62 protein-coding genes, 1 tRNA gene, 1 pseudogene and 1 riboswitch (1 of these 65 only partly in view) are annotated in these 57,671 nt (G+C 40.5%); of the genes and pseudogenes, 15 read left to right on the top strand and 49 right to left on the bottom strand.

Annotated features, from left to right (window positions below; genetic code table 11):
- The first annotated feature begins 20 nt into the window (after window positions 1-20).
- Window positions 21-974: a UV DNA damage repair endonuclease UvsE gene (gene uvsE, locus JFU24_RS17275; RefSeq protein ID WP_201187520.1), complete on the top strand. Its 954-nt coding sequence runs from the start codon at window positions 21-23 to the stop codon at window positions 972-974.
- Between the two features lie 49 nt (window positions 975-1,023).
- On the opposite strand, the gene argS is transcribed toward uvsE, so the two are convergent.
- The 4 genes from argS to speE all read right to left on the bottom strand — a co-directional run bounded on the left by argS (window position 1,024) and on the right by speE (window position 5,139).
- A complete protein-coding gene (argS, locus tag JFU24_RS17270) occupies window positions 1,024-2,694 on the bottom strand; it encodes an arginine--tRNA ligase (RefSeq protein WP_201187522.1) in 1,671 nt (556 codons plus the stop codon).
- Window positions 2,695-2,697: 3 nt separating this feature from the next.
- Complete coding sequence (locus tag JFU24_RS17265; RefSeq protein ID WP_201250224.1) at window positions 2,698-3,138, bottom strand: DUF1934 domain-containing protein; 441 nt, start codon at window positions 3,136-3,138, stop codon at window positions 2,698-2,700.
- A gap of 281 nt (window positions 3,139-3,419) precedes the next feature.
- Window positions 3,420-4,298 carry an agmatinase gene (gene speB / locus JFU24_RS17260; RefSeq protein ID WP_201250223.1) on the bottom strand — a complete coding sequence of 293 codons (879 nt, stop codon included), beginning with the start codon at window positions 4,296-4,298 and terminating at the stop codon, window positions 3,420-3,422.
- 13 nt (window positions 4,299-4,311) lie between these two features.
- The gene (speE, locus tag JFU24_RS17255) at window positions 4,312-5,139 is read right to left on the bottom strand and encodes a spermidine synthase (protein ID WP_056524113.1); all 828 of its coding nucleotides are present in this window, start codon (window positions 5,137-5,139) and stop codon (window positions 4,312-4,314) included.
- Window positions 5,140-5,341: 202 nt separating this feature from the next.
- Between speE and JFU24_RS17250 the strand changes: the two genes are divergently transcribed.
- Entirely contained in the window at window positions 5,342-7,408 is a 2,067-nt protein-coding gene (locus tag JFU24_RS17250) for a transglycosylase domain-containing protein (RefSeq protein WP_201250222.1), read from the top strand.
- Window positions 7,409-7,564: 156 nt separating this feature from the next.
- Here the strand turns inward: JFU24_RS17250 and JFU24_RS17245 are convergent, their stop codons facing one another.
- Together JFU24_RS17245 and JFU24_RS17240 are read right to left on the bottom strand one after the other, a co-directional pair.
- Window positions 7,565-8,074 (bottom strand): YwhD family protein, encoded by a 510-nt coding sequence (locus tag JFU24_RS17245; protein WP_201222567.1) that lies wholly within the window; start codon window positions 8,072-8,074, stop codon window positions 7,565-7,567.
- Window positions 8,075-8,112: 38 nt separating this feature from the next.
- On the bottom strand, window positions 8,113-8,769 hold the full coding sequence (locus tag JFU24_RS17240) for a site-2 protease family protein (protein WP_201225055.1): 657 nt from the start codon (window positions 8,767-8,769) through the stop codon (window positions 8,113-8,115).
- Between the two features lie 165 nt (window positions 8,770-8,934).
- On the opposite strand from JFU24_RS17240, the gene JFU24_RS17235 reads away from it, so the two are divergent.
- Window positions 8,935-9,120 (top strand): 2-hydroxymuconate tautomerase, encoded by a 186-nt coding sequence (locus tag JFU24_RS17235; protein WP_053348435.1) that lies wholly within the window; start codon window positions 8,935-8,937, stop codon window positions 9,118-9,120.
- Between the two features lie 28 nt (window positions 9,121-9,148).
- On the opposite strand, the gene JFU24_RS17230 is transcribed toward JFU24_RS17235, so the two are convergent.
- From JFU24_RS17230 to JFU24_RS17220, 3 genes are all read right to left on the bottom strand, one after another.
- Entirely contained in the window at window positions 9,149-9,658 is a 510-nt protein-coding gene (locus tag JFU24_RS17230; RefSeq protein ID WP_053348434.1) for a YwgA family protein, read from the bottom strand.
- 32 nt (window positions 9,659-9,690) lie between these two features.
- Entirely contained in the window at window positions 9,691-10,998 is a 1,308-nt protein-coding gene (locus tag JFU24_RS17225) for an HD domain-containing protein (RefSeq protein ID WP_053348433.1), read from the bottom strand.
- A 237-nt stretch (window positions 10,999-11,235) separates the two neighbouring features.
- Window positions 11,236-11,457, bottom strand: a complete 222-nt coding sequence (locus JFU24_RS17220; protein WP_053348432.1) for a DUF1450 domain-containing protein — start codon at window positions 11,455-11,457, stop codon at window positions 11,236-11,238.
- Between the two features lie 333 nt (window positions 11,458-11,790).
- Here JFU24_RS17220 and JFU24_RS17215 point away from each other — a divergent pair, with 333 nt between their 5' ends.
- The gene (locus JFU24_RS17215) at window positions 11,791-12,537 is read left to right on the top strand and encodes an RsfA family transcriptional regulator (RefSeq protein WP_201222565.1); all 747 of its coding nucleotides are present in this window, start codon (window positions 11,791-11,793) and stop codon (window positions 12,535-12,537) included.
- A gap of 261 nt (window positions 12,538-12,798) precedes the next feature.
- Here the strand turns inward: JFU24_RS17215 and JFU24_RS17210 are convergent, their stop codons facing one another.
- Together JFU24_RS17210 and pta are read right to left on the bottom strand one after the other, a co-directional pair.
- Window positions 12,799-13,650, bottom strand: coding sequence for a lipoate--protein ligase family protein (locus JFU24_RS17210; protein ID WP_201187528.1), 852 nt, complete (start codon window positions 13,648-13,650; stop codon window positions 12,799-12,801).
- A 38-nt stretch (window positions 13,651-13,688) separates the two neighbouring features.
- Window positions 13,689-14,675 (bottom strand): phosphate acetyltransferase, encoded by a 987-nt coding sequence (gene pta, locus JFU24_RS17205; protein WP_201222563.1) that lies wholly within the window; start codon window positions 14,673-14,675, stop codon window positions 13,689-13,691.
- A gap of 259 nt (window positions 14,676-14,934) precedes the next feature.
- Here pta and hemQ point away from each other — a divergent pair, with 259 nt between their 5' ends.
- Entirely contained in the window at window positions 14,935-15,684 is a 750-nt protein-coding gene (gene hemQ / locus JFU24_RS17200) for a hydrogen peroxide-dependent heme synthase (protein WP_053348428.1), read from the top strand.
- Between the two features lie 431 nt (window positions 15,685-16,115).
- Window positions 16,116-16,631 carry a spore coat protein GerQ gene (gene gerQ, locus JFU24_RS30355; protein WP_082612735.1) on the top strand — a complete coding sequence of 172 codons (516 nt, stop codon included), beginning with the start codon at window positions 16,116-16,118 and terminating at the stop codon, window positions 16,629-16,631.
- Between the two features lie 136 nt (window positions 16,632-16,767).
- Here the strand turns inward: gerQ and JFU24_RS17190 are convergent, their stop codons facing one another.
- The 4 genes from JFU24_RS17190 to JFU24_RS17175 form a co-directional block, all read right to left on the bottom strand.
- Entirely contained in the window at window positions 16,768-17,136 is a 369-nt protein-coding gene (locus tag JFU24_RS17190) for a DUF423 domain-containing protein (protein WP_056524091.1), read from the bottom strand.
- Between the two features lie 26 nt (window positions 17,137-17,162).
- Window positions 17,163-17,420: a YwdI family protein gene (locus tag JFU24_RS17185; RefSeq protein WP_201187532.1), complete on the bottom strand. Its 258-nt coding sequence runs from the start codon at window positions 17,418-17,420 to the stop codon at window positions 17,163-17,165.
- An 88-nt stretch (window positions 17,421-17,508) separates the two neighbouring features.
- Window positions 17,509-17,721, bottom strand: coding sequence for a hypothetical protein (locus JFU24_RS17180; protein WP_053348425.1), 213 nt, complete (start codon window positions 17,719-17,721; stop codon window positions 17,509-17,511).
- Entirely contained in the window at window positions 17,696-18,376 is a 681-nt protein-coding gene (locus JFU24_RS17175; RefSeq protein ID WP_201222561.1) for a uracil-DNA glycosylase, read from the bottom strand. Before JFU24_RS17175 ends, JFU24_RS17180 begins: the two co-directional genes overlap by 26 nt.
- 150 nt (window positions 18,377-18,526) lie before the next feature.
- On the opposite strand from JFU24_RS17175, the gene JFU24_RS17170 reads away from it, so the two are divergent.
- The gene (locus JFU24_RS17170; RefSeq protein ID WP_201222559.1) at window positions 18,527-19,960 is read left to right on the top strand and encodes a phospholipase D family protein; all 1,434 of its coding nucleotides are present in this window, start codon (window positions 18,527-18,529) and stop codon (window positions 19,958-19,960) included.
- Between the two features lie 147 nt (window positions 19,961-20,107).
- Entirely contained in the window at window positions 20,108-20,455 is a 348-nt protein-coding gene (locus JFU24_RS17165) for a general stress protein (protein ID WP_053348422.1), read from the top strand.
- Between the two features lie 86 nt (window positions 20,456-20,541).
- Here the strand turns inward: JFU24_RS17165 and JFU24_RS17160 are convergent, their stop codons facing one another.
- Genes JFU24_RS17160 through mobA form a run of 4 tightly spaced genes read right to left on the bottom strand, consistent with a single transcriptional unit; the run spans window position 20,542 to window position 22,902 of the window.
- On the bottom strand, window positions 20,542-21,561 hold the full coding sequence (locus tag JFU24_RS17160) for a MoeB/ThiF family adenylyltransferase (protein ID WP_201250221.1): 1,020 nt from the start codon (window positions 21,559-21,561) through the stop codon (window positions 20,542-20,544).
- Between the two features lie 25 nt (window positions 21,562-21,586).
- The gene (gene moaD / locus JFU24_RS17155) at window positions 21,587-21,820 is read right to left on the bottom strand and encodes a molybdopterin converting factor subunit 1 (RefSeq protein WP_056524079.1); all 234 of its coding nucleotides are present in this window, start codon (window positions 21,818-21,820) and stop codon (window positions 21,587-21,589) included.
- Window positions 21,813-22,277 carry a molybdenum cofactor biosynthesis protein MoaE gene (locus tag JFU24_RS17150; protein WP_053348419.1) on the bottom strand — a complete coding sequence of 155 codons (465 nt, stop codon included), beginning with the start codon at window positions 22,275-22,277 and terminating at the stop codon, window positions 21,813-21,815. The genes moaD and JFU24_RS17150 overlap by 8 nt, the downstream gene beginning before the upstream one ends.
- On the bottom strand, window positions 22,267-22,902 hold the full coding sequence (gene mobA / locus JFU24_RS17145) for a molybdenum cofactor guanylyltransferase (protein WP_201250220.1): 636 nt from the start codon (window positions 22,900-22,902) through the stop codon (window positions 22,267-22,269). The genes JFU24_RS17150 and mobA overlap by 11 nt, the downstream gene beginning before the upstream one ends.
- A 426-nt stretch (window positions 22,903-23,328) precedes the next feature.
- On the opposite strand from mobA, the gene pdxK reads away from it, so the two are divergent.
- From pdxK to bshB2, 3 genes are all read left to right on the top strand, one after another.
- Window positions 23,329-24,153: a pyridoxine/pyridoxal/pyridoxamine kinase gene (gene pdxK, locus JFU24_RS17140; protein WP_082527519.1), complete on the top strand. Its 825-nt coding sequence runs from the start codon at window positions 23,329-23,331 to the stop codon at window positions 24,151-24,153.
- 125 nt (window positions 24,154-24,278) lie between these two features.
- Window positions 24,279-24,626 carry a YojF family protein gene (locus JFU24_RS17135; RefSeq protein WP_201187541.1) on the top strand — a complete coding sequence of 116 codons (348 nt, stop codon included), beginning with the start codon at window positions 24,279-24,281 and terminating at the stop codon, window positions 24,624-24,626.
- Between the two features lie 96 nt (window positions 24,627-24,722).
- Window positions 24,723-25,388 (top strand): bacillithiol biosynthesis deacetylase BshB2, encoded by a 666-nt coding sequence (gene bshB2 / locus JFU24_RS17130; RefSeq protein WP_053348416.1) that lies wholly within the window; start codon window positions 24,723-24,725, stop codon window positions 25,386-25,388.
- Window positions 25,389-25,533: 145 nt separating this feature from the next.
- Here bshB2 and JFU24_RS17125 read toward each other — a convergent pair whose 3' ends face one another.
- The 28 genes and pseudogenes from JFU24_RS17125 to JFU24_RS16990 all read right to left on the bottom strand — a co-directional run bounded on the left by JFU24_RS17125 (window position 25,534) and on the right by JFU24_RS16990 (window position 51,220).
- Window positions 25,534-26,739 carry an MFS transporter gene (locus JFU24_RS17125; protein WP_201250219.1) on the bottom strand — a complete coding sequence of 402 codons (1,206 nt, stop codon included), beginning with the start codon at window positions 26,737-26,739 and terminating at the stop codon, window positions 25,534-25,536.
- A gap of 22 nt (window positions 26,740-26,761) precedes the next feature.
- Complete coding sequence (locus JFU24_RS17120; RefSeq protein WP_201187545.1) at window positions 26,762-27,178, bottom strand: MarR family winged helix-turn-helix transcriptional regulator; 417 nt, start codon at window positions 27,176-27,178, stop codon at window positions 26,762-26,764.
- 204 nt (window positions 27,179-27,382) lie between these two features.
- Window positions 27,383-28,468, bottom strand: a complete 1,086-nt coding sequence (locus tag JFU24_RS17115) for a PQQ-dependent sugar dehydrogenase (RefSeq protein WP_446728290.1) — start codon at window positions 28,466-28,468, stop codon at window positions 27,383-27,385.
- Between the two features lie 25 nt (window positions 28,469-28,493).
- Window positions 28,494-29,366 (bottom strand): Cof-type HAD-IIB family hydrolase, encoded by an 873-nt coding sequence (locus tag JFU24_RS17110; protein WP_201250218.1) that lies wholly within the window; start codon window positions 29,364-29,366, stop codon window positions 28,494-28,496.
- Between the two features lie 175 nt (window positions 29,367-29,541).
- Window positions 29,542-30,660 (bottom strand): PRK06851 family protein, encoded by a 1,119-nt coding sequence (locus JFU24_RS17105; RefSeq protein WP_201225052.1) that lies wholly within the window; start codon window positions 30,658-30,660, stop codon window positions 29,542-29,544.
- A gap of 105 nt (window positions 30,661-30,765) precedes the next feature.
- Window positions 30,766-31,242 (bottom strand): Cys-tRNA(Pro) deacylase, encoded by a 477-nt coding sequence (gene ybaK / locus JFU24_RS17100; RefSeq protein WP_201187553.1) that lies wholly within the window; start codon window positions 31,240-31,242, stop codon window positions 30,766-30,768.
- 93 nt (window positions 31,243-31,335) lie between these two features.
- Window positions 31,336-32,880 carry a gluconokinase gene (gene gntK / locus JFU24_RS17095; protein WP_201250217.1) on the bottom strand — a complete coding sequence of 515 codons (1,545 nt, stop codon included), beginning with the start codon at window positions 32,878-32,880 and terminating at the stop codon, window positions 31,336-31,338.
- A 24-nt stretch (window positions 32,881-32,904) separates the two neighbouring features.
- Window positions 32,905-34,047, bottom strand: a pseudogene (locus JFU24_RS17090) (GntT/GntP/DsdX family permease).
- Window positions 34,048-34,283: 236 nt separating this feature from the next.
- Window positions 34,284-34,517, bottom strand: coding sequence for a YjcZ family sporulation protein (locus JFU24_RS31375; RefSeq protein WP_207203209.1), 234 nt, complete (start codon window positions 34,515-34,517; stop codon window positions 34,284-34,286).
- Window positions 34,510-34,887: an SET domain-containing protein gene (locus JFU24_RS17080; protein WP_201187557.1), complete on the bottom strand. Its 378-nt coding sequence runs from the start codon at window positions 34,885-34,887 to the stop codon at window positions 34,510-34,512. The genes JFU24_RS31375 and JFU24_RS17080 overlap by 8 nt, the downstream gene beginning before the upstream one ends.
- Before the next feature lie 1,138 nt (window positions 34,888-36,025).
- Window positions 36,026-36,721, bottom strand: a complete 696-nt coding sequence (locus JFU24_RS17075; protein WP_201250216.1) for an ATP-binding protein — start codon at window positions 36,719-36,721, stop codon at window positions 36,026-36,028.
- Window positions 36,718-37,212: an ECF transporter S component gene (locus JFU24_RS17070; protein WP_201250215.1), complete on the bottom strand. Its 495-nt coding sequence runs from the start codon at window positions 37,210-37,212 to the stop codon at window positions 36,718-36,720. Before JFU24_RS17070 ends, JFU24_RS17075 begins: the two co-directional genes overlap by 4 nt.
- A 2-nt stretch (window positions 37,213-37,214) precedes the next feature.
- Window positions 37,215-37,799 carry a cob(I)yrinic acid a,c-diamide adenosyltransferase gene (locus tag JFU24_RS17065; protein ID WP_201250214.1) on the bottom strand — a complete coding sequence of 195 codons (585 nt, stop codon included), beginning with the start codon at window positions 37,797-37,799 and terminating at the stop codon, window positions 37,215-37,217.
- Between the two features lie 14 nt (window positions 37,800-37,813).
- Entirely contained in the window at window positions 37,814-38,242 is a 429-nt protein-coding gene (locus tag JFU24_RS17060) for a bifunctional adenosylcobinamide kinase/adenosylcobinamide-phosphate guanylyltransferase (protein WP_201187565.1), read from the bottom strand.
- Window positions 38,194-38,811, bottom strand: coding sequence for a histidine phosphatase family protein (locus tag JFU24_RS17055; protein WP_201250213.1), 618 nt, complete (start codon window positions 38,809-38,811; stop codon window positions 38,194-38,196). Before JFU24_RS17055 ends, JFU24_RS17060 begins: the two co-directional genes overlap by 49 nt.
- On the bottom strand, window positions 38,769-39,560 hold the full coding sequence (gene cobS / locus JFU24_RS17050; RefSeq protein WP_201250212.1) for an adenosylcobinamide-GDP ribazoletransferase: 792 nt from the start codon (window positions 39,558-39,560) through the stop codon (window positions 38,769-38,771). The genes JFU24_RS17055 and cobS overlap by 43 nt, the downstream gene beginning before the upstream one ends.
- Window positions 39,557-40,132: a bifunctional adenosylcobinamide kinase/adenosylcobinamide-phosphate guanylyltransferase gene (locus JFU24_RS17045; protein ID WP_201187570.1), complete on the bottom strand. Its 576-nt coding sequence runs from the start codon at window positions 40,130-40,132 to the stop codon at window positions 39,557-39,559. Before JFU24_RS17045 ends, cobS begins: the two co-directional genes overlap by 4 nt.
- Complete coding sequence (gene cobD, locus JFU24_RS17040; RefSeq protein WP_201222549.1) at window positions 40,105-41,178, bottom strand: threonine-phosphate decarboxylase CobD; 1,074 nt, start codon at window positions 41,176-41,178, stop codon at window positions 40,105-40,107. Before cobD ends, JFU24_RS17045 begins: the two co-directional genes overlap by 28 nt.
- Entirely contained in the window at window positions 41,153-42,118 is a 966-nt protein-coding gene (gene cbiB / locus JFU24_RS17035; RefSeq protein ID WP_201250211.1) for an adenosylcobinamide-phosphate synthase CbiB, read from the bottom strand. Before cbiB ends, cobD begins: the two co-directional genes overlap by 26 nt.
- Window positions 42,115-43,587, bottom strand: a complete 1,473-nt coding sequence (locus tag JFU24_RS17030) for a heme ABC transporter ATP-binding protein (RefSeq protein ID WP_201250210.1) — start codon at window positions 43,585-43,587, stop codon at window positions 42,115-42,117. The genes cbiB and JFU24_RS17030 overlap by 4 nt, the downstream gene beginning before the upstream one ends.
- Window positions 43,588-43,592: 5 nt before the next feature.
- Window positions 43,593-44,648: a FecCD family ABC transporter permease gene (locus tag JFU24_RS17025; protein WP_242485353.1), complete on the bottom strand. Its 1,056-nt coding sequence runs from the start codon at window positions 44,646-44,648 to the stop codon at window positions 43,593-43,595.
- On the bottom strand, window positions 44,611-45,579 hold the full coding sequence (locus tag JFU24_RS17020) for an ABC transporter substrate-binding protein (RefSeq protein ID WP_201250209.1): 969 nt from the start codon (window positions 45,577-45,579) through the stop codon (window positions 44,611-44,613). Before JFU24_RS17020 ends, JFU24_RS17025 begins: the two co-directional genes overlap by 38 nt.
- A gap of 178 nt (window positions 45,580-45,757) precedes the next feature.
- A riboswitch (cobalamin riboswitch) is annotated at window positions 45,758-45,934 on the bottom strand.
- 87 nt (window positions 45,935-46,021) lie between these two features.
- Entirely contained in the window at window positions 46,022-46,885 is an 864-nt protein-coding gene (locus JFU24_RS17015) for a polysaccharide deacetylase family protein (RefSeq protein WP_201188156.1), read from the bottom strand.
- A 127-nt stretch (window positions 46,886-47,012) separates the two neighbouring features.
- Window positions 47,013-47,855 (bottom strand): ABC transporter ATP-binding protein, encoded by an 843-nt coding sequence (locus JFU24_RS17010; protein WP_201250208.1) that lies wholly within the window; start codon window positions 47,853-47,855, stop codon window positions 47,013-47,015.
- Entirely contained in the window at window positions 47,852-48,850 is a 999-nt protein-coding gene (locus JFU24_RS17005; protein ID WP_201222545.1) for a FecCD family ABC transporter permease, read from the bottom strand. Before JFU24_RS17005 ends, JFU24_RS17010 begins: the two co-directional genes overlap by 4 nt.
- A gap of 14 nt (window positions 48,851-48,864) precedes the next feature.
- A complete protein-coding gene (locus JFU24_RS17000) occupies window positions 48,865-49,995 on the bottom strand; it encodes an ABC transporter substrate-binding protein (protein ID WP_201222544.1) in 1,131 nt (376 codons plus the stop codon).
- A complete protein-coding gene (locus JFU24_RS16995; protein WP_201250207.1) occupies window positions 49,992-50,606 on the bottom strand; it encodes a hypothetical protein in 615 nt (204 codons plus the stop codon). The genes JFU24_RS17000 and JFU24_RS16995 overlap by 4 nt, the downstream gene beginning before the upstream one ends.
- On the bottom strand, window positions 50,603-51,220 hold the full coding sequence (locus JFU24_RS16990) for a hypothetical protein (RefSeq protein WP_201222541.1): 618 nt from the start codon (window positions 51,218-51,220) through the stop codon (window positions 50,603-50,605). Before JFU24_RS16990 ends, JFU24_RS16995 begins: the two co-directional genes overlap by 4 nt.
- A 399-nt stretch (window positions 51,221-51,619) precedes the next feature.
- Between JFU24_RS16990 and JFU24_RS16985 the strand changes: the two genes are divergently transcribed.
- The 3 genes from JFU24_RS16985 (at window position 51,620) to JFU24_RS16975 (ending at window position 52,854) form a co-directional block, all read left to right on the top strand.
- Window positions 51,620-51,693: transfer RNA gene (locus JFU24_RS16985), tRNA-Arg, on the top strand.
- Between the two features lie 211 nt (window positions 51,694-51,904).
- A complete protein-coding gene (locus JFU24_RS16980) occupies window positions 51,905-52,381 on the top strand; it encodes a GNAT family N-acetyltransferase (protein ID WP_201250206.1) in 477 nt (158 codons plus the stop codon).
- 305 nt (window positions 52,382-52,686) lie between these two features.
- Window positions 52,687-52,854: a hypothetical protein gene (locus JFU24_RS16975; RefSeq protein WP_201222539.1), complete on the top strand. Its 168-nt coding sequence runs from the start codon at window positions 52,687-52,689 to the stop codon at window positions 52,852-52,854.
- A 54-nt stretch (window positions 52,855-52,908) separates the two neighbouring features.
- Here the strand turns inward: JFU24_RS16975 and JFU24_RS16970 are convergent, their stop codons facing one another.
- Entirely contained in the window at window positions 52,909-55,101 is a 2,193-nt protein-coding gene (locus tag JFU24_RS16970; protein ID WP_201187616.1) for a DNA topoisomerase III, read from the bottom strand.
- Between the two features lie 358 nt (window positions 55,102-55,459).
- Here JFU24_RS16970 and JFU24_RS16965 point away from each other — a divergent pair, with 358 nt between their 5' ends.
- A complete protein-coding gene (locus JFU24_RS16965; RefSeq protein WP_201187617.1) occupies window positions 55,460-57,010 on the top strand; it encodes an ABC-F family ATP-binding cassette domain-containing protein in 1,551 nt (516 codons plus the stop codon).
- 103 nt (window positions 57,011-57,113) lie between these two features.
- Here JFU24_RS16965 and JFU24_RS16960 read toward each other — a convergent pair whose 3' ends face one another.
- On the bottom strand, window positions 57,114-57,671 hold the 3' portion of the coding sequence (locus JFU24_RS16960) for an ATP-grasp domain-containing protein (RefSeq protein ID WP_201187619.1). It continues 396 nt past the right edge of the window; the window shows 558 of its 954 coding nt (coding positions 397-954); its start codon lies off the right edge, out of view — the gene reads right to left on this strand; the stop codon is at window positions 57,114-57,116.

Raw genomic sequence — 57,671 nt, 5'->3', positions numbered from 1 at the left:
GTTTTTAGGGAGAGAATTAAATGAAAATTAGATTTGGATATGTATCTAATGCCACCTGTCTTTGGGAAGCTTCCCCCGCTAAGACGCTTACCTTTAAGCGGTACAGCGCACTTGGACAAGAGGAAGGGATGCAAAAGCTTCTTAGTGTGACAAAACAGAACATTGAAAGTACATTAAGGGTCCTTCAATATAATACAGCTCACCAAATAGAAATCTACCGGATGTCCAGTTCAATTGTTCCTTTAGCCACGCACCCCGAGGTAGAATGGGATTTTGTCACTCCTTTTAAACAAGAATGGAAACAGCTCGGCGATTGGATATCTGCACATAAAATGCGGGTTAGCTTTCACCCTAATCAGTTTACGTTGTTTACAAGCCCTAAACCCGAGATTACACAAAATGCCGTAAAAGATATGGAGTTTCACTATAAGATGCTTGATGCGATGGGGATTGCCGACTCCTCTTTTATCAATATCCATGTCGGTGGAGCTTATGGTGATAAAGAATCAGCCATAATACGGGTTCATGACAACCTTAAGTCGCTCCCCAAGCATGTGAAAGCAAGGATGACCTTGGAGAATGACGATAAAACATATACAGCATCAGAAACCTTGATCGTGTGTAAAAAGGAAAACATTCCGCTTGTCTTTGATTACCACCACCATCTTGCGAATCTATCCGATGAGCCGCTTAACGAGCTGCTCATCCAAATTTTCTCCACCTGGAGTCAGTCTGGGACGGTACCTAAGGTTCATATTTCTTCTCCAAAGTCGGCAGGTGAATTTCGCTCGCATGCAGATTATATCGATTTTGAATTCATTATTCCCCTTTTGAAAGTACTAAGGGAACTCAGACAAGACGTCGATTTCATGATTGAAGCTAAAATGAAGGACCGGGCAATGTTGAAACTTATTGAAGATGTCGCTAAGGTACGTGGTGTGAAAAGAATTAGCGGCGGTGCTGTAGAGTGTTAATCAATACAATAAAAAGCGACTGTTTCACAAGAAACAGTCGCTTTTTTTATTACATTTTTTCCGGAGCTGAAACACCAATCAGTGCTAATGCATTTTTCAACGTAATTTGAACTGATTTGACAAGACCCAGACGGGCCTTACTTCTATCCATCTTCTCAACATCCAATACTTTATCAGCATTGTAGAAGCTGTGGAATGTAGAAGCCAGGTCGAAAATATAATTTGTCATGCGGTGAGGCATCCTTTTTTCGGCAGCTTCTGCAATTGCCTGAGGGAACTCTCCCAATTTCTTCAATAATTCTACTTCCTTTTCAGTAGAAAGAGCAGAGAAATCAGTGGTACCTTCATAGCTGATTCCTTGTTCCACACCTTGGCGTAAAATACTTGAAATACGAGCATGGGCATACTGTGCATAATAAACTGGGTTATCATTGGATTGTGACACTGCAAGATCCAGATCAAAGTCCATATGTGTGTCCGCGCTTCTCATCGCAAAGAAATAACGTGTTGCATCCAGACCCACTTCTTCAATAAGATCACGCATCGTCACTGCTTTACCAGTACGCTTACTCATTTTCATTTTCTCGCCATCTTTGTATAGATGGACAAGCTGAATGATTTCTACTTCAAGCTGCTCACGTTTATAACCTAACGCTTCGATTGCTGCTTTCATACGCGGGATATAACCATGGTGGTCCGCACCCCAAATATTAATCAACGTTTCAAAGCCGCGCTCCAATTTATTGCGGTGGTATGCAATATCCGGTGTCAAGTATGTGTAAGACCCATCCTGCTTAATAAGAACGCGGTCTTTATCGTCGCCAAGTTCTGTAGAACGGAACCATGTCGCACCATCTTCCTCATAAATATGACCTCTTCCCTTCAACACTTCAAGCGCTTCGTCAATTTTACCGTCTTGATAAAGAGAAGTTTCAGAGTACCATACATCAAAACCGACACGGAAGTTTTCCAAGTCTGTTTTCAGTTTTTGCATTTCATATTTCAAACCATACTCACGGAAAAAGTCAAAACGTTCTTTTTCATCAACGTTTACATATTTATCGCCATATTCACTTGCAAGTGTTTTACCGATGCCAATAATATCTTCGCCATGATAGCCACCCTCTGGCATATCTTTTTCGAGGCCTAGCGCTTGGAAATAGCGTGCTTCTATGGAAATAGCCAAATTATTAATTTGGTTTCCTGCATCATTGATGTAGTATTCACGTGAAACATCATAACCTGCTTTAGACAATACATTACACAAAGTATCACCTACAGCAGCACCACGAGCATGGCCAAGATGAAGATCACCAGTCGGATTGGCAGAAACAAATTCAACCTGGATTTTTTCACCTTTTCCAAAGTCACTTTCTCCATACGCATCGTTCGCTTTCAAAATGACCGGAATTAGTTCTGTCAAATACGAATTATTCATGTAGAAGTTAATGAACCCTGGTCCTGCAATTTCGATTTTTTCGATTGATGCTTTTGAGTTATCAAAGTTTTCAATGATTGCCTCAGCTATCATTCTCGGCGCTTTTTTTGCAATCTTTGTTAATTGCATCGCCATATTTGTGGAATAATCTCCGTGTGTTTTATCTCTCGGAAGTTCCAATACTACGTTTGGAATTTGCTCTTCCGTTGCTAAACCAGCCTTAATAACTGCAGCGTTAATTTCTTGTTTCAGTTTTTCCTGTACCTCTTTTACTATGTTCATGTTCTATGCTTCCTCCTTGTAGGAAATCGTCATTTCATATTGCCCGGGTTCGCTTCCCTGCATATGTAACGTATAGTGAAGGACCAGCTTCCCTTCCTTTTTTTGCTCATCCCATTGATAATGAATTTTCTTCGTGGTCGTCAGTAACCCGAGCCTGCCATATATACTTTCATAATGTCCATTTGTCGCTTCCTGCAAGCGGAAAAGCTGCCTCATTTTAATGGCACCGTTTCTAAGCAGAATCGTATCATTCGTTTTGTGCTTGATTGTTGTCTGCGTTTTACCGGCTTCATTTTCTTCTGTATATTGCAAATACAAATCGGAACCTTTATACATTTTTGTACCAAATGTAACCAACTCATACGTTTCCGTTTCCGAGCCATGCTTGATTTTTGTCTGTAAAGTAACTTTAATATTATGTTTATCTATATCATGAAGAGACAAAGCTACACTTCCTTCATCATGTCGTTCTTAACTTTATAAGTATAAATATTCTTCAGGGAAGTTTCAACTTGGAGCGGAAAATAAAGTTTGAATCTAAATTGGGCGGAATAGTCTGCTGAAAAACATGTGATGCCAATTCATTTGATTTTAACGCAATAATTGCTTCGTGTGGTGAATTTTTTAAAAAGTATCTTTCAGATACAGAAAATCTACACGTCTTCTTGTTCTCAGTATACAAAAAAGACCATTCCTGCTTAAAAACAGGAACAGTCTTCCATCCATTAACCTTTTTGAACCCAACCCAGGAGCATTTCGCGAATCAGCTTGCTTGCTGTGTTCGCTGTTTGCTCGGATGGATCATAGATCGGTGCCACTTCAACTAAATCGCAACCTACTACATTAATTTCAGAACGCGCTATCTCATGAATCGAGGCTAATAGCTCTTTAGATGTAATGCCTCCACAATCAACAGTGCCTGTTCCCGGTGCATGCGCAGGGTCAAGAACATCGATGTCAATCGTCACATATACTGGACGACCTGCTAGCTGAGGCAATACTTCTTTCATTGGCTCAAGAACTTCAAATTTCGAGATATGCATGCCGTTTTCTTTTGCCCATTGAAATTCCTCTTTTAAGCCGGAACGAATGCCGAAAGAGTAAACATTTTTCGGACCGATAAGCTCCGCTGATTTGCGGATGATGGACGCATGTGAAAGCGGCTCACCCTCATAGTCCTCGCGTAAATCTGTATGGGCATCCATATGGATAATAGCCATGTCTGGATATTTCTTATACATAGCCTTAATAACAGGCCAAGTGACGAGGTGCTCCCCGCCCATACCCAATGGGAATTTACCTGCATCAAGTACGCCGTCAACAAATTTTTCAATCATATCGATACTGCGTTGTGGATTCCCAAATGGCAATGGAATATCCCCAGCATCATAGAATTTCACTTCTTCTAATTCACGATCTAAATACGGGCTGTATTCTTCCAAACCGATAGAAACTTCACGAATTCGAGTAGGACCAAAGCGGGAACCTGGACGGAAACTTACTGTCCAGTCCATAGGCATACCGTAAAGCACTGCTTCAGATTCCTCAAAACTCGGGTGGCTTTTAATGAATACATTACCAGAGTAGGCTTCATCAAATCGCATATTCATGCCTCCCTTATTTCACTAAATCTTGAACAAATTTAGGCAGAACGAAAGCTGCTTTATGAAGTTCTTTTGTATAATATTTTGTTTCAATTTCATGGAAACGCTCTTCTGTCACTTCAAGCGGGTTATACTTTTTAGAGCCGATTGTGAATGCCCAAAGACCACTTGGATATGTCGGGATATTTGCTAAATAAAGGCTAGTGATAGGGAATATTTCTTTCACATCGCGTTGCACATCACGTATTAAGTCTGCTTTAAACCAAGGATTATCAGATTGTGCCACAAAAATCCCGTCTTCTTTCAGTGCTTTGGAGATCCCAGCATAAAAGCCTTTAGTAAATAAATTTACAGCGGGACCAACTGGTTCAGTAGAGTCAACCATGATCACGTCATATTCATTTTCACTTTTAGCGATGTGCATGAAGCCATCCCCTACTTGTACGTCTACACGCGGATCTTCAAGCATACCTGCAATTTCAGGTAAGAACTTCTTTGAGTATTCGATAACTTTCCCATCGATATCAACCAAAGTAGCTTTTTTTACGCTTGGGTGTTTTAGGATTTCACGGATTACTCCACCGTCTCCTCCGCCTACAACCAAAACGTTCTCTGGATTAGGATGAGTAAATAAAGGAACATGGGCTACCATTTCGTGGTAAACGAATTCATCGCGTTGTGAAGTCATTACCATGTCATCTAGCAATAGCATATTGCCCCACTCTTCTGTTTCAATCATATCTAGCTTTTGAAACTCAGTTTGCTCCGTATGTAAAGTACGATTCACTTTCATCGTAATACCAAAATTCTCTGTTTGTTTCTCAGTAAACCAAATGCTCATTTATTAACGCTCCTTTTCCAATTCATATAGTAAGTCACCTAATAGGTTTCCCATTTTCGTTATTGTCATTAGCTAGAAAAATTATAGACGAATCTAGCAGAATTGCAAGTTAAATTTCACAAATGCAGTTCTTATGTTTAAAAATTTCTTTTTTTTCCATAATAGTAATAGATTCTTTTTATAAAAAGAGAGGTGAAAGCAATTGGAGTTAATTCCAAGCGAACGATTTAAAAGGACAACTAAATATGTGCGGGCCTTTATTATTCTTGCCACAATCGGACTTACAATACTCTTTGTATTGCTTCTCTCTTTACTGGTGTATGCAAAAATATTAGGTCCGCCGCCTTTGGTTGTGCCACAGTCCACTCTCTATTATAGTGATAGCGGAAATGTGATTGGTGAAACCGATAATGGCCAGAAACGTTATTGGGCTGGAATGGAATCGATTTCTCCACAGCTTATCAAGGCTACTGTTGCGGTTGAGGATCGACAATTTTACACCCATAAAGGCTTTGATATAAAACGAATCGGCGGAGCTATCCTTGCCGATATTCGTGCAAGGTCGAAGGTCCAAGGGGCAAGCACGATTACCCAGCAGTATGCCAGGAATCTGTTTCTCGGCCATGACAAAACGTGGACGCGAAAGTTTAATGAAGCCTTTTATACGATACGGCTGGAAATGAACTATTCCAAAAAGGAAATTCTAGAAGGCTATCTAAATACGATTTACTACGGTCATGGCGCCTATGGAGCTCAGGCCGCTAGTCAATATTACTTTGGCAAAGATGCTAAGGATTTAACTCTTTCAGAAGCGAGCATGCTAGCCGGGATACCTAAAGGGCCGTCCAACTACTCTCCATTGGATAACTTGGAAAAAGCAAAATCAAGGCAACAAATTGTCCTGCGAGCCATGAAAAACAAAAACTACATTTCAGAAGCAAATATGGATAAAGCCTTGCAAACAGCTCTTACATTAAAAGGCGAGCACGGGACTGTAACCAATAAAACAGCCCCTTATTTCCAGGATGCTGTTAAGCAGGCTTTAAAATCTCAGCTTCATATAGATGACCGGACGATTGAACTGGGCGGGCTTAAGGTTTATACGACTCTTGATGAAAAACAACAGGACATTGCTGAAGAGGTTCTTTCTACTACCATACCCAAGTCCTCAGACATTCAAGCTGCTATAGTCGCAATGGATCCGGGCACAGGGGAAGTCCGTGCATTAGTCGGTGGTAAAAATTACACAGAATCACCGTTTAATCGTGCCACACAGGCCGTTCGCCAGCCTGGTTCTACGATGAAGCCATTGCTCTACTATTCAGCACTGGAAAATGGTTTTACACCATCTACCACCTTGAAAAGTGAGACAACTACGTTTTCTTTTGATGATGGTCACTCTTCTTACACGCCGCACAATTACAATCATCAATATGCGGAAGGCGAAATCACAATGGCTCAGGCCATTGCTCTATCGGACAATATCTTTGCCGTAAAAACGCATTTGTTCCTTGGTGAACAATCTTTGGTAGATACGGCGCATAGGTTCGGCATCACTTCGAAAATGGATGCTGTTCCATCTCTAGCACTTGGCACGTCAGGTGTTCGAGCCATTGAAATGGTTAATGCCTACAGCATTCTGGCTAACGGCGGTAAAAAAGTTGAACCCATCTTTATCAAAAGAGTTGAAAATCAAAAAGGCGAAGTGATTTTTGACCATACTAAGAAAACGGAACAGGTTCTGGATGCGGATAAAGCCTTTGTAATGACCGAGATGCTTACAGGGGTTTTTGATGAAACTTTAAATGGCTATACGAAAGTGACTGGCAGCACAATCAGTTCCCAGTTGACACGCCCATACGCTGGAAAGTCCGGCTCCACCTCTACAGATAGCTGGATGATTGGCTACACACCGCACCTTGTTGCCGGAGTTTGGACGGGTTATGATCAAGGAAAGAAAATCGAAGTTCCAGCTGAAAAAAGCTATGCGAAGAAGATTTGGGCTTCCTATATGGAAAAAGGCCTACAAGGACAACCCGCAAAATCGTTTAAGGAAACGGAAAATGTAATCGGAGTTTATGTGAATCCTGAAAGCGGTAAATTGGCAACGAAGGCCTGTCCTGCTTCGAGGTTGACCTACTATGTTAAAGGAACTGAGCCAGTCGAATACTGTGCAGAGCACTTCAAGGGCAAGAATTCAAAACGTACTCCGAAGGAAGAAGAACAAAAGACTCCATGGTACAAAAAAGTATTAAAGCCATGGGGATAACGAAAAACCCCGAAGCCGGTAGCGGCTTCGGGGTTTTTCTGTCCTAGTTCCACAGTGTCTAAACTGCTGTCTTTAAGTTTACTGATTTTATCTGTTTCCTACAAGTGCATTTTTCACTAAACTTCAAATTTCATACATTAATACATTAAATCACATTCAAACCGTCAATGACTGCTTGAGCTGGGCTGATGAGCGTTCCCACATGCCTGCGTCATGGTTTTTCAGGAAGTCCGCAAGTATCCGCTTTGATTTGTCATCCATGTCGTCGACGATGATATGTCGTTTTAGCGATTTATCCATCCGGTTAACATGCTCCGGAAGGGATTTGTACCCGCGTCTAATTGAACGATCGACCATCATTTCACATGCTGTCACACCTGCATAATGCGGACCATTTTGAGTGGCTTCAATAGTCACCCAAACAAGCCAGTAAGGTTTGGCATTCGGGACCTCTTCCTTAGTCTTTAAAAATTTGATTCCTTTTTCCACTGCACTTCTCGCATGCATCGCCCCAATATCGACCTCGGCTTCGCCCGCGTCAACATCGATGATGACCGGAGAAATATTATCGAGCGTCAAAACCCCAGCCCCATATCCGCTATGACCTTTCATCGGATCGTTTTTAATAATATTAAACCCTACCTTTTTCTTTGGTTGTTCTTCCATGTTTATATCCCCCTTTATTGTTTGTCATTCCTTATCAGTTAAAAAAACAAAAGTGAAAAAAATTGACTCAAGGTGCCACCTACAAATGGCACAACTTTATTCAAAACCGGACTAATTGTATAACGGCTCAGCGGTGTGATAATCAGAATCAAAAAAATCAGGGAGCCATATTGTTCATACTGGGTCATTTTTGCCCGCAAGTCTGCTGAAACAAGATCTTGTACGATCCTATAACCATCGAGCGGTGGTAGCGGTATCAGATTAAATACAAATAAAAGGATATTTAAGTTTATTAGAATTCTTAAGAAGGTCTCGACGAAAAAAGGTAAATCAGGTCCAACGCCTGACGCAAGCAACCCGTAAAAAATTAAAAACCCCAAAATTGCAACAAGCAAATTACTGAACGGACCGGCAAAAGAGACGAGTACTCCTGCCAATTTTGGATTCTTAAAATGAAAACGATTGACCGGGACAGGTCTTGCCCAACCAAATCCGGCTATCAAAATCAGCAGTGTTCCTATCGGATCCAAATGCTGAATCGGATTCAATGTGACTCTTCCTTCATTCTTTGCAGTCGGGTCACCGAACTTATAGGCTACATAAGCATGGGAAAATTCATGAACCGTAAATGCGATTAACAGTGACACAATGACATATGGAAGTTCTTCCAAACTATATGCCAAAAACCGTTCTATTTGCTTCAAGAATTGCATCAATAGCTCCAATAGCTTCTCCCCCAATATTTATTACCGTTAGTATACAACAAAAGACCAAGAAGTGAAAAAACTCTGATTTCAGTATCTTGCAATTCCATTTCCAATGTGAAACACTACAACATAAGGGGAAAGGGGGGAAAGAATATGCCATATGTAACAGTCAAAATGCTTGAAGGCCGTACGGACGAGCAAAAAAAGGCTTTAGTTGAAAAAGTAACCGCAGCGGTTACGGAAACGACTGGAGCACCAGCTGAAGCTGTAACGATTTTCATTGAAGAAATGACAAAAAATCATTTAGCAGTAGCAGGCGTCCGCAAAAGCGATCAATAGATTTACATAATTAGGAAAAGCTAAGCCATCAATTCGGCTTAGCTTTTGTTTTTAATTGATCAATATATACATATGCTTCATCAATTTCTTCAAGCGTATATTTTTGCTTACTTTTCAATGTAAAGATCTTTTCGATAACCTCTTCTTTTTCCAAAGTATCGAAGTAAAGCACCGTCGAAACGAGCTCCAAAAAACGGGCATTTTGTTCGTTCATATCCAGTAAGCAAGCTTCAAGAGCGGGCATCTCCACTTCCTGTATGGATAGGAAATCCTGTCCAGCATCCGTTATAGAATAACAGTACTGGTAATAACCTGCTTTTTTTTCTCTTACTTCATTCAAGTAACCCATATCGCAAAGCTCTTCAATTCGTAAGGTCAACTCCTCCGAATACGGTCCGTAAAAGTGAAACTGAAACTTTTCATGAAACGGAAAGGACAGCTTCTTCGCGATATACACGATTTTTTGTAGTTTTTTCCGACCTGAAATTTCACCAGCAGTAGAAATCGCATTGATAATGTTTGCATGATCCTTAAACAAGGCTCGTCACTCCTCACCAAAAATGTACCACTTTAATCCGAAAGCTCCAAAAGCTTACGAATTTGTTTTTTAATATTTTTCTTCGTTGATTCATCGCGCAATAAATCGGATGGATAATACAATTTATGATCCGTTCTTCTTTTCCCCGAAATTGCATCGACTATTTCAGATTCACGTGACAATTCACGGATTTCCCCATTATTTTTCAACAAGTGAATCGGTAGTCTCTCCTCTTCCTCACCTGGCCGGTAAAAATCATACGGCAAATCGGATGAGGAATCGACGACGAGATAATAATCCGGATCGATTCCTGCCTTCTTAAATAATGTTCTTAACTCCATTAATCTGTTCATCTGACTATTAGATGGATGAAATTCTACATATTTAAATAGTTTACGGTTAACGAAGCGAGTGCATAAATCCTTTAATATCGCATCATTTTCCTCTTCCCATGCTTCAAAATAATAGAGCATCACAGCTTCATCCATTTTCAAATAGTCTGCTAACGTTACTTCTCCCTTAAACAGAGAATAAAAATGATGAGGTTCCTGAGCAAACTCATAGCCGGATTCATATAAATGCTTCGCCCTGTGTAATATTTTGGTAAGAATGACTTCCGCACTCCTCGTCACTGGATGGAAATAAACCTGCCAATACATTTGGTAACGGCTCATAATATAGTCTTCCACCGCATGCATCCCACTTTGCTTAATGACGGCATGCTCTTCACGAGGCCGCATTACCCTCAAAAGCCGTTCCATATCAAAATGTCCATAACTTACCCCAGTAAAGTATGCATCCCGTTGCAAATAATCCATTCTATCGGCATCAATCTGACTCGAAATCAGGCTGACTACTAATTTGCCTTTATACGTTTTTGCAATAACCTCTGCCACTTTTTTAGGAAAATCACGACCTACTTTGAGCAGGATTTTATTCACTTCCGTATCACCCACAATAATCTGTTGGGTGAATTGCTCGTGATCTAGGTCAAACACCTTTTCAAAAGAATGAGAGAATGGACCATGTCCTAAATCATGCAGAAGTGCCGCACATAGAGAAAGTAGCCGTTCCTCTGGTTTCCATTCCGGTCTGCCTTCGAAAACATCATCAACGATTCTCCGGACAATCTCATATACCCCAAGCGAATGGCTGAGTCGACTATGTTCCGCACCGTGAAAAGTTAAATAAGTCGTCCCCAGTTGCTTGATTCTACGAAGACGTTGGAATTCCTTCGTCCCAATTAAATCCCATATAACCCGGTCACGAACATGTATATATCGGTGCACCGGGTCTTTGAATACTTTTTCTTCCTGTAATTTTTCGCCGGAATATCCCATGAACTACCCTCTTTTTCATATTCTCATTGCTTTCATTATAGCGTGTTTTGACAAAAAACCCTAACTCACCCCTTGATAGCAAGAGGGACCATTTTGTAAGAAAACGGAAGTTTTTATCGATTTGCGTATCGAAAATAAGGAAATAAAAAATCACCGCAGTTTGTTGAATCTGGGTGATGAATGGCGTGTTTCATTTATCAAAAGTAGTCAATCTACCCTAATTATCTATCATGAATTCTACTTTAGTTTTTTATTAATTTTATCTAGTAACTCGTCTTCCGTTGGAGCTGCAACTGGACGGTTATTGACAAAGGCAAATGATTTCTTTCTGCCTGGACCGCAATAGGATTGACAGCCAATTTCAATTTTCGCATCGGGATCAAGCTTTTCCAGACGGGGAATTAACGTTTTAATATTTACCGCCAAGCAGTCATCACACACTCTGAATTCATTGGACATCCTTCGGTCACCATCCTTTCTATGACAAACTATTTTTCATCCCATTTACATAACTAAAGGGTATTTTACCGTTTCTACCTATTAATATCAAGAGGGGTAGATGGATGTGAAAAGGGAAGTCCAGCCAAAAGGAAATGGTGTAATTAATGATTTCTGAGTCAGTGCATCCTTTATTTTCCCTAAAATTACAAAAAACTAGTATCCTTTCAACCTTTTTGTATAAAAAATCCAGATTTTGTCCAAAATGCTAGTAGAACACCCCATAAATCATTGCCACACGATATTTTATATAGTTATTTATTTTAAAAGTTACCAGAAAGGGAGTATGTAGAAATGAAGGTTCGTCAAGATGCCTGGACAGAAGAAGATGATTTGCTTTTAGCAGAAACGGTATTGCGCCATGTGCGGGAAGGCAGCACTCAGCTGAATGCTTTTGAGGAGGTTGGGGACAAGTTAAACCGCACCTCTGCCGCTTGCGGGTTCCGTTGGAATGCAGTCGTCCGCCATAATTACGATAAAGCTCTTTCCCTTGCTAAAAAGCAGCGCAAGCAGCGTCAAAGGATTCTTGGAAAAGATCAAGGAGGGAAAAAACGGCTTCTTTATACACCGCCGTCTCCAACGATTACTGATATTATGGTTCCTCACCTACAAGAAGAGGAACTAGAATTAGAATCCGAAGTAGAAACTACTAATTATGAAACAGCAGAAGAATTCGTTGTGGCTGAAGCTTTCATGCCAAAGCATCAGAACATACCAGTAACACTAGAAAAGACTATGAACCTTGATACGATTATAGCCTATTTAGAATCTATGAACGGCCGAATGCTTCAGGCTGAAGTATTAAAAACCGAAAATGAAAGATTGAAGCTCGAAATTAAAGGTCTGAAAAAACGAAATGAAGATCTTGAAAATAAGATCAGCCATCTAGAGCAGAACAGCGGCTTGATGCAGGAAGATTATGAGACTTTGATGAATATCATGAATCGGGCAAGAAAGCTGGTCTTATTAGAGGAAGAGGAACGGCCAGCAACAAAGTTCAAAATGGACCGAAATGGAAATTTAGAAAAAATGGCTGAGTAACAAAAATAATGTGGGGTTCTGCTTACAGATCAACCACATGGTAAAGGCCAACCATAGGTTATCTCAGATCGAAAAAGAGAGTCTAAAAAAGGCTCTTTTTTTCATGGCTTCAAGTGATAATAGTTGAAAGGACTAAAGACGTGGCTTATCTGATTTTACTTTGGTTTCCAATCTCTGTTCCTTTAACAGTTTCAGTGAATGATAACATCATATTGAAATGTGAAAAAGCTGTTTCCAACTTACAGAAACAGCTTTTTCATATCAGTCTTCTTTTAATGAATCAAATACCTTATCATTACGTTCTACCACTCTTGTTAAGTAAGCTTCGTATAACGGCCATTCTTCCACTGAAAGAGAATCGGAGAAAATCCTACCGCTATGTTCCTTCAATACATGCAGGAATCTAAGCATTACGTCCTGCACGCTCAATCGCACGTCTAATAGTTCTGAAAGGGAAGCCATTACAGATGGCATGATATCAGGATAAGTAAATTTTGTTTCTGCATCTCCTTTAGCGGCTTCGTAAAAACCCTTCACAAGACTGGCTCGCTCTGCACCGCTTCCATTGACGCACAAGTAAATTTGCACCGCTACTCCATTGCGAATCCGACGCTGAGATATACCGGCAAACTTTCTCCCATTTATACTTAGATCATAGCTTCCAGGGCAATATGAACCGGTGATTTCCCTTGCCTCCATTTCGACTTGGAAATCAGCAAACATCAATTGAACAAGCTCCCACATCGCATCATATCCACGGTTGATTTCAATTTTCCGCTCATTTTCGGGGAAAATGAGCGATAAATTAAGAACTCCCTCATCCAGCACAACTGCAAGCCCTCCAGAATTCCGTACAATGGCCTGGAAATCGTGTTCTTTTAAATAATCCACACCTTTTTTAAGAAAAGGCAGCTTCGTATCCTGAATACCAAGCACAACCGTCTGATGGTGTACCCACGCTCTTGCTACGGCCATTGATTTACCAGACCCTACGGAAGCACAAAACGTATCATCCATAGCAAAGGACTCTAGAGCAGGAAACTGAGGACCGACGGATGATTGATCAATAACCCGCCACTCTTGCTGCTTTAACAATGAATCTGTTTCACACATATAAATCTCCCTCTACTTTTTATCCTTCATGACATGACTTATTGATATTGGGCCACTAAGCCCTGTGCAGCTGTGATAACAGCTAATTTATATACATCCTCTTCACTGCATCCCCTTGAAAGATCATTTACAGGACGGTTAAGTCCCTGCAGGATCGGGCCGACCGCTTCGAAGCCACCCAGGCGCTGTACCATTTTATAGCTAATGTTTCCTGCCTCAAGACTTGGAAAAATAAAAACATTAGCATCTCCTTGAATAGGAGAATCCGGTGCTTTTTGTCTAGCGACCGACGGAACAAAGGCCGCATCAAATTGAAATTCTCCATCAAGAAGAATTTGAGGGTCCATTTCTTTTGACAATTTGACAGCATCAACGACTTTCTGAGTCTCCGAAGATTTTGCCGATCCTTTTGTCGAAAAACTCAGCATCGCCACACGCGGTTCGATATCAAACATAAGGGCCGTCTTCGCACTTTCTACGGCGATTTCTGCCAGGTCCTGGGAATCAGGGTTAATATTAATTGCACAATCAGCAAACACGTACTTTTCCTCGCCACGGACCATAATAAAGGCACCTGATGTTTTTTGAATACCTGGCTTTGTTTTAATGATTCGCAGAGCAGGACGGACCGTATCAGCTGTTGAATGAGTTGCGCCACTCACCATGCCATGTGCCTGTTTAATATGAACAAGCATTGTTCCAAAATAATTCTCATCCAATAGGGTTTCACGGGCTTGTTCTTCAGACGCCTTACCATTTCGTACCTTTACAAACGCTTCGACCATTTCATCCATCATGATATAATTCTTCGGGTCATATATTTCAATTGATTCAAGAGAAATTTTTAATTCCCTAGCTTTCTCTTGAATCAACTCGATATCGCCAATCAATACAGGCGTTACTAGTTTAGCTTTGGCAAGCCTGCCCGCAGCTCCCAAAATACGTTCATCCAATCCTTCTGGAAAGACGATTTTTAAATTATGCCCTGTAATTTTCGATTCTAATATTTGAAATAAATCACTCACTACCGCTTCCTCCTTTTATGTACGCTGCTCTTGTTATTTCTATATCAACCATTCAGCAAAACTTCCATTTTCATCTTCTATTAAGAATACTCTAGCAGCTAGGTAAATTCCAGCCACTTTGGTCACCATCATGAAATCGGCAAATATGAAATTTGTTTGAACACCGAAGAACAGTAACGGTGTTTGCGGACTGATATAAATTTCCTTATACTTAAACTATGTTATATTAAAGATATACTAAGACTTAGGAGTGATCGCAATGAGTGAAGCAGCACAAACACTTGACGGCTGGTATTGTTTACATGACTTCCGTCTGATTGATTGGGCTTCTTGGAAAACGTTATCAAGTGACGAACGCCAATTAGCTATCTCAGAATTCCAAGGTTTACTGGATAAATGGAATACGACTCAAAGCAATAATGAAGGCAGTCATGCCCTCTATTCCATCGTTGGCCAAAAAGCGGACTTCATGCTTATGTTTGCCCGCCCAACAATGGAAGAATTGAATGCAATTGAAAACGAATTCAATAAAACGAAACTTGCAGAATATACAATCCCAGCTTATTCCTACGTTTCTGTAGTGGAATTAAGTAATTACCTAGCAGGTGGAGATGATGAGGATCCTTACCAAAACCCTCATGTACGTTCAAGACTTTATCCGATTCTTCCACAAGCGAAGCATGTATGCTTCTACCCAATGGACAAGCGTCGTGAAGGTGATGATAACTGGTACATGCTTTCTATGGAAGAACGCAAAGGCTTAATGCGTTCACATGGTTTGATTGGCCGCAGTTATGCCGGTAAAGTAAAACAAATCATTTCCGGTTCTGTCGGTTTTGACGATTATGAGTGGGGCGTTACGCTATTTGCAGATGATGTCCTTCAATTTAAAAAGTTAATCTATGAAATGCGTTTTGATGAAGTAAGCGCACGCTACGCTGCGTTCGGTTCTTTCTTTGTAGGGAATATCCTTCCGGAAGAAAGCGTACCCTCTTTTTTATACGTATAAGACATGAGCTTCCGGATCTTCCGGAAGCTTTTTTCTTTTTAAAACCCTCCTTTTATTTCCCCGGCTGTGGAATAAATCTATGACACATCCCATACATTTTCAATAGTGATGAATTTATTTTTTCACATGTTTATTCAACTTAAGGAATATTGACCAAGGCAACGCCTAACTCCAGCGAGGTGAAGGAACTTTACTTCTATCTTACTAGCCCGTCAAGAGGATTTGACTTTACCCGTAAATCATTAAAGGCAACCGTTATGTATCGCTTAAAATTCATTGTGGTTTTTTAAGCCACCCGGGGATTGTCAAGAACAGTGGTATAACCAATACAATACCGGTCGCTATAAATCGCACTGTTTCTTCCAGCCCACGCACTCGGATTGTCCAAATTCCACAAAATCAAATAAACCTTGAATTTAGGAGGGAATGTAATGTCACAAAATAACCCTTATGGTAATTATCCGTACGGAGGAAGCCCATATTACCCCTATGAAAATAATGAGTCTGACCTGCGACAACAGGCTCCTTACCCGCAACAAAATTTCCAGCAGCAGGCTTACCAACAACCATCATACCAGCCACAGCAGCCCACTAAGGCAGGCACGCCTCAACAAATACCTATGCCGATGAATGCTCCCACATCCGGACCACAGGTACCTGGCATGCTTCCAGTCGAGGCATCTTATATCGAGAACATCCTACGTCTAAATAAAGGGAAATTGGCGACCGTTTATACGACGTTTGAAAACAACAAGGAGTGGAATGCAAAGATCTTCAAAGGAATTATTGAGGCTGCGGGACGCGACCACTTAATCATAAGCGACCCGCAAACAGGAAAACGTTACTTAATCCCGATGGTATACTTAGATTACATTACCTTTGACGAAGAAATTGAGTATGAATATCCATTTGGAGGCGCTGGGCTTGCCACGTATTCGCCAAGGTGAAGAAAGCTTTAATGTTATAAGAAACAGGCTCAAATTCTTGTGATTTTGAGCCTGTTTCTTATATGAAAATAACCTAGATAATTCATTTTTCATCCATGATGCAAAAAAAGCTGACCTAGAAAAAGGTCAGCTTTTTTTATAAGTATTTATATGCAGCAATGATCATTAGAACCCAAGCAACCAAGAATGAAACTCCACCAATTGGTGTAATGGCTCCCAGAACTTTGATTTGAGTAACACTAAGAACGAATAAGCTTCCGGAAAACAGGATAATTCCTATCAGCATAAGCCAGCCTGACCAATTAATTAGCGGGCTTGAGATCTTTCCCGCCAACAAACCAAGCACTAATAAACCCGCTGCATGAAACATTTGATAATCGACAGCCGTCTGCCATGTTGCTAAATATTTATCAGGAATTTTCCCTTCCAGTCCGTGCGCTCCGAATGCACCTAGCGCTACGGCAAGAAAACCATTCAATGCTCCTAAAATGATAAACAGTTTCACTTTTTCTTCGCCCCTCTTTATTTAATTTAAAAATCGAATAAGGATGCGCCATTTGCTTCATCCATTTTAACCGGCTCTACATTGGATACAGATGATATAACAGGCTGGGTCAATGTGATTGGCTTTGGAATGCTGATGTTACCAGCTTTTTCATCCACCATTACTTCACATAGAGACTGAATGGCAATTACATACCCCTGCAACTTATCCTCTGAATTTGCCTGTTTCGCTTTCAAGACAAGCTCTTCCATTTTATCTAACATTCGTTTTGATGAAATATCCACCTTTACCACCTCGTCTACATACATGTCAAAACTTTCATACCTAGCATAGCAAAAATTTGAGGTGAAGAAAACATCCTTGCATACTGATCTACTTTTTTAACAGCTTGGATTCAAACTTCATGCAAAGCTGTCCGGAAGAACGAAAAACATCAAGAGATGGTTGGTTTAACGTTTTAAATTGAAAAGCACGGCAGCCTTTTGGAAAATTAGGATCCCAAGTTACATAAAAATGCCTGCACGCCATACAATTTACCCGTTCAATTTTCTTCTCCACATCAACGATTCGAGATTTTCCAATCAATTGGGGATTCCCCCATTTCCTTCAGCAATTGATTTGTTTTAGAAAACGGCTTGCTACCAAAGAAACCTCGTGTCGCCGACAATGGGCTAGGATGGACGGACGTAATGATCTTATGACGGCTTTCATCGATCAAAGGGATTTTAGTTTGAGCCGGCCTCCCCCACAAGATAAAAACAACCGGTTTTTGTCGGTCATTCAGCAAGCGGATAACTTGATTCGTAAAGATCTCCCATCCCTTTCCTCTGTGTGAATGGGCTTCTCCCTCACGCACAGTCAAGACGGTATTCAACAGAAGTACACCCTGGTCTGCCCATTTAACAAGGGAACCATTATCAGGAACCTCACAGCCTAGATCACTTTGTAACTCTTTAAAAATATTTCTTAGAGAAGGCGGAATACGCACCTCCGGCTTCACGGAAAAACTAAGGCCATGTGCTTGGTCCGGTCCATGATAAGGGTCCTGACCAAGAATGACAACCTTTACCTTTTTATATGAAGTAAATTGAAGTGCATTGAAAATATCATCCTGATTCGGATGAATGACATGCTGACTGTACTCTTGTTTTATAAACTCCCTTAGCTCTTGGTAATAATTTTTTTTGAATTCCTCTTCCAACAGAGGCCACCAATCATTTGTTAATATCTGCTTTGCCATCTGCCATAGCCCCTTTCTTCTTTTTATACTATTATATCAAACTCATTTTCTTACCCTTTTTCAAATAGGTTACGATTTATGTTTCTATTTACCCCCAAATTGGGGAAATAGGTAGTTAGCAAGCAATTTAACCATGTTGGAGGATTCCCTATGAAAAAATGGTACAAAAGAAAACGATTTTATCTGCTTGTTAGTATTTTGATCGTCATTACATTCGTGATTATCTATAACAGCTACAAGCCCTTGCCTGATGGCATTTCTTATGAAGGGAAGATTCATCATGTCGAGGATATTGATTTTATTTATGACCTGTCTTATCACGATAAACAGGGAAATCTGCAACATGAGCAGCGAATCTTCCAAACCATCAATCAAGCTATCGAAGAGGCTAATTCTTTTATCGTAATCGATATGTTTTTGTTTAATAATTTTTATGATGAAAAGATAAACTTTCCAAAGTTAACTGAGACTCTAACAGATAAACTGGTTGCCCAGAAGAAAAAGAAACCTAAGCTCCAGGTTATGTTCATTACTGATGAAGTAAATACTTCCTATAACGCCTACCAATTAGAGGCACTGGAAACCCTGAAGCAAAATGACATTGATGTTATTGTAACCAATTTAGATCGGCTACGGGATCCAAACCCGCTCTATTCAGGTGTATACAGGACCTTCTTCCAATGGTTCGGCGAAAGCGGAAAAGGTTGGATTGTGAACCCAATGGCCAAAAGCGCTCCAAAAGTCACCGTGCGCTCTTATCTTAGATTGATGAATATCAAAGCCAATCACAGGAAAGTGATTGCTACAGAAAAGACGGCCATTATTTCATCAGCAAACCCTCATGACGCGAGCGGATTCCACTCCAATATCGCCTTCCAGATGGATGGAAATATCATCGGCGATTTTGTTAAAGCAGAAGAAGCTGCTTCGAAATTCTCAGGGGGTCCGAAGGCATTTCCAGAATTCAAGGAGGCCTCTGCCGATAAAGGGCCGATTTCTGTACAGTTACTAACAGAGGGAAAAATCAATAAACATGTTCTTAAAGCAATTAAGGAAACGGAGAAAGGCGACCAAATCCAGCTTGCCATGTTTTATATTGCCGATCGCCATGTTGTCGAGGCCTTAACAGATGCAGCTAAACGAAACGTGAAAATTCAAATGATATTAGATCCGAATCAAAATGCATTTGGAAGTGAGAAAATCGGGCTCCCTAATCTTCCAGTTGCTGCTGAATTCGAAAAGCTGGGTGATGAAAACATCTCGATTCGTTGGTACAAAACAGATAAAGAACAGTTTCATACAAAGTTGATGATGATTCAAAAAGCAGATGAAATGATTATTATTGGAGGATCGGCTAATTACACTGCACGCAATCTAGATGACTATAACCTCGAAGCCAATGTTGAAATCCACGCTCCGAATGATGCCGAAGTCACCCAGGATGTCGATAACTATTTTCAAAGACTTTGGAAAAATCAAGACGGAATATACACTGCGGATTATAGCGAATATCAGGATAAATTACCTGTTTTCAAATATTTAACCTACCGATTACAAAAGGTGTTCCGTTTCACCACATACTAAATATTATTATCATTATTCCATTGCAAAATGTTTATCCATGTCCAAATAAGGTTATATACTACTATAGCTAATCAACAACTAAGATAAGCAAGATACTATTTACCTAATTTAAGAAAGTCTTACACTAAAATTCAAGGAGGAGTTTATATGTATCAAGTACATGTTGTAGAAAACGGATTGCAAGCAAAGGAAAAAATTGATGAATTAGTTACATTCGGGTATACAAAGGATGATGTATATTTGTTTGCCCATGACAAAACTCGTTCGAAGCATCTTACCGAGAACACGAATACAGAAGATGTTGGCATGAAAGAACAAGGCTTCCTCGATACAGTTGGAAATCTCTTTAAATCACGTGGAGATGAACTTCGTAATCGAATGAGCAATCTTGGCCTTAGTGATATGGAAGCAGAACGTTATGAGGAAGTACTTGATGAAGGAAAAGTCGTCATCGTTGCATCCAAACAAGATAATAAAGACGGTATTACTCACTAATTCTAATCAATCTTTATACATTACCCTATATAGCATTCTATAAAAAAGCGAGGCGCCTCTACCGGCAGCCTCGCTTTTTACATTCGCTATCCCAGAATACTTTGGTACATGGCCTTTGCATGGACCATGTCCTTCGTACCGTGAACCAATGCCCGACCATCTTGGAAAACAACCATCCGTTCACCATTCTTTTCACAAGAGAGAAGAAATGAATTAACTTTTACCAAATAACCACTTCCGTTCAAGTCTTTGGCCAACTTCTCTAGTTGAAGTTTCAATGGTTTTGGCGGTCTGACCTGTACTGTATCTCTTCCGCAAAGAACCGCTGTTTTCGTCGCGTTTTCCATTGTTAAAAATGGGTATGTCCGCTGATCTCCGCAAGAAAGACAATCCTTCTTTTTCACTTTTGTTAATCTAACAGTTTGGTATTGATTCCGCCACAAATCAAAAGTAACGAGCGAAGGACGAACTGATTCCCAATCTTCAACGAGAATTTTTAAGGCTTCGGCTATTTGATGTGCCACCACCATCGTTACAGCCGGTGAAATAATCCCACCTGTATCACAGGTCATTCCTTGAATCGGAATAGTTTTTAGCAAACAGTGCAAACAAGGCGTCTGTCCAGGCAGGATTGTCATTGTCATTCCAACACTGCCTACACAGGCCCCATAAATCCACGGAATTTGAAGCTTTTGTGACAGATCATTGATAATCATCCGTGTTTCAAAGTTGTCAGTAGCATCCATTATCAAATCAACATGACCTAGCAGTGGTTCCAGAGTCTGCGCGGTTGCATCCATTATGACCGCCTTTACTTCTACTTCATGATTGATAGCATGCAAATGGCGTTTTGCCGCTTCAGCTTTTGGCAGCTTTTCTTCAACGTCCTGTTCAGTATACAGCTGTTGTCGTTGTAAATTACTGGTCTCGACATAATCCCTGTCCACAATAGTCAGCTTACCTACACCAGCGCGAGTCAAAGCTTCAGCGTTAGCAGATCCCAGTGCTCCGGCCCCGAGAAGTAACACATGCTTCTGTTGAATTTTCACCTGTCCCCCTTCACCAATGGGTGAAAATAAGGTCTGTCTTGAATATCGCTCGTTCACTATGATTCCCTCCTATCTGATCTAATCAGCCTCCACTAACAGGTGGAATAAAGGCTACTGTATCTCCATCAGATAAAATCGTTTCATCGTCGGCAAATTCTTCATTAACCGCTGTCATCACGGTTTCAAGACCCTCCAATTGAAATTCAATCTTCATTTTCCCTTTCAGCTGAGCCACACTCATTCCATTTCCTTCTATAGAAAGAGTTTCTTTTCCTAATTCATCTTTTAATTGAGCAAATAAGAGTACATTAATCATCTATATCCACCTCTTCTGGTTTTCCTTTCGGATAAGGAACAGTTTCCAATTGATTACCAACCCATGTTTCCCCATCCTCCCAATGTTCTTTTTTCCAAATTGGGACAATTTCTTTAATTCTTTCAATCGCATATCGATTTGCCTCATAGGCATCATTTCGATGTGGAGTACTAACGGCGATAACAACGGCGATATCCGTGATTTCCAATTTACCTACGCGATGGGTAATCGCCGTTTCTGCATCAGGCCAACGCTCCTTGATTTCGGAGCCGATTTGCTCTAGTTTCTTAATTGCCATCGGTTTATATGCTTCGTAGATTAAGAATAAAGTCTTTTTACCCTTCGTCATTTCCCTTACTGTACCAATAAAGGTCGTTACAGCACCCGCATTACGATTGACTACTTTATCAATCACTTCCTGGATGACAATCGGTTCTTTAGAAATGTCATAGTTCATGGCTACCATCCTTTATATAAAATTCAGTTTGATTAATATGCCCTGCCTCTTGATAATCTTCCCTCGTATTCATATTGAAAAATAGGCGTTGAAAACGCTTAGGATTCTTATGATATAGCTCAAAGTCAGTTTCCTTAATAATTTTCACCGTAATCTTTTCTAAAAAGATCCTCATTTTCAATTCCTGTTTCACTAAACAATCCGTTAGTACAGGTAGACACCTTTTATGGTAAACAGCGAAAAGCGGCTGAAGCCTGCCGTTGATTTCAGGGATGATGGCATCTAGATCAGACTCATAATAGGAAATAATTTCATTTATTGCTTCTGCACTCACAAAAGGCATATCACAGGCCGTAAGAAACTGCAGCTCTGTTTTTGAGTAGGACATTCCTGCATGTAGTCCTCCAAGGGGGCCTCGATCTTTATGTAAATCGGGAATTAGCGGAAGGTGAAGAAATTGATAATCTTCAGATGTATTCGTAATGACTAGAATGTTTTCTGAAACTTTTTTCAACTCGGAAGCCACTCTTGAGATGTTCACGTCCTCACCTATCTTCAACAGAGCTTTATTCACACCCATACGGCTAGATTTCCCGCCTGCCAAAAGCAGCATTGTGCATTCCATCTGATTCCCCCCTTCCTATTTCGGGATTAACCTTGCATCTAATGGTAACGCTATAAGGAATATATCCTTTAAAGAAGTTTTCAATGTATCCATATTTTAAATCAACTTCGAAAATAATGACACTTTCACAAACTTTGCTTATTAATTAAAAGATAGAATATAGCATATTTTTTATATGAACCAAACCCTAACACCCAGGAATCCCCACTTCCTAATCTCTTAAATTTCGTTCATTGGTTCATAATTTCCGATAATATTTTTTCAATTAAAACGTGTTTATTCGAAGCCTCTCCATGTCTCTCAAAAAGGTACTCATTTAGGGTGACAACTAAGTTTTACATAATAGAAATTTTGGTATATTCTAAAAACAGGATATTACCTGGTATGCTGATAATATCGATACAATTCTCCTGAGGAGGTCACATAATGACTATGAAAAGAGCTATGACAGTTGCTGGTTCTGATTCCAGCGGCGGCGCAGGTCTTCAAGCTGATTTAAAGACATTTCAAGAATTCGGTGTTTACGGAATGTCCGCTTTAACGACTATCGTTACGATGGATCCTAAAAACGGCTGGTCTCATAATGTATTCCCTACACCGGTTGAGATTTTAGAAGCCCAAATCGAGACGATTTTATCAATCGGTATCGATGCTATGAAAACAGGAATGCTTGGATCAGTCGAAATCATTGAACTTGTTGCCCGTAAAATTGACGAGTTGAAACTGGACAAAGTCGTAATTGATCCAGTAATGGTTTGTAAAGGTGAAGATGAAGTATTGCATCCAGAAACAGCTGTAGCACTTCGTGACCTACTTGTTCCACGTGCAACAGTAGTTACACCGAATCTTTTCGAAGCTGCCCAATTAGCAGGCACAGCGCCAATCAAGACGATTGATGATATGAAGAGTGCAGCTGAAAAAATTCATGCACTTGGTGCGAAATATGTCTTGATCAAAGGTGGAAATAAGCTGGATCATGACAAAGCTATCGACCTTTTATATGATGGAAAAGAATTTGAGATTCTTGAATCTGAAAAAATTGAAACAACCAATACACACGGTGCCGGCTGTTCATCTTCAGCAGCTATTGCAGCTCAATTGGCTGAAGGTAAAAGTCCGCGCGAGGCGATTCATGTTTCAAAAGACTTCATAACAGAAGCTGTTCGTCATTCTTGGAAGATGAATGACTATGTAGGTCCTGTCAATCATGGTGCATACCATAAATACGGGGTTGCTGAAAAAACAAAATAATTAATTAAAAATAAGGGCCCGCTCAAAATCATTGAGCGGCCTTTTTCGCTTTTTTTGTTTATATTTAGTAAAATAGAAAGAAGGAAATGCTTATCTAGCCGCCCAGTTAAGGAGGAAATTGTAGAATGAAACCTATAGACCGTACAGAGGTGCAGAATGCTATCGATTCTTTTGCAGGACAAGATGTATATCTTCACCTTGAAACAACCAACGGCGCCTATGCCACTCATGTAGATGAAGCTTTTTTTTCGGCAGGCGCTTATATCCGTAATGCTTTTATACAGTATGAACATGGGAAGATAGTTGGGGACGGACCCTATCGTATCGGCTTAAAGCTCAATATTGGCTGGGTATACGCTGAAGGAGTAAACCACTTCGAAATTGATGAACATGGGAGATTGCTACTGGCAGGGCTTGATTTTACCGGAAAACTTGCTGTTTCCATGCAAATTAGTCCTACTCCCTTTGAATAATTACAATCTTGCTGCAGGTGTCAAAAATCCGCCATGCACGCCCCAATTGGCAGATAACTATACTCACTGTAAGTAGAACGGAAGGAGAAATATACCTTGGAAAAAGAACGCCATGTATTAGTTATTTTCCCACATCCTGATGATGAAGCCTTCTCGGTTTCTGGAACGCTTGCTTTACATAGAGAAGCAGGCACCCCCGTTACCTACCTATGCTTAACACTAGGAGAGATGGGACGGAATTTAGGAAATCCTCCTTTTGCAACAAGAGAATCGCTTCCTAAAATTCGTAAAAAGGAATTAATCGATGCTGCAAACGCGATTGGTATCCAAGATTTACGCATGCTCGGTTTGCGTGATAAAACCATCGAATTTGAAGATGATGAAAAGCTGACTTCTTTATTTACAGATGCCATTAATGAACTTAATCCTTCATTAATCATTACGTTTTACCCAGGATACAGCGTTCATCCGGATCATGAAGCAACTGCACGAGCTGTGGTCCGAGCTGTGGAAAGAATCGAAGAAAAAGAGAGACCTAAACTTCACTGTGTCGCTTTCTCCAATAACTGCATCGACGATTTAGGACAACCTGACATCGTCCATGATATTTCTGCCGTCGAAAACAAAAAGGTAGATACATTTACAGCACACCGTTCGCAAACGGAGGCGATGGTGGTCGACTGGAAAGAAAAATTCGAAAACCAAGATGCTGACTTTCTTGACTGGATCCGCAAAGAACGATTATGGACCTATAAATTTTAAACCCGCCAATTTGGCGGTTTTTTTTGTTATAACATAAAAAAAACGCCTGTATATAACAGGCGGAGAAAAGGGGGATTACTTGGAAAATCAATCATAATATAAGCATCCCCATTTTTTTTGTTTTTAAACAAGAAAATGCAGAAAATTAAGCAGAAAACCGCTCTTCAGATTGCATTTTCTTTCTTGCAGAAGCCTTTTTACCATGCGCTAAATAGTAAATGACTATGAGAACAAATGACAAAATGGACATGCCTATAAATAACCCTTGGAACCCGGTAAAAGGAATAAGGAATCCAAGTAGGAATGGACCTACACCAATACCAAAATCATACATTGTAAAGTACGTAGAAGTTGCTAATCCCATTCGGTTTGATGGGGACTCCTTAATTGAAATCGCCTGACAGCTTGATTGGAACGTACCATATCCCACTCCGATTAATGCGCCAGCTATTAGGAGGGTGATTCCATGATGGGCTTGGCTAAGAATGACCATACCCACCGCAAATAGTAGGAGCGATGGATAGATAACTGCATTTTCACCTTTCACATCAAACATACGCCCTGTAAAGGGACGTGACACCAAAAGGAATATAGCAAACACTACAAAGAAAAAGTTCGCCGCGTCCATTAAATTTAGTTCCTTTGCAAAGGATGTTAAATAGGACAAGATGCTCGAATACGTAAAACCGGCAAATCCAATAAAAATAGAAATAGGTAAAGCTCTTTTTTCAAAGTAATCGCCAATTTTAAAGCCTTTTTGTTGAGATACTCGTTCTTTTTCCCCCTCAGGTACATGCATAAATAATGAAGCAACTAAAGAGAATGCAGCAAATAAAGATGCAGCATAGAAAATAATGGAATAGCTAAAATGCTGTGTAATCAATAATCCAATAAACGGCCCAAATGCCATTGCCAAGTTTGTGCTCATGGCAAAGTAACCTGTTCCTTCACCACGTCGTTCATTCGGAATAATATCTGCTGCAATCGTTCCCGTTGCTGTAGTAGCAAGGCCAAAAGAGATACCGTGAATTAATCGATCAATTAACAAAAGTGATAAACTATCTACTAGAAAATATCCAATGGATGATATTAGAAATAAGATCAATGATCCAAGCAACATTATTCTGCGGCCAATCTGGTCAATCTTTTTCCCTGCAATTGGCCTTACAAGTACAGCCCCTAGGACGAAAATACTTGAAGCAAGACCAGCTTGCGCTTGGGATGCATGAAAGTTATCCATCGTGTAAATGGTCAATGTCACCATTAAGACATAAAATGTTAAAAATAGAAAAAAGTTCGCAGACGATACAATCAAAAAGTCTTTCGTCCACAATTTCGGTTTCTGATTCATTTCAATCCTTCTTCCTTCCTAATTATTTTAATTTTCCCTTTAAGAAAAGCAAAGTTCGTAACGTTGTCTCACGATCTTCTTCAGCCAAACCACTCATTAATTGAAGTTCAAATTCCTCAACTACTTTTTTGGCTTCTTGATAGGTTATTTCGCCTGATTCAGTTAACTGTATTCTCCGTTCCCGCTTATCTTTTCCGGGTATTTGTTCAATCAACTTACGTTCTTCTAAACGATTGACCGTCCGAGTTACTGTCGGTTTCTCCACATCTAGATAATTACTAATTTCGACAAGCGTAGAACAACCATACTGATTCAAATAATATATAATCAACCATTGAGAATGAAAAAGATTAACCTTGGCCAATTGTTCATTTAACTTTTTAGTAAATGACCTTGAAAATTGCAGATTATGATGAAAAAAACCATTATGAAAGGACATAGGTATTCCCCCTATTAAATAGTTACCTAGGTAACTATACACTGATTTATTAGAAATGTCTACACTACAGATGAAGAAAATGGCCAACTACTTAAATAGTGCACTGATATTTTTCTCTAAACCTTTAACAGTATTCAAGCTAATTATTTGCTAAGTTCGATGCTTCTTAAAACACACAAAAAAAAGGCCATTTTAGGGCCTTTTTCAATTTATCTGAGATAGCGGCAAGCGATACAGCTTATCATCTTTTTCATCGGGGTTTCCCCGACCAACCGTATTGTTGCTTATAAAATAGAGAGAATCTTCATCCACAAACACATCACGTATCCGCCCGGAATCTGTGATAATATCGGTCATTTTTTCGCTTTGTACATCATAGCTCTTGAGCGATTCTCCCCTTAAGGTTGCAATGTATAGCTTTCCGTCAAAATAAGCAATTCCAGAAGGGGCCCATGTATTTTCACCGGAATGTATCAATGGGTTTACCATATTCGGCTTTTGTTCATCGCCCTCTATTTCTGGCCAGCCATAGTTCATACCGGGGGCAATTTTATTTAATTCATCGTGAGCAGACTCACCATGTTCACTTTCATACATCTGACCAGCCTCATCCCAGGCCAAGCCTTGTGGGTTGCGGTGTCCGTATGAATAGACGTATGAGTTTTCGATTGGATTATCTTTCGGAATGGTACCATCAAGGTTCATTCTTAGGACCTTCCCACCTAAAGAATCAAGATCCTGGGCTATTGTTGGATTCCTCGCGTCCCCTGTTGTTGCATATATCTTATCATCCGGGCCAATCTTGATTCGACCTCCATGATGGTAGTCACCGCTTGGTATTCCGTCGATTAATGTTTCCAACTCCCGCCACGTATCATTATCCTTTTGTAAAGTAACGATTCGATTAATAGAATTCCCGCCTTCTTCATACGTGTAGTAGGCAATTGCACGCCTGTTATTCGAGAAGTCAGGAGTTAACAAAAATCCAAGTAATCCAGCTTCGGCCTTCACTGACAATGTCTTTTTAAGCTTAACCTTTTGCCTCGTCATCTCGCCCCTTTCCCATTGAACGATGGTGCCTGTCCGCTCTGACACATACATTGTATCCCCATTCTTCTGAATCGACCAAGGTGCAATTAAGTTCGTTAACAGCACCTCAGGGCCCTCTCCTAGAGTTTCCGACACTTCTTTATCAGGGCTCTGCTGTGCTTTACTGTTCTCTTCTTTATTAACGTTACAACCAGTTAAAGTTAATGCGGCCATGAGAAAATATAAGCACCATCTTTTCAAAAGCTCTTCTCCTTTCGTTCCATATTTAGTATGCTGATGACTGCGTAAGTACCTTTAGAATAGCTGTAGCAACACCGTGATCATCATTAATACCTGTTACTTCATCACAAAGCTTTTGAATATCAAGCGGGGCATTTCCCATTGCGACAGACAAACCCACTCTTTCAAACATTGATATATCATTGTAATTATCTCCGATGGCCATAGTTTCCTGCATCGAAGCAGACTTTTTAGTCACATATTTTTCAAGCGCAGTACCTTTTTGCGCCTGCCCACTCATGATTTCCACATTTTCACGTCCTGAAGAGGTGACGGTCACCCCATCCTGAGTTTTCAATTGTGAAGCAATTTGGTCTAATTTACTTAAATTTTTAGAGAAGCTTAGAATTTTATAATATTCTATATCAGAGTGGCTGAATAAATCTGAGTAATTGGAAACGGACTTTACCTGTCCAAGCTGTAAACGGTCCTCTGCAAATTTTCTGATTCCCACAGGGTCAATGTCCGGATTAGCTGTAACAAAAACATCCACTAAAGCAGATATTGCGTTTTCATAGTCTTTAGAATAGATTCCTTGACTCGTATAAATTTCAAAATAAATTTCCTGTTCTTCGAGGTATTCGGCAACACTCTGTGCAGTAGCAAGTGACATCGGATTGGAAGCAGCAATTTTTCCGTCCTGCGTGAAAATAGCAGCCCCATTTACACAGATAATCGGACACACAATGCCCGTTTCATCTAAAGCGTACTTTGCTTCCTCGTACGATCTTCCTGTAGCAATGATCACCTCAACTCCTTCTCTTTGCGCCCTCTGGATAGCGGCTTTATTTTCATCACTCACCTTTTGCATCTTGTTTAATAATGTTCCGTCCATATCAATCGCAATCGTCTTAATCAATTCAACCCGCTCCTTTTTTTCAATATAACCCTTATTTTAACCGAAAGAGAGTTGATAAACACGTATAACAAACGGGAGAGCTTTTCAACGCCAACTAAAAATGATTATCTTTCAGTTGTCTCTTCTATGTATATAAAAAAACTGCACCTATTTGGAATAGGTACAGTTTTTTTTCTTAATGTAAAATCGTATGATTATCCACAGTCTTTGACCGTGCAGTAATTTGTTCTTGAATGTCCTTTTGAATGTCATCAATTGCAGTAAAGTCCATTGCTTTTACATAAATGGCTTCAAGTGCGTCATGCTGCTCTTTCGCTTTTACAAGACATGCAGTTGCTTCATTCATTTTCGCCCGGTATCTGGAGGAAACATCCTTGATCTGATCAGCATAAATTTCATCTGTTCCAGAGTGGATGGCTGTTTTATAAATATCAATGATTTCATCACCCTCTCTACTCGGGAAATATTCATGCGGAGAGGTGCTGTCAAAAATAGCGATTCCTGCCTCCCGGACGATTACCATATCCAAACTTTCAGGATCAAAACCGCAATGATACACTTCTACATCAAATCCTCTTTTCTCCGCAGCCTTTGCAATCTTTTTCAGCATCGTCGATTTTCCTGAGCCAGGTCGACCCTTTAAAAAGTAGCGTTTTTGCACTCCTTTTGTAATACTCGGGATGTAATCAACTGCTCCCTCTGGCGTAGCGGCACCTAAAAACCGGTGACGAACATCTGCTTTTTTGTTGAGAACAATATCTCTATAAAAGCCTTCTATCAATTTATTGGTTAATCCATTTAATTTAACGAAATCAATGTTCGCCTTATAAATATCTTCCCATTCATCATGTATCTTTAATGCTTCTGCGAAAAGAGCATATGCCTTCTCAAAACTCTTGGTTCTAGCATTGGTCAATCTTATGATTGTCGTTCTTTCAGCTGCCAGCTGTTGAGAATTCCAGGCAGCCCCTAGGTTGACGTATTCTTCAACGGCTCCCGGTGCTTTCGGTTCAATCACATGTGGCGCAGTCCCATCAACAAGACCTATTTTCAAGGCGGGAATAATTACCCCATCAATGGAATCATTATCCGACGAACAATGCAAAAACTCGATATCATAGTCTTTATCCAGCCATTCCTGGCCAATTTTTTTCATAATAGTCGATTTACCTGAACCAGGTCCGCCTTTTAAAATAAATAATTTCTCCAAACCAGCTAGATTGGAATCATATAAACTATAAAAACCTTTAGCCGTATTGCCTCCAGCGAAATAATGCATCACTTTTCCTGCCACTTTCACACTCTCCTTCACCATACAGATGTGCATCTTCAAGACAGCTTATGCAGGAAAACCCAGGTAGGTGAATGCCTAAGGTTTAGGTTTAATAGTATTCTTTATCTATTTGATAAGAGCTCTAGGCTCCGCTTGTGCAGCCACAAGGAATTCTGACGGTTTCAAGACAATTTGTGTCCCAATTTTCCCACCGCTTACGATGATTTCACACAGATTGGTTGCACTTTCATCAATAAAAGTCGGATACTGCTTTTTCATACCGATTGGTGAGCAGCCCCCTCGAATATACCCTGTGTATTTCTGCAAGTCTTTAACAGCGAGCATTTCAATTTTTTTCGCACCTGCTGCTTTCGCTGCTTTTTTCAAATCCAGCTCGGTGTCTACAGGAATAACAAATACATAAAGCTGCTGAGGTCCGCTGTGAGTAACGAGTGTTTTAAACACGGTTGCTGGCGCTTTACCAATTTTACTCGCCACGGTAACACCGTCTATTTGGCCGTCGTGGACATCATAGCTCATCATGTCATACTTTATATGTTTGTTATCGAGAATTCGCATTGCATTTGTTTTACTGGCTCCCATCTCAAAAGTCCCCTTATCCTTTTCTCCATTTTACCATTTTTTGTAGGCAAAAAGAAAAGCACAGCGCTTCTGCATCTGTGCTTTCACTCAAATTTATTCTAAATGACGTCTTTGATAATCAGCAATACGCTTGTAGTCGCCTTCTAATTGCCGGCTTACGGATAAATAAATCGACATTAGTTCTTCATACACTTTAACGTTCTCCTCGATTGGAACAAGTTCATTTGTATGCCCAATCATGTTTTCAACCTCATCCAGGCTTTCAATTTCACCTAAAGCATATAATCCTAGAACGGCAGCACCTAAACTCGAGCTTTCAAAGCTTTCTGGGATTGTCACATTCTGATTAAATACATCAGCCATAATTTGCCGCCATAGCTTGGAGCGGACAAATCCGCCACTTGCATGGATTTTCTCCGGAGCACCTGTCAGTTCCCTCACAGCAAGGAGGACACTGTATAAGTTGTACATCACACCTTCAAGCACAGCCCGCACCATATGATCGCGAGTATGATGAAGAGCTAGTCCAAAGAAGGAACCTCTTGCATCAGCACTCCATAATGGCGCCCGTTCCCCTGCCATATACGGGTGGAATATTAACCCGTCTGAGCCAGGTGCAATATTTGAAGCCATTTCGGTCAATATCTCATATGGATCCTGACCCGAGGCCTTAGCTCTTTCGATTTCTACCCGACCAAATTGATCCCGGGCCCATCGGAAAGTGATTCCCCCATTATTGACTGGTCCGCCAATTACCCAATGATTCTCAGTGAGGGCATAACAGAACGTCCGCCCTTTCGGATCAGTAAGCGGACGGTCACTGACGGTTCGCACTGCACCGCTTGTTCCTATTGTTACCGCAAGCACACCAGGCTTGATAGCATTTTGGCCTAAGTTGGCAAGCACCCCATCACTTGCACCAATAACAAATGGAGTACCAGCACAAATGTTCATTTTTCCTGCCAATTCCTGGCTCAATCCAGAAAGGATATGGGTCGTTGGCACGAGCATAGGAAGCTTGTCCGATCCAATTCCCGCAATGGCCAATGCCTCTTCATCCCACGCCAAGTTTTTCAAGTTGAACATACCTGTTGCAGATGCAAGTGAATAATCCATTACAAACTCTTTGAAAAATTTATAGATAATATATTCTTTAATCCCTAAAAATTTATCCGTTTTGTTAAAGATTTCTGGATGCTCTTTTCTAAGCCACATAACTTTCGTGATTGGGGACATAGGGTGAATTGGTGTTCCCGTTCTGTGATACAATTGCGTCCCCTGTTCCGATGCCTTCAATTGCTCCGCATAGGCTACACTTCGGTTATCTGCCCACGTAATACTATTTGTGAGCGGCTTACCGTCTTTATCCATGGCAATCAAACTATGCATCGCTGAACTAAACGAAATAAAACTTAGTTCATCCTTTGCTATTCCGCTTGCAATCATCACTTCACCGATTGCAATAATAGCCGCTTTATAGATTTCTTCCGGATCTTGTTCCGCAACAGACGGAGTTGGACTGTGAAGCGGATATCCTTTAGAACATGAATGGACGACCTCGCCCCTCTTTGAAAAAAGAACAACTTTCGTGCTCGTCGTACCAATATCGATCCCCATCATATAACCTGAATGTTTCATATTTTTACATCGTACTCCTTTCTCTTAAACAATTGAATTCAATAGTAAGATTAGGATAAGAGAAACGACTGAAATTATCGTTTCCATAACCGTCCCAGATTTAAACGTTTGTGTCACTGTTAAATTAAAGAATTCAGAATTGGTGAAATTTCAAAGGATGCGGCTTGCAATAAATTCCGCCCACTCCACTCGTGATTAATACATTTTTAAATGCGCCACCTGCTCCGATAATCAAGATAATGGATGCAGTTGGTGCAAGGCAGGCAGACATAAATTGGTTAAGTTCTTCTATATTAAAACCTCTAGCATAGCCTAATGTAAAGAAAGAAACCACAACAGAGACCAATGGAGCGATAATTGGCTTTCCAAGGAATGTAATCCAATCATTCAGTATCGACTCGTTGGAAAAAAACGGCACCGACAGCTCCCACTAACATCAAAATAAATGGCATTAAAATCGTGATTAGTGTAATTCCGAAACCTAGAAGCTTGCGATTATGTTTATTAGAGAACTGTTCCGATAACTCCTCAGCAGCTTGTACATTAATTCTTTTTAATATGAAGGAACCGAAAACTGGACCAGCTATAATGGCTGTTGGAATTCAGATAATCAAAGCATATAAAATGGTTTTAGCAACATTTGCATCAAATTCTTGAACCGCAATCATTGGTGCTGGATGTGGAGGCATCAAGCCATGTACTGTCGATAATCCAACTACCATCGGAATCCCGATTTTTAAAAGGGGTAAATCCGTTCTTTTAGCAATTGTGTAAACGATTGGAATTAATAAGACGAGGCCAACTTCGAAGAATACGGGCATACCACCGATAAAAGCAACAATATTCATGGCCCAATGTACCTACTTTTCTCCAAACTTATCTAAAAGCGTATTTGCAATCCGATCGGCTCCACCTGATTCGGCCATCATTTTCCCAAGCATCGTACCCAGACCGACAACCAAGTGTATTTCCTACCCCTGTCTGAACAGCATCTGCAACATCCGGAATATCCATACATGCGATGATCCCTAAAATAACGGAAGCAAGAAGTAACGCAATAAATGGGTGCCATTTCGTTTAAGCTATGATAACGATTAAGAAAATAATTGAAATTAGCGCATAAACCAACAAACTATTATTATATCTTAGTCCAAATAAACTAGACATCTTGCATCTCTTTATGTAGTTAAAAAAAAAGATTGGATCGATTGCGAAGATTGTTTGGTACTTCCCTTCCAGCTGAAATCTTTTAAATTCCTTCTATTCTTTCTATTTATATAAACTAACTGAAAATAATATTTTATATAAAATATAACAATACAGTAAATAATTATATTTTTAATACAAATAGCTCATTACTTAAATTATTGCTATGTTAATGGACATTGTTGATTTTTTCTTATTCAACTTACTACTAGGATCCCCAAAAGGAATCCTTCCCTTGAAATAGGAATCAAATTTGAAAAAGCCGACCAATAAAGGTCAGCTTTTTGCATACTATTTTTATCAGATGGCGCCCTATCCGGAACGCTGCCACAACTACATTCAACAATGATTAAGAGTAAAAACAAAACGACTATAAAGGCGAAACCTCCACTACCACCGTCACAACCTGAAATATAGAAACATTCACTCAATCACATTAAACCATAACGGAGATTTATCTTCAGGGTCACCATTATAATTTATGGTGATTTCCTCCCCCGCCTTAATATTAGTTATTGCATAAAAGTCTATTGATAAATGATCTTCATTATTATTAAACGTCGCATTCGGAGTGTATGAATGATTAAATAGTGCTCCATATCCTAATGCAATGGCTATGTCATTATGATCCCCCCAAAAGAAGCAGTAATTAAAGAGTATAGTCTTCTCTAGATATTTCCATTCATTTTCAGGTGATATTACAACAGGTGATGCCTCAATGAGTTCATCCTTTTTAATATCACGTGTAGAATATACCCCTCTACCATACTTTCCAGTATTTTTAATACATATTGGTGCCACAGTAGTAGCTCCTTTCTGAAATTATTAATAACTTTTCAAGTATAAAGTCTAGTATTAAGGTACTCTTTTAATCTAAATTCCCTAGGTGCTTTATAAATATAGGGACGCAAGTGTTGTACTCCATGATTCCCACCGTTGACTTACTTTACCCAAGCATCATTGTCCCAAGGAATAATTTCGAACAAACTCACTATTGCGGATACAGGGAATGGATGTGAGTAAACCCGTCATTCTTCATTGTACAAACTGTTCCAACTAGCCAGCGTAGGTATTTACCAATATTAATATGCTATTAGGCTTCATTAGGGAATTAATTAATGGGGTAATATTGATTTTTTTTGATCAAATCATAAATGAAATCATCGTCGGATTGTTTTCCAAACGCTTGTTGATAACCATACAGAAAAATCTCCCATAGCTGACTTCCATTCGCAATGTTGGTCATGTGAAAATGAAACTTTTCGAAAAATAAAAGATATATTAATCTAATTTTATTTTAGCTCGATTTTGTTAACTAACGTACATGTTAGAGCTATTTTGCATATTATATTTTATTCTTTTATAAAGGAGGGGTCTGCATGCCGAAAGGGAAAAAAGCTAGTGGCAAGTCAAATGAAGGTAAGTCAAATGAAAGCAAGTCAAATGAAGGTAAGTCAAATGAAGGCAAGTCTGATGGAAAATAGTCCTGATTTAGCGCGCTTTTGAAGATCCTCAATCATGATTGACGGCTGCTGGAGCGATTGCGAAGAAATCAGCTATAGAGAAAGAAATCCTAAATCAAACTTTACAGGAAGAAACCGTGAAAAACTGTTTCCTGAGTTAATCATTTACTTTGCTGAAGATCTACAAAGGGTGGTTTTATACACATAAAAAAGGAACTGCATTCCCTTACATAGGGGAAATCAGTTCATTTTTCCATTTGTTGCCTTAGCGCGGGTTTGACAAAATTTTGACGGCACCTTATGTTTTCATCGAAATATTGGCTGGACCCACGCTAAGAAATAGCAATTCACAGTGTTTCTAAAGAAGTTTAGCATAAAGATATACAAAGTGTGACCCGTACAAACCTAAATTGCAAAAAAAAGCATCTAACCAGCATTATGAACTAAACTCGATGCCTAATTAATTCAGAAAATAATCATTCACCCATAAAAAAAGAACCGGATTGGAGCTTGATTTCATCCTCCAGATGTTCAGGATAAGCAATAAGAAAGCAAGTAGATGGTCCTGACGATTTTTCGATATCGACTTGACTCCTTATATGTGCAGAAACACCTTCCCCATTTGGGTCCAGATGCTTCCATTCATTTGCTATCCCTTTTGAGCCAACAGGAAGTACCTGAACTTCTTCAAGCTCACAAAGGCTTTTATATAAAGATAACGGCGCGATCCACTCTTGTTGTTTCATAACTTCTTCCCCAACAAGTGGCTTGCCAATAAGGGCCATTTTCCGTTGAAGAATTGGCTTCATTACACGTTCATTCCTGCGTTTTCCAATCACCATAAGACCAAGTGCGGATTGAAGAAGCGGCATGTTACTTTCGGTGCTACCTGTAATAGAGAGATCCAGACCGATTTCATCCATTCCCTTCATGACGCCTATTTTCAAGGCCTCCCAGGCTTCATCGCCGCAGAAATTATGAAGGACAACGGTCATTGGACTTCCGCCAGCAGCCAGGCACTCCATAACGGCAACCCGGAACGAAAAATATCCAACAACTTCGTATGGGACTCGAACAAGATCTTTTTCCTTCAACCCAATTCCGCCACTATTATCACAAGAAACGACTAATGATTGTGACTCCGTAAACGGTAAGATCAATGAATCATTCATTCTACGAATCCATCTTTTAAAATCACTTTTTTCAAAACTGGTTCTAGACGTGGAAGTAAAAGGGCCGCCAACACTACATTTATTGCTGTACCACCTGTTAACCCCGGAACTAGCATCGTGTAAAATTCAAGGCTAACCAGAAATATGAAAGGTAGAGCTAAGATGAAGGCATTACCGATAAAAAAGAGGAAAAATGCGCCTATTTTCTTTCCATGTACATATAAAACGCCAAACATCCATACGAGGACCGCCATTTCTACCATGATCAAAAAATGGAAAGGGCCTAGTGTCATGCCACCGATGAAAGCTGAAATAATATGACCAAGTCCAGCTACTATAGCTCCGGACACCGGGCCAAGTATGACAGCCGCCAAAAGGGCCGGAAAACTGTCTAAAGCCATACTGCCTATAGGGGAAGGGACTTTAATCATTGCCCCAACCGCCGATAAAGCAATAAAAATAGCAATTGTACTAATTTTTCTTACGTTCATGTTTACTCTTTTTCCTTTCTTTTTCCTCCACTGAATACATTTGCGCTGCGGATATACTCCACATCTTTTACGCCAAGGCGGAAGTTAATCACACGTGCTACAGCAAAAAAGTAATCAGACAAACGATTTAAATATTGAAGAGATAGTGGTGAAACTGCCGCACCCGACTTAATCAAAGAAACAACCAACCGCTCCGCCCTGCGTGTAACCGTCCGGGCAATATGAATGGTTGCAGACGCTTTTGAGCCTCCTGGAAGGATAAACTTTTCTAATTCCGGTGCTTCGACGATAAAGGCATCAATTCGTTCTTCCAAATAGGTAATCGCCTCATCCGTTAGCTTCTGCGGGGCTTTCTCAGAAACTGTCGCCAAATCACCGCCACAGTCAAATAACTCATGCTGAATTTTTTCCAAGTCCGTTAGTACGTCTGCAAAAATCACTGAGTCCAATTCAGTTACTGCAAGGCCGATATAACTGTTCACTTCATCCACTGTTCCGTAAGATTCGACACGGATGTCATCCTTGTCCAGACGTCCTCCGATTACGCTAGTTTGTCCCTTATCCCCAGTACGTGTATAAATTTTCATCTCTATTTCCTCCTCTATTTAATTTGCTGATTGATACCGTACCAAATGACATCCACACGGTTTGATAAGGAGGCTACATCTTGAAAGACCCAGCCGCAGGCATCGCGCCATTTGCGATCTTGTGCCTCCATCGGAACAATTCCTTTGGAAATATCTGATCCGATTACAATACAGTTGTGATCATCCTTTTCCTTCTCCCATATTCGCCAGTCAGCCATGATTTCCTTCCACCGTTTTCGAATCGACTCTGCATCCATCTTTTCTGCATCTTGTTGGATCCATGCATCCAAGCCATGCAATACCACTGTATTACCTTGAAAATCCGTCATAGTCGGCTGTTCTTTTTGATAACCGGATAGCCAAAGAGTCTCACTTTCCAACCCATAAAAGTGCTTTACCCATTTTGTTTTCCCATTATAGGCGCCACCTGTAACAAAGTGCAACGTTCACCCCTCCTTAAGCTGTTCCGGTCCTCCCAAATCAGCTCATATCCCATACCGTGGGAAATTCCCCAATCAAAAAAAGACTTTTCCATCGGTGCATAGCGGACAAGTAATTCACGTACTACACCCCCATGAGTCATTAATACATATTGGCTTTCCTCACCGGAAATCAATTGGCTCCAGCCATTTTGAATACGTTTGGAAAATGCCGGATAGCTTTCACCACCAGGAACCATTGCCTCCATAGGATGCTCTAGCCATTTTTGATAATCGCCATCAGTCTTCAACTCTTCATAAGTTCGCCCTTCCCAACTGCCGAAGTTCAGTTCACGGAACGCAGGGTGTTTTATCGGAACAACATCTGGAAACAACAGTCTTGCGGTTTCAATACAACGAGGCAAATCACTCGTGTGAATCTTTTCATACTGTGGGTAAGAGCCCCTTAAGTCTAGAATTTCCTTTTCTCCTTTCAGACTTAATGGAGAATCTGTCCAGCCTAAATAGGATCTTCGCTCATTTGCTTCTGTCAGCCCATGGCGAAGTAGTGTAATAGCCACAGAATCAGCCATAACCAAAGCTCAACTCCTTCCACGGATGCTCCCAATACATCCCCCGTTATCCCACCGAACCAACTAACGGTTTTCCGCTTTATATACAATAGGAAGAGTAGAGCAGCCAGACACATGATAAAAAATAAAGTGACCAGCTTGAAATCGATGCTCCATGCAACCGCAAAACTCACAATAAAATACAACCAATAAATATATAAACTGTTTTTCCTTACTGCACTTTGAAAGAAAGCACCAAGTCCCTCTTTTTTTGCCAAGGGCATCCGGCTAAGTAAATAGCCCATCACACATTTACTTAAAAGTGGAAGACTAATAATTAAAAAGTATGTCCACTCATTGACTCTATCGACGATTTCATAAATAAATATAAACCGGGCGGCCAAAAGTACGATGACGGAGATGACACCGAATGCTCCTGTCCTGGAATCCTTCATGATTTCTAGACGCCTCTCTTTATCCTGATAGGAAAAGAAGGCATCACTTGCATCAATCCAACCATCGAGGTGCAAACCGCCTGTTAATGCCATCGTTAAAAACCAAACCACAAACGCAATCGAAAGGGATGACAATGGGGTCCATTCTACTAACGCGTATAAAACACCTCCCAATATCAAGCCTAGGAAAAGCCCTACTAAAGGAAAGGTTTGAATCGCACGGTGGATATATTTCTTATCCATCGGTAGCTGTTTCTTTATTGGGAACACGGTAAAGAACTGCAGGTTAATCAAGAATCCAATCCATCCGTTCATTCCTGCATGCACCCTTTCATCAATAACGGAATCCCTGATTCAACAAGATAAGCCTCATCTGCCTGTTCGACGACCGCTTGATGAAGCAGGCCAAGTATTTTTCCGTATATATGGAGGAACTCATTTTGAAAAATCGGCTCCTGTACCACTTCGTTGCTTACGATTATCAAACAGCTGGCTTGTTTTCTTATCTCATTAATTCCGCTGATTATTTTTGTGAAAACACTATGTAAAAACTCCTTTTCAAGCGGTATATTGGGACCGAATAATTCATTATCGAGTAGGGTTGTCAGGCAATCGAGTAGGATTATTGAATCTTGATTTAGATCTGCACCTATCCGTGTAATATTCGTCGAGTATTCCCAAGTCCTCCAAGCAATTGGACTACTTTTGCGATCCCTTTGGTGCCGGCGGATGCGTTCTTCCATTTCAGCATCACTGACTCGGCCACAAGCGAGGTAATGCAAGTTCCCACTCAATTGGATTGCATATTCTATTGCCTTTTTTTCTGCAAAACGGCTTTTACCGCTCCGGACACCACCGGTTATAAAACAGAGCCTAGAGTTCTCCACTGTCTTACCCCCTCCATTAGCATGGCATTATCACGCTCACTCTTCACTGCGAACCGGAGCCACATTCCATCTAACCCTGGAAAATTATACGTATGACGTGGTACGATGCCCTTTTTTAATAAAAAAGGCAAAAGGGATAAGGATTCATCTTTCACTAAATAAAAATTGACCGTGCTATTTGAGACAATCAACTCATGCTCTTCATAAAACCGGAAAAGTTTCTGCTTTTGGAATTGAATATACGCTCTTGTTTTTTCTATATATTCTTCTTCAGCAAGGCAGATTTTCCCGACTTCTAATGCCACATGATTGACGCTCCAATGCGATTTATAGGTTTTTGCCTGATTTATGATATCTGGTGCCGCCAGCAAATAACCCAACCTCAAGCCTGGAATTGCAAAAATTTTCGTCATTGATCGTAGAATCAGTAAATGAGGGAATTGCGTAATTAAAGAAGCATAAGTAAAGGCGTTTTCCGTAAAATCATAAAAAGCCTCATCCAAAACAACCAGACAATTTGCTTTTCCGCATTCTTTGATTAATTCCCTAACTGCTTCTTGCTTAAATGAAATCCCTGTCGGATTATTAGGCGTACATAAAAAAATCGCGTCATATTCAGGTAATTGAGGAATCAATCGATCGAGATCTAGTTGCCACTCAGGTGCATCAAGTTGATGAAAGTCTACCTCGCATTCGGCTGCTAAACAAGCTTCTGCATATTCCGCAAATGCAGGCTGAATGATTAAGACCTTTTTATTGGCTAACCTGTTCGCTACCAACATTATTATTTCCGCACCACCGTTACCTACCAAAACGGATTGCTCAAGAAGCGCTTCTTTTTTTGCAATTAATTTTGTCAATTCAACGGCATGCGGATCTGGGTAATTTAAGATTCCTTCGAAGAATTCGGACCACCGTTCCTTTATACATAAAGGAGGACCCAATGGGTTGATATTAGCACTAAAATCGAGAACCGATTCAGGCATTTCAATTTCCAGCGCTTCGTAAAGATAATGCGGATTAGAGCCATGAGAAGGTAATGCCAAGCGTAAGTCCCCCTAACCAAAGCATCAGTAAAAATATAAAAGATGTCCGATGCATGATGGTAATCGTTTTTTGTATATGTATTGCTTCTAATGGAACAAGTGGAACGCCCATCCTAGCACGGTCAGAAACTACTCCTTTGTACATATTCCGGCCGCCAAGCTGTACACCCAAAATTGCAGCAACGCCTGCTTCACACCACCCACTATTCGGGCTTGGGTGCTTTTTCGCATCATTGAACAAAATCTTCCATCTAGCCCCCAAGCTATGATAGCTGGATTTCGAGCTTAGCAGCATCAAGAAACCAGTGAGGCGACTAGGAATCCAGTTCACGATATCATCGAGCTTAGCTGAAGCCCAGCCAAATTGTCCATATTTATCATTTTTGTAACCAACCATTGAATCGCAGGTATTAATTGCCCTGTACATCATCGCGAGTGGAGCACCGCCAATTGCTGCCCAAAACAGTGGAGCCGTAACTCCATCACTCGTATTTTCAGCTACGGTTTCTACAGTGCCTCTGACTATTTCGGATTCATCAAGATCAGCAGTATCACGACCGACAATATAGGAAAGCTTTAGCCTCGCTTCAGGAAAAGCTTGTTTATTCAGTGGATGACACACATCCATTCCTGCCTGCTTTAAGCCCTTCTGAGCAATCGTCGTAGAAATAACAACAGCTTCCCATAAAATTCCCGCAAGCGGATGGATAAGATAAGCTAAATAGACAGTTAGACCTGTTGCCAATAACACCAGTGTTAAAACAATTACCAGCATGAAGAGGCCATTTCGCTTTTTATGTGTACCTCTATTGAATGCATGATCCAACTTGCTTATCAACGTTCCTATCCATTTAACGGGATGTGGCCAATTTGGTGGATCACCTATTAATAGATCAAAGAAAAAAGCCAGTGTAACAGCAAAAAGGTGATGGTAAATCATAGTTCCTCAATCCGTTTCCGATTTTTCTTTATTGCTTCTACGGTACAATCATATACACCGCGACTGATCAACTTCCCTAGCGGAGTAATGGTGCCTGCATATTGAAGTGCCTTCCCTCTTTGGGTTGCGGCAATCAAAATACTGTCTGTCGAAGTTCCTGTCGCCACTGTATTTGTCACCGTATCCAAAACACGCAAATCATGAAGCGCTTTTACTTTTGCCTCGGTCGCGGTGACAATGCTGTGGATAAAGGCCTCTTCTGCCAAGTGCCCATTTACAAAGATCCATGTATTTATGGTTCCTGGAGTGGAAATCCAAGAATGTTGGTCAGCTAAAGAGGCGTCGATGGCATTCCCTACTCCAGCCGTCACAATGATAAAAACCGAGAAATCATCATCTCTTAAAAACTTGAAGGCCACCGTATCGAGAAAGACAGCTGTCATCATTCCGACCGTTTCCTGCGGTTCAAAACCGTGTGTTTTTAAAAAGTCAGCCATTTCAGCAAAATGATCCTCGTAATTATAATCACGATGGACATGCCTATTCACGAAATGTTGATGCCAGCCCGTTCCTGAACCGGTCACACCAGAAGACATCGTTCTAAGCGAAATTGGTGAATTCAATTGAATTATTTCGTTGCCCACCGTCAAATAGGTTTCATCAATTTCCAAAGGTGCGAAATCACAGACATGCTTTTCCGGGACAATGAACATTTGCGGCTTCGGTAGGGCAGGATGCGGATGTTTTTCAATCGTCGTCCGGTATACCTCCTGGATCCGTTCCTGTTGGAGCACTTCATTCGGCACATTAATGACTTGAATTTGTCCTTTTTCAAGCAACATCAGCCGATCACAGTACAAGCCGGCCAAATTCAAGTCATGGAAGATTGAGATAACTGTTAGCTCCAGCTCCTTGGCCATTTTCCTCATTAAATCAAGAAGCTCCTTTTGATAGGAAAGATCCAAGTGGTTCGTTGGTTCATCTAAAAAAAGAATTTCCGGTTCTTGGGCAAGTGCTTGTGCCAATAAGACCCGCTGTCTCTCACCGCCTGATAATCGTTCAAAATGAAGATCCTGAAAATCCGCGACTCCCGTTTGCTTCATCACACGTTGGACAATCACCTCATCCTCAGAAGTCCAACTATGAAACCAGCCTGTTTGGTGAGCATAACGGCCAAGAGAAACAGTCTCTTTTACCGTATAAGAAAAGGCTAATGAGGAATGTTGAGGCAACACGGCTATAACTTGTGCAAGTTGTTTGGCCGAATACTCCTTCAAGTCTCTTCCCCTTATTCGTATGCTTCCTACCTTATAATCGAGAACCCCGCTAAGCATACTTAATAGCGTCGTTTTTCCGCTGCCATTTGGACCGAGAATCCCAAATAATTCCCCTTTATGTACGTCAAAAGAGACAGAGTCCAAAACAGCTTTATTGCCATATCCACCTGTTAACCCTTTAACTTCAAGCATGAATTCTACCCTTCTCTCCGTCTCTTTAATAAAATCAGGGCAAATGCCGGGGCCCCGATAAGTGAGGTAATTACACCAATCGGCAGTTCCGAAGGTGCAATAATCGTCCTTGCTACAAGGTCAGCCAAAATTAAAAATCCGCTTCCTACGAGCAAAGATAACGGCAACAAATGCTTATGATCTGGCCCCCAAATCCTACGAACCAAATGAGGAATAACCAATCCTACAAAGCCAATCGTTCCCGAAACAGCAACAGCTGCCCCAGTTAATATCGAACCAGCTATCAGAATCCACATTTTTCTCCGCTGAACATTCACACCCAAATGCTTTGCACGATCTTCCCCAAACGTCATCGCATTCAATTCTTGGGTATTCATAATCAAGATCAACGAACCAATGATAAAAAACGGCAAAATAATCGCGATATAATTCCAGCCGCGCATTGAAACGCTTCCCATCAGCCATCCGATGATTTGTCTTAATTCCTCGCCCGTCAACGCAATCATTAATGAGATGAAGGCACTTAAAAACGAGCTGAAAATGATTCCGGTTAAAATAATTGTTTCTACTTTCATCGATCGATCCATTTTTCTCGCAAAAGTTAGCACACAGAAAATCGTAAGCAATGAAAACATAATACTTAACGCCGGTAGGGTATATAAACCGATCAACGGCAATGATATATTCAAAAACAATGTCAATACAGCGCCTACTGATGCTCCTGATGAAATCCCTAATGTGTAGGGGTCAGCAAGCGGGTTCCTGAGCAGTCCCTGAAAGGCTGCCCCGGCAATCGCAAGCGAAGCCCCAACCAAACCTGCAAGTAATACACGTGGCAGGCGGATGTTCATTACGATATTCGTCAGCATCACATCTGGCTCAACTGAGATTGGTAAATGAAAAAATTCCTTGCCGATAATTTGTATAAGCGCGGGAATCGGTACTGACACCGAACCAAAGGAAATGCCAATCGTCATTGCGAAAAGCAAAAACAATAACGCAATCAAATAAGCAAACGCCCACTTAGTTGTCAAATAGGTTCGGATAGACTGATTTGGCAAGTTCCTCTACTCCCTCTATTAAGCGTGGACCAGAACGGGTCACTAAGTCAGAATGGACATCAAAGACTTGACCATCCTTAACAGCAGCTACATCTTCCCATCCTTTTCGGCCCGTCACTTCACTGATTGGATCTTTTGTATAATAACCATATGTTGTAATAATGACATCCGGATTTGCAGCAATCATAGACTCTTCGTCAATTTTCGCCCACCCGTCCAATTCGGCTGCTGCATTTTTCGCTGAAATTATGTTAAGCATTTCATTCATGAATGTATTTTTTCCAGGTGTATAAATATCCGGTGATGGCGAAACCTCTACTAGAACGGTTTTTCTTTCCTCATCCTTAACGGATTTAGCTTTTTCCTGAATTTTCTTCAGTTTCATTTTCATATTCGCAACGATTTCTTTTGCCTTATCATGTTCTCCCGTTGCCTGTCCAATCATATCAATAGACTCATACACTTCGTCAAAGCTTTGTGCATCATTGACTACAAGGACATCTATTCCAGCATCCTTAAGCTGCTGCAATCCCTCATTCGAATTATGGGCACTGGATGCATGAGCAAGAACAAGATCAGGCTTTAAGGAAACGATTAACTCCGTGTTCATTTCCATTCCGCCAACTTTTTCAATTTCTTTCGTTTCTTCCGGGTAATTATCATTGTCGGATACACCAACAACCTTTTTACCCAAACCAAGTGCAAAGACCACTTCTGTATTACTTGGTATCAATGTAACAATTTTCTTTGGTTGTTCTTCTATCGTTACTTTTTCACCCGTTGCATCTTTTATCGTAATCGGGAAAGCTTGGTTTTCAGTATGATTCGTTTGTTGCTTTTCTTTCGTTCCTTCTTTTGATGTATCATTGCAACCAACCATCATACCTGCAGTTAGTAACATCACTAGAATCAGACCATAGATTTTCTTCATTTTACATCCCCCACAATCTTTTAATTCAATTTCCGACCACCTAAAGAAAACGCACCCTGAAGTGAAGAAGCGAATTTCAAAACAAAAGCATCTCCCGTCAAACGGAAGATGCTTGTATGGCAACAATATAATTACGGACTCAGAAGGTCTGCCACACACCTTCCCATCCGCGTAGGTTACAGGTGTACGAATCTTGGCAGGTCTCCTGGCTAATGGTCATCGTCAACGGCACCTTCCCATATCTCACATACAGTGGTACACAGCCGCTAACTCCCATTTACAGTGGCGGGACCGCGTTGGTATTTCACCAACTTCCCTTTTAAGTCATTAAGACACCAAATCGTTCATATGTATATAATTTTCACTGCTTTTCATTATACACTATGTAAGAAATGATTATTATATGATTTTTCAGACTGATTCCGAAATACCTTGTCTTCAATTAATAACGTGATGCATTTTCAATCAGCGCTGCAAATCCATCGACTGATAATCCGGGTGAAATCCGAACTCGGTGCAGTGCATGCATCCCTTGGTCCCTTGAAGCTCCACCAGCTTCGGTGGTTACTGCCATCTTGTATCCAGCTTCTTCTGACAACCTAAGGCTCTCCTCGTTATACCGACCAACAGGATATGAAAGTACTGTCGTGTCCTGTTGGAGAATACGATCGAATAAATCCTTTGACTGTACCATTTCAGCTTCCTGCTGCCCTACCGTCATACGGTTAAGCTCAAGATGGTTGATAGTATGACTTTCAATAGAAATCCCATTCTCGCTCATCTCCACCATTTGTTCTTCCGTCAGGTGATGACTTTTTTCAATAGATTTCCCGATCATAAAAACAGTAGCTTTCATATTATATTCTTTTAATATAGGAAAAGCCTCCGTGTAATTATCTGTATAGCCATCATCAAAAGTAAGCCAGACACACTTTTCACTTGGCATCCGATTTTCCGTTAAAACAAGAAATGCTTCCCTAGGGGATAATGTATAGTAATCATTCTCCCGAAGCCAGTTCATTTGTGATTGAAATTCCTCTCTTGGTACCCGAAGGTTATTACCTTCAGAAATACTATGATACATCAATATTGGAAGTTGAACCGTGGACTCGGCTCTTATCCAGTTTCTCGTATCGATCTGTTCAGGATATAATCTGTCCTCCGAATTCTGCCCGACGTCATTCTCCGCTGCTGCAACCACTTCAATGTTATCTTCCGCAATCGGTGCAGCCGTCTTTGTACCTATATTCTCTAAAACCCCTTGTGAGCATGAAGGCAAAATTAAAATTCCCAGCAATGCTACCATCAATAAAACTCTGTATTTTCCCACTATCATTCTCCTAATTTTTTCTAGCATAATAGTACCAGAAAACTAGTAAATAATAAAGTATTCCATTTAGCGAAAAAAAAGGCAACCCGGTGGCTGCCTTTTTTTAACTAGTAAATCGACAAGTATTTTGATCACGCGGAATGCCTAAATCTTTCGGCACCATCGTTTCAATAAAAAAGTTCTCATCTTCTTCATAAATAATCTTCTTCATTTCAATTCCGAAGTATTCCTTCATCCGGGATTCTGTCATGACTTCCTGGACTTCTCCGTAAACGACCGGCTTTTGTTTGGCTGTCATTAACACATGGTCAGCAAGGAAAAACGCATGGTTTGGGTAATGCGTGTTTATGATACAAGAGATTTTCTTTTCTTGTGACAAACGCTTTAATGTCTGTAAAATCACAACCTGCTTTTGAACATCAAGATGGGATTCCGGTTCATCGAGAATGAGCACTTCCGGGTCTGATACCAGCGTACGTGCAATCAACGCTAGTTGCAACTCACCACCACTGACTGTATTGCAGGACTTCCCAGCAAGATGGCCAATCCCTACAGTTTCCAGGGCTAGGTGAGCGGCTTCACGGTCCTTCACGGAAGGCTGGGCAAGCGCACTGATGTATGGGGCTCTTCCCATAATGACCAATTCTTCGAGTGTAAAACCAAATACCATTTTATGCGCCTGCGGAACATAACCAATCCGTTTCCAGACGGTTTTGCGTGAAAGCGAAGGAAGCGGCTTTCCATCAATGAGCGTTTGACCTTTTTTCCAGTCCAGAAGACCTGTGATGCATTTTAACATCGTTGTCTTTCCTGCACCGTTTGGTCCTAGTATCGCCATTATCTCTCCGTCATTCAGCGAAAAGTTAATGTCTGTTTGGTAAAGGTAAGGAACTTCTTCTTTTTTCCGAGCATAAAAGTAATTTCCTCCCTGCACCTCAATTCTCATGACCAGCCACCTCCTGTTTTTCTAAGCAATATTGCGAAAAATGGTGCACCTATAATTGCCGTCAAGATTGAGAGTGGAATTTCTGTAGCCGTTACCGAGCGAGCCAGATTATCAATCAACAATAAATAGGCTCCACCGATTGAAAGAGATACTGGTAAGACTAGTTGATTGTTATTACCAACTAGCATTCTTGCAACGTGAGGAATAATTAACCCAACCCAGCCAATGATACCGCCTATCGCAACTGAGGCAGCAGTAATAAGTGTTGCGCCAAAAATAACTGTCCATTTCAAACGTGTTACTGGAATACCAAGTGATTTAGCTTCATCCTCAGGCAACGTCAATAAATTTATTCTCCAACGAAGGGAATATAGAATCAGAATGCCCACAAGGATAATCGGTCCCCCGATATACAAGTCCTTATATGTTGCCGTACCAAGACTTCCCATCAGCCAGTAAGTAATCGCTGGCAGTTTTGCTTCCGGGTCAGCGACGAATTTAATCAAGGAAATCAACGCCTGGAATAATGCCGATGTAACGACACCAGCCAGAACAAGCATGAAAACAGGTGAATCTTTTTTTCCGCTAATCACGAAGGTAAAGACGATTGCCGCTAGGCCGAAACCAAGTGCCATCACTTGTGTAGCGAAGCCATGACCTAGTAATAGAATCCCAAGGGAAGCCCCAAACCCGGCACCAGCCGAAACCCCAAGGATATCCGGACTAACCAACGGGTTGCCAAACATACCTTGGAATGAGGCACCTGCGATTGAAAGACCAGCACCTATTAACAAGGCAAGCAAAATACGCGGCAGGCGTATTTGCAGGACCACTGTTTCTTCCATCTGCGTCCAAGTATGGTCAATTGGAAGAAAAGTTGATAGTAATATCTTGATTTGAGTCCCTAAATCCATTCCGTAACGTCCAATGCTTAGAGACAAAATAACCATAGCAATTGGTAAAATCCAGAACAGGAGCGTTTTCCATTTTTTCATATTCATTCCCTACTTTACTGTTTTGCAGCATCAGAAGAAGGGTGCAGAATATTCTCTACTTGTTCTTCCGTTACATCGTAATCATAGAATTCTGAATAATAGTCTGTGATTTCTTTCTTCATATCATAGTCAAATAGTTCAGGATGATTTTTCTGTGCCATCCACTCCAACATAAGCGGCGCATCCCCACTTGGCGGGAACCATCTGTAAATACCCAGAGGAATTTTATAAACATTTCCTGCTTGCACAGCCTTTACCTGACTCCAGTCTTGACCTTCAAATACATTGTTTGTTAGGTCTTCAGGTTGTGTAGTTGAAAAGTTTGTAATGTAAATAATATCGGGATTCCACTTATAAATTTGCTCCATATTCACTTCTTTTGTTCCGGTAACTTCTTCTGCCGTAACGTCGTATGCTCCTGTTGCGTTTAGCCATTGATTACTAAAGAAGTTTTTACCGCCAACCATAATGCTTTTATCGCTGTGTTGGTATAGTATTAATGCTCTTGGCTTATCTTTCTCTTTGATACCATCCAATTTTTCATCCAACTCAGCTTGGACCTTTTTGCCTTTTTTCAAGAACATGTCCGTTCTCTCAGTTGTTCCAGTAATGTCACTCGTCACTTTCAACCAACTGTTAAAAGTCGCTAATGGTTCAGCTGCCGCTACATCAATAGCACTTAAGGCCACCACAGAAACGCCTGCATCCTCTAATTTATCAATAGATTTTTGATTCTGTGAGTTTTCAAAATAAAGCTGCGGATTGATTTTCAATAATTCTTCTACGTTCACTTCACCATTTTTAATAAACGACGTATCCGCTTTTAAAATATCCGGCGACATGTCAGCAAGAATGGAATTCTCCGCAGCATTATAAGCATTCGGATGTAATCCAACAACTTCCTTCGTTGAGTTTGTAGCTACATACCATGTAGAAAAGTATGGAAGAATACCACCAACCGCAATACGCTCGACTTTACCCGGTACAGTTACGTCACGGCCAAGCTGATCTTGAATGACTTTCTCCTCAGCCGTCGTTTGTTTTTCAGCTGTATCTCCTTTTGTTTCTTCCGCTGTATTGCCGCAGCCTGTAATCAAGGCTGCCACCACAGTTGTTGCCGCTAACATTGTCCATTTTTTCTTCATGATGTTCTCTCCCGTACTTCTTTTCTAAGCCATTTCGCCATCCCATGTAAAAATGGTTTGGATTGATCTATGAATCCTAATCCGATATGAAAGATTGGATCTAGTGTAGTAATAACTAATTCTCCGTTATATGACACGTCATCTGTATAAATAATTGAGCGGCCGTCCGGTGTATCCACTAGTGATTTTGCACCTTCCGGAACTTTGAACGTTCCATGATAATGCCATTTCATATCTGACAGACTTACATACTGATACAACGGATGATCTATATTATTAGCTGTTAACGGCAGGTCTCCTTGCTCTTTCACCCACCAACTAAAATCCACTTCTGAATTCTCCCAATATACTCCCGGAAGCCAATTGTCCAGTACTTCGCCGAAAACGACTAATCGTTTTCCTTCCTGAAGGAATTTAATGAAATACGATTGGTAACGTTTTAAAAGTAGTAGCGACATCCGATCATTAACAATTAGCGTGTCATATTGATTTAAGTCATAGGTATGTAGCTGCCGAATTTGGAGCACATCGTCATACATATAAGCGAACTCTTCCATTTGAAAGAAGCGATGATGAAAGCTGTAACCGTTATCTAAAATTGCTACTTTCATTTCTGTTCCTCCTTGTTTGCTTCATATTCTTGACGAATCCAATTTAGCATCTGAGTGCTTAAAACGCGTGAACTATTTTCTTCAATACCGAAACGGTAAAGGTCTGTTCCAGCTCCAGCAACAATCGTGCCACCCGTCGTTTTCCGATCGATATAAATGATCGCTTTCCCATCTTGATCCTCCACAATGACTTCCGAATGTTCAGGAGCCTCTAAGTATCCTCTTGAGAAAAAGCCCCGAACTCCTTTTTTATGATTCAAATCATAAGGATCAATTCCATAGAACATTGGATGCACGGGCTCGGTAAGACGGATTTCACGGTCTCGTAAGGAAATAGGGGATCGCTTCCAATTCTCACAACCAGGTAGCCAAGGAAGGAAATTTTCAGCTTGTGAAAAAATGACGCCACCATCATTTAAATAGTCTTCAAGGATGTTTTTATGATCAAGTAAGAAGGCCTCTTCTACAAAATTCGTGATCAGGATTCCCGCATATGCAGATAAATCAGCGTATGGAATATCATATAATTGCAGAAATACTAACCCTCTTTTGTAGTCAATCTCCTGAAGCCTTGTAAATTGAATATCCGTACTTATATATGCAATAGGTTTCATAACTCACTCACTTTTCTTATATTAATATAATATATTCATTTGGTAATAATTGAAAAATCGCCACTCTTCTAATGTCTATTACTAATTTTATTTTCTTGAAATAGAGTATTTACTATGGGTTCAGTATAGTTGATAATGATTATCAATGTCAATGAATATATTATGAATCTTCAGGAAACATAGTCTCTCCCTGCTTTAATAAATAGCTTGCCTCCCCTACTTGAACTCAAGCAAGGTTCTTATATTAGACACCATCATTACCAAGCTTTCTCCGACTATTAACACTGAACATCATCACTTGTTAAGCTATTATGATGAATATTTTCATAAGTATAAGCTATTAACTTGAAAAGTTTGCCTATAAGAAATATAATGAATAGGTCGTTGAACTTTTTATATGTCCCAGTAGCTCAGTAGGATAGAGCGACAGCCTCCTAAGCTGTAGGTCGTAGGTTCGATTCCTATCTGGGACGCTAATTTTAAAACCCTGTTACAATGCGGTTCTTCTGCGTCGTAACAGGGTTTTTTCTTTTGGTATGGCTCTATCCAAATTTTAGTTATCGATCGTGCAGCCTCTCATGGTTTTACATTTCAAGTGATCTTTCTTTTTGAAATTATCAAAGATATGCAAAAAATCGACTATTTTATGGTAATGTAAAGCAAAAAGGTTAGGGGAATCATTTTATGGAAATGGTAAATTTCATTGAGTTAAAGCATTTTTCAGATGAATATTCCGAAAAACTAAATCATTTTGAACTCCCTGAAGAACAAGGACTATTTACTACCTTGCCCAACAATTTTACTGAAGTAACAAAAGGACAGCATCGTATCGTCATTTTAAGTGATGATGAACCTGTAGGTTTCTTTTTACTGCATTCAACAGATCGCGTAATTGAATATTCGACTAATCCGAATGCCATGTTGCTGACTGCATTATCAGTTGATCATGCTGAGCAGGGAAAGGGCTATGCAAAACAAGGCATGCTCCTACTGGCCGAGTTTGTTAAATCAGAATTTCCTAATTGTGATGAAATTGTATTAGCTGTTAATCATAAGAACATCCCCGCACAAAAACTATATATAAAGGTTGGATTTCAAGATACCGGTATGAGAAGGGTCGGAATGATTGGCGAACAATACATTATGAAATTGACCATTTAATTCATCTTTACCTTTTTGAATATATATTTGCTGAAAATTAATGGATATACCTTACATCGAATATATAATTACACCTTTTTTTGAAAATAAATGTTTTAACCTGTCCTAGCCGGGTATACAAATACTGTAAGACATTCTCACCAAAGGAGATGATGTGCACGATGAGTACAATCAGAAGCCAATGGAACAAAGAGAATGACGCAGCGGTGTTTAGTCCCGGTGATCAGCGTTAGAGTTAATTGAAAAGTTAGATGATAATCAAGAAGGGAATTACTAGTCTTCTCACCCAAAGGAGGATACAGATTATGAGTATTTACAGCCTATGGAATCCAGAGAATGATGAAGCGATTTTCAGTCCAGGTGATCAGCAGCCATTCAGTACGCTCATACGAGTAGATTCGGGTAAACACACACAAAAAATGGACAACACACTTGAATATGAATTACATGGCACCGTACTGAATGAAATTTAGTCGAAGCAGTAATATAAAGAAAAAGGATGGAGCGATTGCTCCATCCTTTTTCTTTTATTTATCGAATTTCAGTTTAGCCAGGGCATCCGCCAGGGCTGTGTTGATCGGTTCTTCTTTATTTTGCTTTTTCATATAATTGGAGACTTCATTTTTCGATACCCGCTGGTTTTTATTTTGCCCTCTCCGTTTATTGTACGAAGAAAGTTTTTCGTGAAAACCGCATTTACAGGTGAATGTTTGTGCTTCTCCTTGACCGCGCATTTCCATCTTTTTGTGACATTGCGGGCATCTGGCATTTGTTACACGTGAAACACCTTTTTTGTGTCCACATTCACGATCCTGACAGACAAGCATTTTCCCCTTTTTACTATTCACTTCAAGCATCAGCTTGCCGCAATCCGGGCATTTCGTTCCTGAAACATTATCATGCTTGAATTTTTGATCACTATTTTTGATTTCATGAACGATATTTTTGGCATAGGTACGCATATCGCCGATGAAAGCTTGTTTTGGCAGCTTTCCTTTTGCGATGGCCGTTAGCTTTTGTTCCCATTGTGCTGTTAATGCCGGAGAACGTAAGTCTTCAGGAGCCAACTCGAGGAGCTGCTTCCCTTTCGACGTAACATGAAGACCCTTCCCTCTCTTTTCAATCAGGAAGCTATTGAACAATTTTTCAATAACGTCAGCCCGGGTCGCAACGGTACCAATCCCGCCTGTTTCTCCCAAAGTCCTGATGAGTTCCTTGCTTTCCCCTGCCATGAAGCGAGCAGGGTTTTCCATTGCTGATAGCAATGATCCTTCATTGAATGGTTCCGGTGGTTTTGTTTCTCCATCTGTTTGTTTCACAGTTAAGATAACTAAATTGTCACCTTTTTGAACGGCAGGAAGCAGTTGCTCAACAAGGCCATCCTTAGCCTCTTCTTCATCGAAGTGATGATCATAGACTTCCTTCCAACCTGATTTCAAGACGACCTTCCCTTTAGCAATGAACGTTTCTTGACCTATCTTAGCGGTGATAGTCGTTTGTTCATATTCAAACGGAGGCATTAATACAGCCAGGAATCTTTTGACAACCAAGTCATAGATCTTCGATTCTTTGTCACTCAGTTTCCCCGGAAGCGGCGTTTGCTCAGTCGGGATGATTGCGTGGTGATCGGAAACCTTGCTATCATCCACAAACGATTTATTGGCCTTGATCGGGCTGCGCAGAATTCTCGAAGCATACTGGGCATACGGCTTGATGCTGACCGCCTGCAATCGTTCTTTTAGCGTATCAACCAAATCCGTTGATAAAAAGCGTGAATCCGTCCTTGGATAGGTCAAGACCTTATGGCTCTCATATAAGCGCTGCATGATCGATAACGTTTCTTTCGCCGAATAGCCGAATTTCTTATTGGCTTCCCGTTGAAGCTCCGTTAAATCATATAAAGAAGGCGCAAAGCTTTTCTTATGGGATTTGTTCACTTCCACCACTTCCGCCTGTTTCCCTTTAACAGCTGTAAGAACCTTTTCTGCCTTCGCTTTATCAAATGTGCGGACATCTTTTGATTGAGCATCCTGCCAAACGAGTCGCAACTTAGACTCTGCTGTTGCCGAAACACCATAATATTTCTTAGGCTGGAATTGTTTGATTTCCTCTTCTCTTTTGGCAATCATCGCAAGCGTTGGCGTTTGAACCCGACCGCAGGATAGCTGGGCATTATGCTTGGTTGTGAGCGCCCGTGTTGCATTCATACCTACGATCCAATCTGCTTCCGCTCTAGCTACCGCAGAGGCGAATAGGTTTTCATACTCTTTTCCCTCTTTGAGCTTTTTAAAGCCATCTTTAATAGCTTTATCCGTTACAGAGGAGATCCAAAGCCGCTTGATGGGCTTCTTCACATTCGCTTTCTCGAGAATCCAGCGTGCAACAAGTTCTCCTTCACGACCTGCATCAGTCGCAATGATGACATCCTTGACATCATTACGGTTCAATTGCGTTTTAACCGATTGAAATTGCTTGCCTGATTGTTTGATCACGACTAATTTTAAGGAAGGAGGCAGCATAGGCAGGTCCTCAAGACGCCACGTTTTATATTTTTCATCATAAGTTTCCGGGTCGGCATGGGTCACCAAATGACCGAGTGCCCAAGTAACGATATACTGATCGCCTTCAAAAAAGCCATTACCCTTTCTTCCGCAATTCAGCACTTTTGCTATATCTCTTCCGACCGATGGTTTCTCGGCCAGTACGACTGTTTTACTCATAATAACATCCTTTCCCTTTTAAACTGCTTCCCTCATTATCTCATATAATTTATGCAGGAGCGATAAAGTACAAAGACATAAGACGCAAAAAACATGATTCCCAATACTGTTTCATGTTCATTATTAAGAAACAATTATTCCTCAGCCACTGTTTGCCTGAAGATTCGTAACCCGTTTTTCGATTGGTCAAGAGTCAGTAGTTATAAGCCAATCTATATAAGTTTTCGAACATGATCCTTTCACTCACTCCGTTTAATAGAGGGCTCATATGTAAATAAGATTAGATAGCAATCTAGTACAGATTTTAGTATGATGAAACGTAGAGATTTTTTCAAATTAATTGGGAGGTTCAATATAAATGAGCTTACTTTCTATAGATAAATTAGCACACAGCTTTGGCGATCGTACCTTATTCAAGGATGTTTCCTTCCGTCTAATGGCTGGCGAGCATGTAGGTCTAGTCGGGGCAAATGGTGTTGGGAAGTCAACAATGATGAATATCATTACAGGACAACTGATTCACGATGAAGGACGGGTTGAGTGGACACCTGGTGTCGAATACGGCTATCTTGATCAACATACGATTCTTTCAAAAGGAAAATCGATTCGCGACGTCTTAAGGGATGCGTACTTACCGTTATTCGAGCAAGAAAAAGCATTGAATGAAGTAACAGAGAAAATGGGGACAGCTACTCCTGAAGAACTTGAAGAACTTTTAGAACAAATGGGTGAAATCCAGGACAAGCTTGAAGCCGGTGGTTTTTACAATCTAGATATTAAAATTGAAGAGGCAGCACGCGGTTTGGGATTAGATGCAATCGGATTGGATCGTGACGTTTCTGCCCTAAGCGGTGGACAACGGACAAAAGTTTTACTTGCCAAGTTACTTTTAGAACAGCCTGAAGTACTGCTCCTTGACGAACCGACTAACTACTTGGATGTGGAGCATATCCGCTGGTTGAGCAGCTACTTAAAGGAATATCCTAATGCATTCTTATTAATTTCGCATGATACCGAGTTCATGAACGGGGTCGTCGACGTCATTTTCCATCTTGAATTTTCAAAATTGACCCGTTACACGGCAACTTATGAAAAATTCCTGGAGCTTGCCGAATTGAATAAAAATCAACACATCAATGCATATGAAAAACAGCGTGAATTCATTAAAAAGCAGGAAGATTTCATTGCTAAAAATAAAGCCCGCTACTCAACGACCGGTCGGGCAAAGAGTCGTCAGAAGCAATTGAACCGCATGGAACGCATCGATCGTCCGGAGACTGCAATGAAACCGACTTTTGACTTCAAAGAATCACGTGCGAGCAGCCGTTATGTATTTGAAGGGGAGGATTTGGAAATTGGCTACGACCGTCCATTGCTTCCAAAGCTATCGATGACCATCGAACGAGGGGAAAAAATTGCCGTAGTCGGCTGTAACGGAGTAGGAAAATCTACGCTGTTAAAAACGATTCTTGGTAAAATTGATCCTCTAAGCGGAAAAAGATCCCTTGGCGATTTCCTTTTCTCTTCTTATTTTGAGCAAGAAGTGAAAGCAGGCAACACGACACCGATCGATGAAGTATGGAATGCATTCCCACATCTCGATCAACCACAGGTACGCGCCATCCTTGCTCGAGTTGGTTTGAAAAACGAGCACATTACACGTCCAATGAGTCACTTAAGTGGTGGTGAACAATCGAAGGTCCGCTTGTGTAAGCTCATGCTTACAGAAAGTAACTGGCTGCTTTTTGATGAACCGACGAACCATTTGGATGTTGTCGCGAAAGAAGAACTAAAACGTGCATTAAAAGAGTATAAGGGAACGATTATCCTTGTCTGTCATGAACCTGATTTCTATGAAGATTGGATTACCAAAGTATGGGATGTAGAAGAATGGTCGAACCAAAATTAATTTTTTTTAGAGGGTGCCCGCTTGAGAAGGGGCACCTTCTTTGTATGTCAAAAAAAAGACTGAAATGGTTATAAAATCCCCTTTCAGTCAGCATCACTTTTTATTATTTATTTTTGTTCATGTTTTGTTTCGCCAATTCGGATCCTAGAAACTTCGCTAATTCAAGCATGCCATATTGGCCTGCTGCTTCCTCAGCGTCATTGTTATAATTCGTATTGGTATTGATGTCATAAGTATAGATTTCACCATCGCTGTTACGAATGAATTCAATTCCTGCAATCGAAATTTCATTTGCTTGTAAAAACGCTTCATATTTTTCAATAATCGGATCATGAAAATCTTGCACAATTTGAAATTTTGGTTTTTCTACTACCTCTTCACCGATCGGGCAGAACAAGTCACCAATTTGGCAGGCATCTGCCGGACAAAGCTCGAAACCTTCGGATGTATCAACCTCTACCGCATACATAAACTTGCCACCCACGAATTCACAACGGGTGATGAATGGCTCCGGTGCTTTTATGTATTCCTGAATTAATGTAATCCCATCAACTGGCTCATCGAATTCTGGACCTTCCACATAATGTTTCAATGCTTCTACTGAATGAAATAATTGAACACCGAGTCCCTTACCTGCACGGTTATGTTTCGTGATAAACGA

It is taken from the genome of Peribacillus sp. TH27 (genome assembly GCF_016650915.1).
GTDB classification, from domain to species: Bacteria; Bacillota; Bacilli; order Bacillales; family DSM-1321; genus Peribacillus; species Peribacillus butanolivorans.
Note: the sequence above shows the minus strand (reverse complement) of the source record. Positions and strands in the feature narration are given on the sequence as shown.

Coding starts and splice junctions, on each gene's coding strand:
- JFU24_RS17135 (WP_201187541.1), top strand. CDS start 24,279: ATGAAACCTATAGACCGTACAGAGGTGCAGAATGCTATCGATTCTTTT.
- uvsE (WP_201187520.1), top strand. CDS start 21: ATGAAAATTAGATTTGGATATGTATCTAATGCCACCTGTCTTTGGGAA.
- JFU24_RS16975 (WP_201222539.1), top strand. CDS start 52,687: ATGAGTATTTACAGCCTATGGAATCCAGAGAATGATGAAGCGATTTTC.
- JFU24_RS17220 (WP_053348432.1), bottom strand. CDS start 11,457: ATGTCCAATGAATTCAGAGTGTGTGATGACTGCTTGGCGGTAAATATT.
- JFU24_RS17245 (WP_201222567.1), bottom strand. CDS start 8,074: ATGGAAGAACAACCAAAGAAAAAGGTAGGGTTTAATATTATTAAAAAC.
- JFU24_RS17075 (WP_201250216.1), bottom strand. CDS start 36,721: ATGAATGATTCATTGATCTTACCGTTTACGGAGTCACAATCATTAGTC.
- JFU24_RS17210 (WP_201187528.1), bottom strand. CDS start 13,650: ATGTGTGAAACAGATTCATTGTTAAAGCAGCAAGAGTGGCGGGTTATT.
- JFU24_RS17055 (WP_201250213.1), bottom strand. CDS start 38,811: ATGGCTGATTCTGTGGCTATTACACTACTTCGCCATGGGCTGACAGAA.
- speE (WP_056524113.1), bottom strand. CDS start 5,139: ATGAGCATTTGGTTTACTGAGAAACAAACAGAGAATTTTGGTATTACG.
- JFU24_RS17165 (WP_053348422.1), top strand. CDS start 20,108: ATGTATCAAGTACATGTTGTAGAAAACGGATTGCAAGCAAAGGAAAAA.
- pdxK (WP_082527519.1), top strand. CDS start 23,329: ATGACTATGAAAAGAGCTATGACAGTTGCTGGTTCTGATTCCAGCGGC.
- hemQ (WP_053348428.1), top strand. CDS start 14,935: ATGAGTGAAGCAGCACAAACACTTGACGGCTGGTATTGTTTACATGAC.
- JFU24_RS17170 (WP_201222559.1), top strand. CDS start 18,527: ATGAAAAAATGGTACAAAAGAAAACGATTTTATCTGCTTGTTAGTATT.
- JFU24_RS16965 (WP_201187617.1), top strand. CDS start 55,460: ATGAGCTTACTTTCTATAGATAAATTAGCACACAGCTTTGGCGATCGT.
- JFU24_RS17015 (WP_201188156.1), bottom strand. CDS start 46,885: ATGGTAGCATTGCTGGGAATTTTAATTTTGCCTTCATGCTCACAAGGG.
- JFU24_RS17215 (WP_201222565.1), top strand. CDS start 11,791: ATGAAGGTTCGTCAAGATGCCTGGACAGAAGAAGATGATTTGCTTTTA.
- JFU24_RS16970 (WP_201187616.1), bottom strand. CDS start 55,101: ATGAGTAAAACAGTCGTACTGGCCGAGAAACCATCGGTCGGAAGAGAT.
- argS (WP_201187522.1), bottom strand. CDS start 2,694: ATGAACATAGTAAAAGAGGTACAGGAAAAACTGAAACAAGAAATTAAC.
- gerQ (WP_082612735.1), top strand. CDS start 16,116: ATGTCACAAAATAACCCTTATGGTAATTATCCGTACGGAGGAAGCCCA.
- JFU24_RS17235 (WP_053348435.1), top strand. CDS start 8,935: ATGCCATATGTAACAGTCAAAATGCTTGAAGGCCGTACGGACGAGCAA.
- JFU24_RS17030 (WP_201250210.1), bottom strand. CDS start 43,587: ATGCTTGAAGTTAAAGGGTTAACAGGTGGATATGGCAATAAAGCTGTT.
- JFU24_RS17225 (WP_053348433.1), bottom strand. CDS start 10,998: ATGGGATATTCCGGCGAAAAATTACAGGAAGAAAAAGTATTCAAAGAC.
- JFU24_RS17125 (WP_201250219.1), bottom strand. CDS start 26,739: ATGAATCAGAAACCGAAATTGTGGACGAAAGACTTTTTGATTGTATCG.
- cbiB (WP_201250211.1), bottom strand. CDS start 42,118: ATGATTTACCATCACCTTTTTGCTGTTACACTGGCTTTTTTCTTTGAT.
- ybaK (WP_201187553.1), bottom strand. CDS start 31,242: ATGGGAGCCAGTAAAACAAATGCAATGCGAATTCTCGATAACAAACAT.
- JFU24_RS17005 (WP_201222545.1), bottom strand. CDS start 48,850: ATGAAAAAATGGAAAACGCTCCTGTTCTGGATTTTACCAATTGCTATG.
- JFU24_RS16995 (WP_201250207.1), bottom strand. CDS start 50,606: ATGAAAGTAGCAATTTTAGATAACGGTTACAGCTTTCATCATCGCTTC.
- JFU24_RS17065 (WP_201250214.1), bottom strand. CDS start 37,799: ATGAAAATTTATACACGTACTGGGGATAAGGGACAAACTAGCGTAATC.
- JFU24_RS17120 (WP_201187545.1), bottom strand. CDS start 27,178: ATGTCCTTTCATAATGGTTTTTTTCATCATAATCTGCAATTTTCAAGG.
- JFU24_RS17070 (WP_201250215.1), bottom strand. CDS start 37,212: ATGAACGTAAGAAAAATTAGTACAATTGCTATTTTTATTGCTTTATCG.
- JFU24_RS17020 (WP_201250209.1), bottom strand. CDS start 45,579: ATGAAGAAAATCTATGGTCTGATTCTAGTGATGTTACTAACTGCAGGT.
- JFU24_RS17010 (WP_201250208.1), bottom strand. CDS start 47,855: ATGAGAATTGAGGTGCAGGGAGGAAATTACTTTTATGCTCGGAAAAAA.
- JFU24_RS16990 (WP_201222541.1), bottom strand. CDS start 51,220: ATGAAACCTATTGCATATATAAGTACGGATATTCAATTTACAAGGCTT.
- JFU24_RS17150 (WP_053348419.1), bottom strand. CDS start 22,277: ATGAACTATGACATTTCTAAAGAACCGATTGTCATCCAGGAAGTGATT.
- moaD (WP_056524079.1), bottom strand. CDS start 21,820: ATGATTAATGTACTCTTATTTGCTCAATTAAAAGATGAATTAGGAAAA.
- gntK (WP_201250217.1), bottom strand. CDS start 32,880: ATGAAACATTCAGGTTATATGATGGGGATCGATATTGGTACGACGAGC.
- speB (WP_201250223.1), bottom strand. CDS start 4,298: ATGCGATTTGATGAAGCCTACTCTGGTAATGTATTCATTAAAAGCCAC.
- JFU24_RS17000 (WP_201222544.1), bottom strand. CDS start 49,995: ATGAAGAAAAAATGGACAATGTTAGCGGCAACAACTGTGGTGGCAGCC.
- JFU24_RS17175 (WP_201222561.1), bottom strand. CDS start 18,376: ATGGCAAAGCAGATATTAACAAATGATTGGTGGCCTCTGTTGGAAGAG.
- JFU24_RS16980 (WP_201250206.1), top strand. CDS start 51,905: ATGGAAATGGTAAATTTCATTGAGTTAAAGCATTTTTCAGATGAATAT.
- cobS (WP_201250212.1), bottom strand. CDS start 39,560: ATGAACGGATGGATTGGATTCTTGATTAACCTGCAGTTCTTTACCGTG.
- mobA (WP_201250220.1), bottom strand. CDS start 22,902: ATGGAATGCACAATGCTGCTTTTGGCAGGCGGGAAATCTAGCCGTATG.